Origin of the sequence: Haloarcula terrestris (assembly GCF_031624315.1) — an archaeon.
In the GTDB taxonomy this organism is placed as follows: Archaea; Halobacteriota; Halobacteria; order Halobacteriales; family Haloarculaceae; genus Haloarcula; species Haloarcula terrestris.
In genome coordinates this window covers 442255-499381 of record NZ_JAMQOM010000003.1, presented here as the reverse complement: position 1 = coordinate 499381, position 57127 = coordinate 442255, and the positions used below count along the sequence as shown (strand labels likewise).

Genomic DNA, 57127 nt, shown 5'->3' with positions numbered 1-57127 from the left:
ACGCCAAGATCTGGCGGGACACCAACGACGCGCCCGACGGCGAGCATCACTACGAGGATTTCGACGTGGGCGAGCACCTCATCGGCAAGCGCGGCCGGCTCGCGCGGGTCATCTACATGACCAACATCGGGACGATTCCGGACTCCTTTACCTGTGACGTGGTCACCCGGAGCGACGATAGCTGGGTCGGCCAACTGGACGAATCGTATCTGGACACGCTGGAGAAAGGCGACGTGTTCGTGCTCGGCGGGGCCAACTTCGAGTACCGCTACCGCCGCGGGTCGAAGGTGTACGTCGACCGCACCGCCGCCCGGCCGACGGTCCCGTCGTGGTTCTCCGAGCGCCTCCCCCTCTCGTATGACCTCGGCCACGAGATTCTCGATTTCCAGGGCCAACTGCTCGACCGACTGGCCGACGGGGGGATGTCCGAAGTTCGGAACTGGCTCCGTGAGTTCCCCATCGACGAGAACAGCGTGCGAGCCATCGCCCGGATGTTCCGCGAGCAGGTGGCTTACGCCGGGCCCGAGAGCGTCGCCACCGCCGACCGCCTCGTCATCGAGGAGACGCTGGACCACGACGAGTACGAGCGCCACTACCACGTCCACTCGAACTACGGCCGGCGGTTCAACGACGGCTTCTCCCGGCTGCTGGCCTACCACATCGCGCAGGCGGCCAGCGCGAACGTCCAGGTCGCCGTCGCCGACAACGGGTTCACGCTCTCGATGCCGCTGAACCGCAAGGTCGACATCGCGCGGATCGTCAACGACCTGGACCCGGAGACGGCCCGAGAGGATTTGCGAGCTAGCCTCGACGGGACGGACCTCCTCCAGCGGTACTTCCGCATCAACGCCACGCGGTCGCTGATGATACTCAAACGCTACAAGGGCTACGAGAAGTCCGCAAGCGAACAGCAGGTCTCCTCGGAGATGCTGCTCGGGTTCGCCGAGGATCTGGGCGATTTCGCCGTCGTCGAGGAGACCTACCGCGAGATTCTGGAGGACAAACTCAACGTCGACGGCATCGAAACCGTCCTGCGAGCGATCCAAGACGGTGGCGTGGACGTGGTCCGGACCCGCGTCGATTCGCCGTCGCCGCGCGCGTTCGGCCTGGCGACGCTGATGGCCAGCGACGTGGTGCTCGCCGAGGACGAATCGGCCGTCTTGCAGGAGTTCCACCAGCGGGTACTGGACGAAATCGCGGACGGGGATAGCGAGGACAGCGCTGTTGCCACCGACGACTGAAGCGGACCGTTGCCGTCCGAACTGCCCGCACCTGTCTACACTGCCTCCGAGCGAACAGTGAAGGACACGGGGCGCAAAAGCGTGTTCTGTAATGCCACATCACACGCACGGAAGCGACGGCAGCGGGCACGAACACGAGGAACCGGAGGCCGGGCATGTCCACGAATCGGTCGACGACGGCGTCGATGCGCGGGACGACTGGGCGCGGCGACGACGCAAGGGAATCCCGACTGACAAGCAACTGCTCGTCGTCGCCTGCATGGACGAGCGCATCCCCGTAGAAGACGCGCTCGGACTCTCGCTCGGTGACGCACAGATATTCCGGAACGCCGGGGGAAAAGTAACCGACGACGTAATCCGTTCGGCCGCGCTGACAACACAGTACTTCGATACGACCGAAATAATCGTCGTCAACCACACAGACTGCGGGATGATGAGCGCGTCCGACGAGGATGTCGTCGCGGGGTTCGAGGCCGCGGTCGACGGCGATCTCGACGATGTCGACTTGGACCCGGCACTGCCGGAGTTGAACATCGGCGACGCGTCAATCGCGGAGTGGGTCCGGATGACCGACGATATCGACGCGGCCTGTGCAGCACAGGTCGAGTACCTCGAAAACCACGAGCTGATTCCCGACGAGGTCACCGTGACCGGGTACGTCTACGAAGTGGAGAGCGGGCACCTCCGCCGGCCCGGCGAGCGAGTCGCCGAGCAGGTTAACGAGCGCGTGTAGCTCGCCTGTGGTCGACGCCGAGTGACTACGATTCGTCTCGTTCCCCGGTGACCGACGACTCTGTCTCGTTTTCGCCCATCGTGTCGTTCATTTCGCCGTCCATCGTTTCGCCGTCTGTCGACTCCGTCATCGACTCGGTCATTGCGTCGCCATCCATCGACTCAGTCATTGTGTCGCCGTCCATCGACTCGGTCATTGCGTCGCCATCCATCGACTCAGTCATCCCCTCACCCTCCATTGATTCAGTCATTCCGTCGGCGTTCATCGACTCAGTTGTCTCGCCGTTCATCGAGTCCGTTTCCCCGTCTCCGGATTGCTCGTCGCTGCCGGCACAGCCGGCCAGCGGCAGCGTAACACTTGCAGCGGCGAGCGTCGTCAGGAACGTCCGTCGGCTTCGTGACATACGGTTTGTCCGGCGTCGGGGGCATACAAGGAGATTTTTCGAAGTTTCAGGCAATTCCGTCCATACTCTGTGCCGCGGGTGAACCGAAACTGTGCCAATTTTGCCCCGGAGCCAAACCGTTAATCCGCGGCCGGCCCCTCGATTGTGATATGGAGTCGCTCCACCCACGGGTGAGACTGCTGTGGGTCCTGTCGACGGTCATCCAGGCGTCGGTCCTCGGCGTTATCGCGTATCTCGTCGACCGATTCGCGGTCTCACTCCCACAGACGGTCATCGTCGGTGGCTGGGTCGTGCTCGTGTTGCTGGGCGTCGTCCACGCCGTCGCCGCCCACCGCATCTGGCGGTTCGACCTGCAGGACGATTCGCTGTTTCTCCTCCGCGGCGTCGTCACCCGGACCGACACGTCGGTGCCGTACGTCCGCGTCCAGCACGTCGACACCACGCGCGGCCCGATTGAGCGCGCCGTCGGGCTGGCGAGTGTCGTCGTCTACACCGCCGGGACCCGCGGCGCGGACATCACGATTCCCGGACTGCGGCCCGAACGAGCCACCGAACTGCGCGAGCGGCTTCGTGACCTCGCAAACGAGAGCGAGGCCACGGACGCGGTATGAAGCGGCTCCATCCGCGGAGCGCCGTCGTACGTATCGCCCGGGCAGCCCTGCAGGGCGGCTTCTTCGGCTTCTTCGGCGGGTCATTCGGGGCCGGGGCGCTCGACCTCCCGTGGTTCGGCGTCCCTGCACTTGCGGCGCTCGGCGCGGTCGTTTTCGGTGGCTACGCGCTGGCTCGCTATCTCCGGTTCGGATACGAACTCGACGGCGATACGCTCACTGTCGAATCCGGCGTGTTCGCCAGACAGTCCCGCCAGATTCCACTGGGTCGCGTCCAGAACCTCGATGTCGAGCAGAACATCATCAACCGGCTGCTCGGACTCGCAATCGTCCGCTTCGAGACCGCTGGCGGCAGCGCGACGGAGGCGACGCTGGACGCGGTCGACGAGGCCGAAGTCAAACGCCTGCGGAACTACGTGCGGACGCACGACCGGGACGACGCTACCGAGACGGAGACTGACGCCTCCGACGCGGTGTCTGGTACTGCGAGTAACGGCCGGTCTGCCCACGCGGACCTCCCGGGCGCAACCGGTCCATCACCGGCACGGGCCGGCGACGCACAGGCGGACACTGACCGGAGTACGTCGGTCTCCGCGTCGAAAACCGACAGCGGCGGACAGCCGGACGGGTCCCTGCTGTTCGCGTTCGACCAGAGGGAACTCCTGACTTACGCGCTCGTCTCCGTCCGCCCCGCCGCGCCGGTCCTGACGCTTGCCTCGCTTCCGCTGGGGATGGACATCGTCTGGGCCGTGCTGCGGTTCAACGCCACCCTCGTGGGCGCGTCGCTGAGTGGTCCGGTGATACAATGGCTGGTTAGCTCACCGGAGACCTCCCGGATCGCCGTCTTTGTGGCGCTCTCTATCGCCCAGTTCCTCCTGCTGGCACTGGTCGTCAGCATGGCACTGACGGTCATCGAGTATCACGGCTTCAGGCTTACGCGGGCCGACGGCGACCTTCGCTACGAGCGGGGACTGCTGCGCCGCTACAGCGGAAACATCCCACTGGAGAAGGTCCAGTCGGTCACCATCCGCGAGAACGTCCTGATGCGACGGTTCGGCTACGCGACGCTGGCCGTCGAGACAGCGGGCTACAGCGGCGGGAGCCAGCAGTCCACCCAGGGCGTCGCTGTCCCGCTTGCACCCCGCGAGGAAGTGTACGCACTGGCCCGGGACATCGAACCCTTTGGCGACCTCGACTTCGAGCGGTCGCCGAAACGCGCTCGTCGGCGCTATCTCGCCCGCTTTTCGCTGGCGGCGGCCGGCCTCACCGCAGTCGCCTACGCCGTCGACTCGCTGGTGCTTGGGACCGGCTACTGGTGGTTCGCGCTCCTCCTCTTTCTCCCGGTTGCCCCGGCGGCCCACCTCCGCTGGCGACACCGCGGGTTCGATATGGACGAGTCGGTGCTTGCGGCCCGGAGCGGGTTCTGGCGGCGGACGACGCGCATCGTCCCCTACTACCGGCTCCAGACGGTGTTCGTCACACGTTCGCCGTTCCAGCGCCGCCGCGACCTGGCGACGGTCGGGGCCGATACGGCGAGTTCATCCAGTCTCCTCGGCGGTATCGCCCGCGTATACGATATCGACGAGGGGACCGCAACAGAACTCAGAGACTCGCTGCGGGAGCGGCTGCGGGTCGACATCGCCGCCCGCCGAAGCGGTGACCGGACCGGTACGACAGCGGAGCGCGCTGGCGAGACGGACAAAGAAGTGGACAAACCGGACGAACAAGCCCATGGGACAGACGAGCCTGCTAGCGGACCGGACGAACCGCCCGGCGAGGCCTAATTATCCCCGCGCCCACTCGACCATCCGGCCGTACACCTCGTCGGTCGCCAGGGCGTCACCGTCACCGACGAGAACGAGAGCCTTCTTCGCTCGCGTGAGCGCGACGTTGATCCGCCGGTAATCCTCGAAGATGGGGCTGTCGAGCGTCCCCGTGGCGACAAACGAGATGACGATGACCTCCTTGCTCGACCCCTGGAATCGGTCGACCGTGTCGACGGTCACATCGGGCAGGCGCTTTGAAATCTCCGCGACCTGGGCGCGGTACGGCGCGATGACGCCGATGTCGTCCGCCGGAACTCCTGCGGACCGGTACGACGCGACAATCTCGGCAATCCGGTCGGCCTCAGTCGGGTTGGTGTTGCCGACCTGGCTCCCGCCAGGATCGACGAAGGCCACGCGGTCCCGGAGCCCCTCGGGTAAGCGACTCGTCGAGACACCGTCGAGATCGTCGAGTCGCTGGGCGGCCACCTCGCCCGTCGCGGGCCGCAACTGCCCGTCGTAGAACTCCCGCGAGGCGAAGGCCTGGATGTGCTGGGCCATCCGGTACTGACGGTCCAACATTACGCCCGCGTCCGGATGCGCGTCGATGAGGCGCTCGAACAGCGAGGTCGATAGCGTCTCGTCTTCCGACTGGACCACGGGCGGGAGCTGCTGGTGGTCACCGACGAGCACGAACCGGTCGGCCAGCGTCGTCGCCGCGAGCGTCCCCGGCTCGGTCAGTTGGCCGGCCTCATCGACGACAGCCGTATCGAAGTCCTGGGTCTGGAGCGTGCTCCCGCCGCAGGTGGCCGTCGTCGCCGCGACGACCTGTGCGTTCTGGAGCCGACCCGCACACTCGCCGGGGTCGCCGCTGGTCTCCAGTCGGTACTTCTGCATGTCCTCGCGGACGCCGCTCTCAGTGCCGACGCGAACGATGTCGGTGTAGCCCTGGTCCTCCAGCGCCTCCAGCAGATTGTCGACGGCGCGGTTGGTGAAGGCCGAGAGCAGCACCCGGTCGCCGCCGTCTCGCGGGTCGCTCCGCTCCCCGCTCGCCCGTTCGGAAGGGGTCTTCGACCCCTCCACGAGCGCCCGAACCATCCGCGCCAGTGTGTAGGTCTTCCCCGTTCCCGGCGGCCCGTGGACGAGCGCGAAGTCCTCTGCGCCGACCGCCAGTTGGACGGCCTCGTTCTGGGCCTCGTTGTTGTCGATGAACGTCTCCTCCACAGCGTTGAACTCCGGCTCGCGCCGCCCGAACAGCACGTCCTTCTGCTCGGGCGACTGGAGGAGCACGGCGTCGTGGAGTGCGTTCTGGAGTCGGTCGGTGGTCAGTTCGGAGGGATACACGTCCAGCCGGCGGAGGTCCAGCGGCTCGTCGGCCGTGACGACGATCTCCTCGGCCACGGCGTTGCCGTTCCCGCTATCCGAGGCGCGTGGCGCCTCGTTGCCCAGTCGCTCGACGCGAGCCAGTTCGGCATTGCCGGTCACCGGGTCGCCGTCGCTGGCGAGTACGAGATTGCCTTCCCGGATCTTCGAGACGGCACCGGTCCCCGTCGCCCGGAGTTCCCAGCGACCGCCGTCGAGTTCCGTGCGCCCGATCGGTTCGAGGTCGATGAGCGCGCGGTCGTTGTCGGCGCGTTCCTCCGGCGTCTGCTCCCAGAGCTTCGCGTACTCGCGGTGGACGGCCCGGCGTTCGGCCTCGATGGCCGTGTAGAACGACTCGAAGTAGTCCAGTTCCTCGTCGGGCACCGCTCGACCGACCGTTCCGGCCTTGGATTCCTGGTCGAGGCGGCCGGAGACGGCCATGCAGGTGTCCTGCTCGAAGCAGTACTCGCACTTGGCGTTTGCCTCGTAGCCCGTCGGCACGCCCGAGTCGTACTCCATCGCTGCAATCGCGTTGCGGGTCCGAACGACGTAGTTCAGCAGGCCGCTCCCGATGGAGAACTCCTTGGCCGGCGAGAGGTCGCCGCTCTCCTCGTTGCGGTCGACGGCGGCGTTTTTCGTGTAGAGGAGCGTCCCTGTGTCTGGGGCCGCCTCGACAGCGCTACCCGCGCCAGCCGCGCGTTCGCCAAGCATCAGCGCATACGCCGTCGCCTGAATCTTGTCCTGAAACCGCGGCTCTCGCTTGGTGTTTTTGCCGGTCTTGAGTTCGACAGGCATCCCGCGCCGGACGGCATCGGCCCGTCCTTTCATGCCGAACCGTTCGGAGATGAGCGTCATTTCCGAGCGCCACTCGCTCTCCGCGGGACTGAAGTCCCGCTCCGAGTTGTCAGCGGCTGTCGCCGCTCCATCCGTTTCCGTTAGCGTCCCCTGCCGGAGCCACCCCTGGATAGCCGACGCGTGGTCGCGCACGTCGCCGGCCACCTCGTCGGCTTCCCGTCCGAGCAGTCCGATGTCTAGTCCTGCGGCGTCAACCTGCTCTTCGATGGCGGTGTCGAGGTCCCGGCCCCGAAGCAGGTCACCGAACACCTCGTGGACGACGGTCCCTTTCACCAGCGGGTAGGCGTGGTCCGCGCCGTCGAGTTTCCGGAGGTAGTACATCCGCGGGCACTGCACCCACGCGCGGATGTCGGTCACGTCGACGAGGAAATCCGGTTGGACGACGAGGGTGGCGTCGCCACCGACGGAGTACTGCTGTTCGCCCTGGTACTCCCGCTCGTCGGGGTTGTAGACGGCGATTTCCATTCCCGTCTCGATTACTTCGGCGTTCTCGGTCCACTTCCCCCAGAGCGTCACTGTCGTGGGCTCGCCGGACCTGCGGTCGGGCCGGATGGTCACCTCACAGAGGTCGCTCTCGCCGTACTGCGTGTTCACCGTCTTCGGCTCCTCGATATCGACGACGACGCCGCGAACGTGGTCCACGGTCACGGGCTGGCCCTCCCCTGTTGCACGGCCCAAGCGAGGGGGCGGACCCTCAAAAGTCGTTCGCGCCGTGACTCATTCGCCGGCTGCATCCACATCCGAGTCAGCATCGGCAGCGTAGCCTTTCAGCGTCTCCAGATCGATATCTTCGAGCACGTCCTCGCTTGTCGCTTCGAGATTGACCGGCGGTGCGCGCCCATCTTCGTGGGCCTCTATCCAGCGCGGAACACAGACACACCAGTGGTCGCCGGGGTCGAGTCCGGGGAAGTTCAGTTCCGGTCGCGGCGTCACGAGATCGTTGCCCTGGGCCTTGCTGTACTCCAGGAACTCCGCGGTCATCACGGCACAGATCTCGTGCCGGCCCGGGTCGCGCTGGAGCGGGTAGCAGTAGCCGTCGCGCATGAACCCCGTCTCCGGGTCCATCGAACACGGGGCCAGCTCCCCGCCGAGGACGTTGCGTTCGCTTTCCATACTCTCTCTGGCTGTTCCGCGGAGTAAAGGCGTTCGACTGTCGGCGTTCGAGAACGGAGTGTGCCGAGACGCCGTTACTCCTCGCGTTGCCGGTGATCGGCCGACGGGTCCGGCTGCTGTTGCGGCTCTGGTGAGCCCGTGCTCCCGTTCTGAACGCCATCCACGCTGGTGTCTGCATCTCTCGATGCTGGCTCCGTCTCGGGTCCGGAAGATACGTCCGAGGGAGTCTCACTGTTGATAGAATCGGCCTCTGAAACGCTCGCTCCAGGTGCGCTCTCGTCGCCGTCGGGCGCATCGGGCGACACCGCGGGCACGTCGACGGTCTCCAGCGCAGCCTCTACCACGTCGCCATTCTCGACTCCCTCGACCGTCGCCTCGGTCGTCAGCACGAGTCGGTGGCTCATCGTCGCCGTCGCCAGGCGCTTCACGTCGTCCGGCGTGGCATACGAGCGGCCGCCGATGACCGCGCTGGCCCGGACGGCCTCGAACACCCGCTGGACGCCCCGCGGCGAGACACCGATTTCGGTGCGGTCGTCCTCGCGTGTGGCTCGGGCCAGGTCGACGATGTAGCGCCGGACCTTGGTGTCGACGCGGACATCCTCCGCACACTCTTGCAGGGCCAGCACCGTCGCCGGGTCCACAGCCGGTTCGACCGACGGCGCAATCGTTCGCCGATTGGCCCGGCGGTCGAGCAGCCCCATCTCGCCCTCGACATCGGGGTAGCCCATCGCCGTCTTTACGCTGAAGCGGTCCCGCTGGGCCTCGGGGAGCTGGAAGGTCCCCTCCTGTTCGACGGGGTTCTGGGTGGCGATGACGACGAACGGCGTCGGGAGCGGATGGGTCGTTCCGTCGACGCTGACTTGGCGCTCCTCCATCGCCTCCAGCAGCGCGGCCTGGGTCTTGGGCGGGGCGCGGTTGATCTCGTCGGCCAGCACGACGTTCGAGAACACCGGTCCCTCGGCGAACTCGAAGGCCTGCTCGTGTTCGTTGTACACGTTCGAGCCGGTCACGTCCGCCGGCAGCAGGTCGGGCGTGAACTGAATGCGGTTGAAATCGAGCCCGAGCGACTCTGCGAGGACGCGCGCGAGTACCGTTTTGCCCGTCCCGGGTACGTCCTCGACGAGGACGTGGCCCCTGGCGATGACACCGGCGAGCGTTTCGAACAACACCCGCCGCTCGACGACGACCGCCTCCTCCACCCGTTCAACGATATCGAGGCAATGGCTCGATGCTGCCTCGACACCCAATCCCGTCGATGACTCGGCCATGCTCCATGCGTTGGCCTCGGACGCTATGAATCTGTGCCATCAGCTGTTGGATTTACGCTCAGGGCGGGAAACGAAGCGGTCCTGCACCGCTTAGCCGCGTAGCGGCGCAAGCAACAGCAGGACGCCGAGGACCGCGACCGCCATCGCTCCCGACGACCCGATGGCCGTTCCCGCGCTCTGTCTGGCTAGTTCGACCGCGCCGAAGCCGAGGATACCGAGGCCGCCGACACCGACGGCGAACACGCCGTGGTACAGCTCAAGCCGTCGGGTCTCCGGTCGATGGCCCAGCTCCGCTGTCAGCCCAAGTCCGTAGGTGCCAACGTCCCAGGCGACGAGGCCGCCGACGACGCCACCGAACACCAGCAGCGTGGGGAGGTCCGCTTGCGCTGCACCGATACTCGCACAGATGAGTCCCGCGGCGGTCAGCGCGGCAGGGGCCGCCCGCTCGGGTAGCAGGCCGACCTTGAGCGCACCGAGGGCGAGGACGAGCAGGAGATAGACGGCCAGCGGGAGCAAGACCGCGCCGGCGAAGACGGCGGCGGGGTTCGCCGAGACGATACTCAGCCGGACCAGGACCGGGCCCAGCAACAGGAGGTAGCCGAGCGCGGCGACGCCGGCCCCGACCGCTCGGACGGACGCTTGGTCGAACTCGGTGGTGAACGTTCGGAGGACGAACGCCCCCGTCGCGGCCAGCAGTGCGCCCACTGTGACGGCTGCGATCGGCCCGAGGACGAGCCAGGACGACAGCAGCCCCACGACGGCGCTGAACGGCGACGTGGCGAGGACTCGGTCAAGCGGCGTAAAGACCACCACGAACGGGGTGAGGACGGTAAGGACGCCAGCGCCCAGCCCGACAGCGCCGAGCACGCGCTTATAACGAGCGAGCGTCGCTGCCCGCTCCGCCCGGCGGCTCCGTGCTGTCAACTGCAAGACTGGGAGCTGCCACAGGGCCAGGAAGAGGCAGATCGCCGCGACGAACACGAGCGCGCCGAGGCCCAGGGCGGCAGCGACCGGGGACGTTGCGCCGACGACTGCTGTCAGGAGCCGCCAGCAGACCCACGCGATGCCGGCGGCCAGCACCAGAACGACGATGCCGACCACCGCGAACAGATACGAGAGGGCGCTGCTCACGGTTGTCGACACCACCGTCTCCGTGTCGAGAACGTTCGTCCAGCTGGTGGCAACGCCGCCCATCGCCAGGACGACGCCGCCGATCAGCGCGGTTTCAACCGGCGAAATCACGAGGGAGACGAGGACGCCGGACGCCGCCGGGAGGAAGCAGAGGTGGCCGATAACCGTCGGGCCGAGCGACGCACGGTCGAGCAGCGTCATGCCGGCGACGGCGACGCCCGTCAGCAGCGCGACCCCACTGAACAGTTGCGGGTCGCCCCGGAGGACGCCGGTCGCCAGGCCAAAGGCGGCGACGACGAGCGCGGCGATGGTCAGGCTCGTCGCCCGTGGTCGCCCCTCGTCCCCAACGGCCGAGGGCGTATCGAGTCGTGGACCGCCGACCATTCAGGCCCCACCTCCCGGCTGGACGCCGCCGCCCGGTCGCCGCGCCTCGACGGCGAAGGCGTAGTCGAGGATGAGCGGGAGCGGCGTCCCGCGCCGCCAGTCGATTGTCCTGGCCCCGGTCGCCTGACACCGTGCAAGGCGGGTTCGACGGCGGACGTGCTCGTGTTGCCCGCTGACCGTACTCGCGGCCGTCACATCCGGGGAGAGAACGGTCCGTGCGGTGTCCAGGGCTGCCCACCCTTCCATCGCCGTCATCGGGCCGTCGTCGAGCATCGGGGAGACGAGCACGAACTGCGAGCGTGGCCCGGCCAGTTCGATCACTTTTCGGAACTGCTGCTGTGGGTCCACCTCGTCGGCTTTGGTCTCGTCCGTGTCACTCCCGCCTCCATCCTCCCCGTTCGGCCCGCTCTCAGCGGTGTCAGCAACATCGGCGGCCTCCTCCAGCAGGTCGATTGCCCGCGACCGCTGGTCGCTGCCGTTGCCGGGCGGTATCCAGGCCAGTCCGTCCGGCCCGTCGCCGTCGATGCCGACCACCGCGAGTCCGACCTCGTGGCCGGCCTGCAAGAGTGAGGTCAGCGCATGCGTCGTCGCGTACGCGCCGAGTTCGACGGCGGTGGGCCGGCCTGGCCCGGCGGTCACCCGCGACGGGGGGCGGGCGTCGAGGACGAACACGACCGCCGTCGACACCCACTGCTCGTAGTTGACCGTCGACAGGTCCCCGCGCTTGGCGTAGCTGCGCCAGTCGATACGCCCCGCCGGGTCACCGCGCCGGTACTCCCGCGTCGAGTGGAAGGTGAATCCGTCGCCGGGGTCGCTGGTCGTGCGCTGCCCGACGCGGTCGTTGCCCTGGTCGGACAGCGGCGGGGCCTCGGCGTCCAGCCGGCAGACGAGCCGGTCATCGCCATCCGGGGTCCGCACTATCGTTGCGACCTCACCGGCACCGGTGCCGCGGGCGCGGAGCCGCGGCGGCTCGAAGTCGTGGTCGCCGCGGCGGGCGATAAGCGTGTATTCAAGTGTGAGTGACTCACCGGCGGCCAGCGTCGCGCCGCCGCGGGGCGATCCCGCGATCACCGAAAGGTCCCGCGGAACGCCGTCGACGACCCGGAGATCTGACACCGGCCGCTCGGACTCGTTGGTCACCGTCACCTGCACCGAGACGGGGTGGCCCGGCGGTGCCGGTGTCGGGTCGACCGCCCGCGAGACCGTGATCTCCGCCGGCACGGTCGCGGTCGAGACAGCCCCGTAGGCCAGATACGAGAGCGGAAGCCCCGCGGCGAGCAGGAGCGCACCGTTGCCCGTCCAGACGCCGGCCCCGGCGAGCGCCAGCGCGGCCACGATCGCCCCGCGCCACCGTGCCCGTCTTCGCCCCATTCAGTCACGCACCTCCGTTACGTCGCCCCTGACGGCTGCCCAGTCGTCCGTTGCTGTGGTGTCGCCCCCGTCTTCCTGAGCGTTCTCACTCGGCCCCAGTTGCGAGTCGCTCGCCGCTGTTTCGGTGGCGGCATCGGCCGTAGCCGCCCCCTCAGTCGTCGATTCACCAGCCCTCTCATCAGGCCCCGTGCCAGATCCGATTTCTTCACGAGTGGGGAGCGAGCCGTCGACGGCCCGCTGGAGGGTGCCGTCGGCCGCCCGCTGCAGGTCCGCGACGCCGGGGGCGACCACCGGCACTGGTCGCGGGGCCTGCTGGCCGACGACCGAGGGGAGGGCGTCGTTCGCGGCGGCGCTGACCGCCGCCATCGCTCGGGCGCTCCGTTGCCGGACGGCCTTTTCGGGGAACAGCCAGGCTCGGAGCCGGGCGCGCAACGGCCGGTCCGGCGGCGTAACGTCTTCGTCGAGGACCGCCGCAGCGACCGGGTCGTCCGTCCAGGTTCCCGCGGCGAGTTGCCGTTCGATCGTTTCGTGGTCGTGGCCTCCCTGTACCAGCGCGTCGGTGAGTGTGGCACGGAGCGGCTCCCGGACCGAACCGAGGCTCTCCGCGACGGTCCCGCCCTTTCGGGCCTGCGCGGCCGCCGCCTCGACGTGCTCGGCCAGTTCGGCTCCGGAGACCGTTTCTTCGGCCGGCGTGGTCTCCAGATGCTCTCTGGTGAACTCGTCGTCCTCGGCCCACGGCGACGCGGACATTTCGGGACTGCCCGGCGTCCGCCAGAGCTTCCACAGCGCCACCAGCAGGCCGACGAGGAGTGCGAACCCGCCTGCCACGCCCGGCCCGCCGACCGCCGGTTCGGGCGTCCCGATCAGCGCGACGACAGCCCCGCCGGCCACCAGCAGCAGGCCGACCACCGCGGCGACGCCCAGCGTGACGTGACTGCGGTTCATCCTTCCTCCTCCGTGTCGCTCGCATTCACGAGCGCGTCGTACGCTTCGCGGGCGCGGTCACGGCGGCTTTCAGTTGTCTGGCCGCCGTACTCAACCTCCTCGAACGCCCGTGTCAGCGCTTCCACGGGCTGGCGCGGCAGGCCACGCTCGATGGCGGCCCGGGACACCTCCCTGGGCGTCCGCGTGCGCCAGCGCCCAGGGACGACCCAGCGCGCGAACGACCGCCAGAGGTCCCGGAGTGACGGCCCCGAGCCGGCGGTGGCCGACGCCGATCCGGACGCGGTCTCCGCCTCGCTGGAGGGCGAAGCGACCGATGCGGACTCGCCGCTGGCGAATCGGTAGTAGCTGTACACCGCGACCGTACCGACGACGACTGCCACGCCCAATATGACGCCGCCGGCGATGCCCCAGCGGACGTATGCAAGGGCTGTGGCGGCTCCCGACACACCGGTGGCCGTGAGGCGCTTCGGCGTGATCGCACCGCTACCCCGGGCGATAGCCCGCGGTGCGGCCGTGCAAATCCACGTTCGGAAATGACGGCCCAGCACAGACAGCGACGGCCGGCGTGATCCGCCCCACGTCAGCAGGCGGGCAACTGGACCGCCGATCCGGCTCAGGGCCGTTTCGATACCAGTCACGAGACGAAGGACGACGCGCTGTGTCCAGGTGGTGACGCCGGCCACCGTCGTCCCGGCGGATGCGACCACTGCGGAAACCCCGTCGCCGGCTGAGAAAGCCGCTTTTCGGTAGTGGTACAGAGCCGCGACGCCGACCACCCCGAGCCCGATGAGGAGGCCGCCGCGGTCCCAGAGGACGGCGACGAAAAACAGCGAATCGAACACGGCCCACACGATGCCGACCGCTCGGCCGACGCCACGGCCGTACAACAGCACGGCTATCGGAACCGTGACAACGGTCAGCACGAACAGTCCCAACCCGAGAGCGATTGTCCCGGCGTACGCGGCCCACACCGATGTGGTGGCCGTTTGTCGGTCCGTCGCCGCTGTGACCGTCTGCTCGGGGTTCGCCGGGAGCGTGTACGCGACGGTCCCGTTCCCACCGGTCGTCCCGTGACGCTGCCCGTCGACCGTGATCGCCGCGTTCTCGACCGGTTCGCCGTCTCGTGCGGTGTGGATACGGGCCGGATCGCCGGGCACCGGCAGCAGTTCCGGCGATCTGACACGGACCGTGAGGTCCAGCACGTCAAGCCGGTCTCTCCCACTGAAATCCCCGCGGGAGACCGCCACGGACGCGCTGTCGCGGTCCGGAACCGTCAGTTGGTATCGTCCGTCATCGTCCGTCTGACCGATGGCGTCTCCGCCGACACTGACGGTTGCGTTCCGCATTGGCACGCCGTCGACTGTCGCGACCAGCGAAACGGTCGAACCCGGATACGGCTCCCCGGAAATCGTGACGGAGACGTGCCCAGCGACGCTGTACTGGCCGGTGTCCGTGTCGGTATCCGATGGCGTCTGCTGGGGGGCTTGCTCGTCCGTTGTTGTCGAGTCGACCGTGCCCAGCACGCGCTGGCGAACGGTATCAGACCCGCGTGGGGCGGCTGCCGGCGCAGTGTCTGGGGCGTCAGGGACCGACAACCGGTCGCCGCCCACACCGAGACTGGCGGCTGGTCCGCCTTCGCCGGCCGTCGTGAACTCGCAGGACGCTGCCCTGGGTGTCTCGACGGTGACGTTCAGCGACCGCTGGTACGGCACCTGTCCGGACACGAGTCCGCTCTCGTTTGTCCGGCCGACGTACTGGTCGTTGAACCAGACCCGGGCCGAAACGACGGGGTCGAAGTCCCGTGACACCTGTACTGCCAGCGTGTCGCCCGGCGTCGGGTCCGCTCCGAGACGCACAACGCAGCCATCTGCCGCCGCCGACGCGTCGCCGGACCCGCCGCTGTCAAGTCCCGTGTTCGAGGCGGGCGGCGGGGCCAGAAACGACGCGACGAGGAGCCCGACGAGGCCCAGGCTGACCAGTACCAGCTGGCGCCAGTCGACGCCGCCCCGCCGCCCGTCGGATGCTGTTCCCACTGTACTCTCCTATGAAACGAGTGCCCACCGCGACACTCGCTATCCTTTTCAGGGGAATATGTGTGAAACGTAATGAATCCTCGGCATGTATCGGTCGTGGACGGCCACGGGAGCGACGCCAACGCGGTTCCAGGCCAGCGCCACCGGTCTCCATCGAAGTGGGGCTGGAACGGTACAGTGGGCGGGTTGATTCAATAGCTGTGGCAACCGGGACCGATGGGTTCATTCTGACCCAGGCCAAACGGGAGACTGACAATGCGCGTTCGCGACTGGCAGGACATTCTCGAAGACGTGATGGAGAGCAACGCCAACTCGGGGGACTGGCGTGCCGTCGGGGGCGACCGCGCGAACGGAATCGGCGAGGACATCTACTTCGGTCACCCCGACGCCGGCGTCTACCAGCTCAAGACCTACGCGAAGAACCCCTTCGAGGTACAGGGCGTCGGGTCGAAAGTGGCCCGCCGAATCGACGAGGACATCGACCCGCTGTTCCCGACAGACGGGTCGGGTATCTTCGGCGTCCAGCAGGGACCGGAAGACGAGGACGACGCCAAGGAGCAGGCCAAGAACCTCGAAACGGTGCTAGAAACCCATGCGGACGCACCCACGTCGCCACAAGCGCTACTGGAGGACATGATGGACGCGATGGACTCGCCCGCCTACGGCCCGATGGAGTTCGACCACCACGACCGACCCGACCAGATGAACGACCTCACCGAGACGTTCGAGGAAGCGGAGGAACTACTCGACGCGGAGTTCGAAGACGTGATCGAGGAAGACGTAGAGCGGGGCTTCTACTGATGGCCCAACAGACACACGCCGACGCCGGAGGTCGCTGATGGTCGGCCCCTCGGTGACAGACGCCGACCGGCAGCGGTTTCTCAGATACATGCAGGTCGGGTTCGCGCTCCTCGTCGGCGTCTCGATGGGACTCGTGACGCTGTATGGCGGTGCCGACGTGCTGCTGGTACTCGGCATCTTCGCCGGTGGAACCGCTATCGGCGGCCTCCTCGCGTGGTATATTATCCCGGAAAGCGTCGCAGAAACGCCCTACGAGTCGTTCGACAGAGGTCCGAAACCCGGCGCACGAACGAAACAGCGCCGGCAGGGGAACGACGGCTCCGGACAGCGCGGGGCTGACGACGACGGCAGACTCTCGCGGAACCGCGACTAGAGGAAGTCGTCCTGCATCGCGGGGTCCTGCTGTTCGGAGGCCGTTTGGTCGAATATCTCTTCGTCGAGCGTTTCGGTCTCTTCGGTCGTCGTGTTGTAGGCCGAAATCCCTCGCTTCAGGAGGTCTTCCACGGCCTGGTCACGGTTGAGGAACTCGCCCTGTTCGACGAGTCGCTGGATGTCCGAGTCGACCTGGTCCGGGAGTGACACCTTGATCTTGCTCACACTTGCCGCCTATACTGTTCGGACATAAAAACCCACCCCCGATTTTGCGTCGGTGGAAATCATCCGCGCGCGAATGCGCGGAACCGCCACACACTTGTCGACGGCCCCCACGACCCACAGTGTGAACGCGAACGACCGAGCGATCACCGCGCTGGTCATGCTCGCTCATGGCCTAGTCCACACGTACGAGATGGCGGTCCCGATCTTCGTCGTCATCTGGCTCACCGAGTTCGACCTCATCAACCTCGGTATCGCCCAGTTCGACGTGACGACGGCGACAGTCGGCATTATCGTGACGCTGGGCTATGGCTTGTTCGGGGCGGGCGCACTCCCGGGCGGTATCGTCGTCGACCGCATCGGCTCCCGGCGACTCATCACGGGCTGTTTGCTGGGCATGGGCGGCTCCTACATCCTGCTTGGACTGGCTCCGAACATGGTCGTCGTCGCACTGGCGCTGGTCCTCTGGGGCCTCTCGGCCAGCGTCTACCACCCGGCCGGCCTCTCGCTCATCAGCAAGGGCGTCGAACAGCGCGGGACCGGTCTGGCGTACCACGGCGTCGCCGGGAACCTCGGTATCGGCCTCGGTCCGCTCGTCGCCGCGATTCTCCTGCTGGTCGCCGAATGGCGGACGGTCGCACTCGTCCTCGGGGTCCCTGCGCTGCTCGCCGCCGTCTACGCGTCCCGAGCGAACTTCAACGAGACGGCGGCAGTGGCGGCGACCGACGGCGGTTCGAAGGCCAGCAGCGGCATCGACTCCCTCGGGGAATTCCTCACGGAGAGCAAACACCTGCTGACCGGGAGCTTCCTCCTTGTGTTCGTCGTCGTCATGTGTTCGGGGCTGTACTACCGCGGCGTCCTCACGTTCCTTCCGGAACTACTTCGGGACCTGCCGGGCTTCGAACCGATTCCGATAGAGACGCTACTGCCTCCCAGCGTCCTGTCGGCGCTCGGCATCGAGGCCGGGTCCGGACAGACGCTCAAGCCACAGGACTACTTCTACGCCGGCCTGTTGCTCATCGGCGTGCTCGGCCAGTACGCCGGCGGCAAACTGAGCGACCGTATTCCCGTCGAGTACGGCATCGTCGGCTCGTTCCTGGTGCTTGCGCTGCTTGCGGTCCTGTTCATCCCGGTGTCGGGTATGGGCCTCGGTCCGCTGGCGGTGCTGGGCGCGCTGCTGGGGGTTGCCCTGTTCGTCGCCCAGCCGCTGTATCAGGCTTCGGTTGCGGAGTACACGCCCGCTGGCACCCGGGGACTGTCGTACGGCTACACATATCTGGGGGTGTTCGGCGTCGGCGCACTCGGCGGCGGGCTAGCCGGGTCGATTCTGGCGTTTGCGAACGCAACCGCGCTGTTCGCCACGCTTGCCGGCATCGCGCTCGTCGCCGTCGCCGTCGGAATTGCGCTCACACGCCGGCTGTAATCGAGTGACGCCGTTTTCGGCGGTTCGGAAACAGCCGGGACGTTTTCAATAGTTGTAATGGGGCGGTAACCTATATCATCACCTCTAATCTCATTTCAGGGGTATGCAATCCGGCCTGGCCGCGTTAGACCCACATAAGGCTGTATTACCCATTATCGCACTTATCGGACTCGTCCCGGTGCTGTTGCGATACCGACGGAGTTCCCGCCTGTTCGTCGTCGGCTACGTGCTGTTGGTCGTGGCGACAGTCGTGACCAACGTCGAGAACCTGTTTCTCGGCACGGTGCTCAACTACGCCGAGCACTACCTCGGGCTGATGGGGTCGGGCCTCGCGTTCCTGTTTGCGGCGTACGTGCGCCGGAAACAGGTCCTCGGGGACGACGACGACGGCGCTGAAGCCGCCGCGGACGGCCAGGAGGTCGCTGCCGACGGCGGGAGCGCAGAGGTGTGAGCGCGCCAATCATCTTCGCGGACTTCGTCGCGGTCGCCGCATACGCCGCGACGGTGGCGCTGGGTATCAAGACCTACCGCGAGACCGACCTCGACTCGGGGTTCTGGGCGAGCTTCTCGTTCGCCGCGGCGCTCGGGTTCCTCTGGACCGGCGTCGTCTTCCTCGAATGGGTCGGCGTCGCCGGCGCGATAATGGACGCGCTGGGTACCTCGCTGCTGGCCGTCCTTGTCGGTGTTGTCGCTATTTCGTCGACGGGGACCATCGCCACCGTCGAGGACCTCAAGACAGCCACGCAGGAGGCGGCGAGCCGGCGCGCCGAGGCGGAGCGACAGCGCGCAAGTGCCGAGGAGCAGCGGAAGGAGGCCGAGGAAGCCAAACAGCAGGCAGAGGAGGCCCGACAGGACGCTGAGCAGGCAAAGCGGTCGTCCGAGGAGCTGAACGACCACCTTCGGGAGAAAGCCAAATCCTTCGGCGCGGCGATGCACGCGGCCGCGGACGGGGACTTCACGCAGCGGATGGATCCCGAGAGCCGGACGGCGGCGATGACCGAAATCGCGACGGCGTTCAACGATATGATGGAGACGCTCTCGGAGACGCTGACGACAGTCACGCAGTTCGCCGGGCAGGTCGACAACTCGACGGACGAACTCAGCACCAGCGCCGAGGAGGTTCGGAACGCGAGCCGGGAGGTCAGCGACAACGTCGAGGAGATCGCCTCGAACACCGACCAGCAACACGACAACGTCCGGCAGGTCACCGACGAGATGACCGACCTGTCCGCGACCATCGAGGAGATAGCGTCCTCGACCGACGAGGTGGCAGAGATGTCCACACAGGCGTCCGAACTCGGGTCCGTCGGCAGCGAGCACGTGAGCGACGCCAAATCGGAGATGGAAGCCATCGAGCACCAGGCCGAATCGACCATCGACAACGTGGAGTCGCTTGACGCCGAGATGGAGCAGGTCGGCGAAATCGTCAGCGTCATCGAGGCAATCGCCGAGCAAACGAACATGCTGGCGCTCAACGCCTCCATCGAGGCCGCCCGCGCCGGCGAGGCCGGTGAGGGCTTCGCTGTCGTCGCCGACGAAATCAAGGGCCTCGCACAGGAGACCGGCGAGGCGACGCAGCGCATCGCCGACCGCATCGAGACGATTCAGGCGTCGACGGACGAGGCCGTCGACGGCATCCACGAGATGGACGAGCGCGTCGACAACGGCCTGGAGACGGTCGACGAGACCATCGGCGTTCTCGAAGACATCCTCGAACACGTGGAGGATGTCAACAGCGGTATCCAGTCCGTCGACGACGCGACCGACGAACAGGCCGCCTCCGCGGAGGAAGTGGTGGCGATGGTCGAAGAGTTCGACACGATGACCGAGCGGACGAGTTCCGGCGCTCAGACCGCGGCCGCGGCGGCGGAAGAGCAGACGGCAGCCATCGAGGGCGTGACCGAGGACGTGGTCCACCTCTCTGACCAGGCCGATGACCTCTCGGAACTGCTCAACGCCTTCGAGTTCGCCGCGTCCGGTGGCACCGACCCCTCGGCGGCGACCGGCGACCGAGCGCCGGTTGCCGACGGAAGCGGTCGGACAGAGCAGATCTGAGGCGGACTGCGACGGTTCTTTTCGCGGTGACTGCTGGTTCTGTCGAACCGGATCTCAGGTGCGCTCCGACCGTGAACCACGCTCTGGTCCATCGGATGGTATTTGTGTCTGTACGGTGTAGCGGCTCTCCAGATGGACGCCGCAGTTATCGTCCCGGCCTACAACGAGGCGGAGTCACTGGCCCGCTGTCTGGCTCCCTTCGAGTCACAGCCGGTGGAACTGGTCGTCGTAGTCGGCGGCGACGACGGCACGGAGGAGGTGGCTCGGAACACCCCCTACGTCGACACCGTCGTTCGGTGTGACGAGGGTGGGGCCGGGATCGCGAGGAACCGCGGAGCCGCGGCCGCGACAGCCCCGATCTTGCTGTTTACCGACGCCGATACGGTCGTCCCCGACGACTGGGTCTGCCTGCATCTCAGACATTACACCGACGACGAGGTGGTGGGCGTCGGCGGCCCCGCGCGCCCGCTCGAAGACAGCCTCAAACACCGCGTGCTGTTCAAACTGCTGTCGGACTACTGGTATCGGGTGTCCTGGCCGCTTGGCTTCGTCCAGCAACCGGGCTTCAATTGCAGCTTCCGGGCCGAGGCTTTCGAAGCCGCGGGCGGCTTCGACGAGGAGATCCCGTTTATGGAGGACACGGAGCTCTCACTGCGGATGAAAGACTATGGCCGGATCGTCTACGACGCTGACTCCTGTGTGTCAACGTCCGCCCGAAGGGAGGCCGACGAAGGGTATCTCTCGCTGTTTGCGAAGTACGTCCGCGGGTACGCGAACCACTACATCCTCCGCCGGGAGTTCGATGCTGAGTATTTCTGAGAAGGGCAGCCTTTTCACCACACCCACCGGAGCAGTGACACGATGAGTGGCTGGCGGACCCTCCCCGAGAGCGCCGTCGAACAGGTTCGGTCCGACGTTCGAGACGATCCGTATCTCCGGTATATACTGCTGCTGTCGGTCGTCATGGTCGGCTTCTGGTTCTGGCACCGCATCCCGAACTTCGCCACCCGCGACGAGTACAGTCGCCTGCTAGACGCGATGACCGTCTACGGCTCGGTCCTCGAAGAACCAAGCTTCGAGGGCCTCAAAGCCGGCGTCGAGTGGGGCCGAGCGCCCTTCGGCGCGACGCTGTACCTGTATATACTCGCCATCTTTCCCGTCGTGCTCGTCGCCGCGATAACCGGTGATCTGGGCGCGTTCACGACCATCGCCTTCCCCGGCTGGGCATTCGGCCACTACGAAGTCTGGGCCGCCACGCCCGAGTGGATCTGGACCTGGAGTCTCGTCTTCGTCCGCCTGACCAACGTCGTCGCCGCACTCTGTGCCGTCTACCTTACCTATCGCCTCGGCGTCGCAATCGAGGGCCGCAACGCCGGCCGGCTCTCGGCCGTCGTGCTGTCGCTGACCTTCGGCTTCCTCACGATCTCAAAGGAGGCCGGCGAGGACATGCCGGCGCTCGCGTTCGTCCTCCTCGCGCTGTACCTGCTGATCCGCTACGTACAGACGGACGACGGGTCGCTGTTTCTGGTGGCGAGCGCTGCCGGCGGCGTCGCCATCGCGTTCAAACTCACGGCCGCGCCGGTTATCCTTCTCATCGGCGTCGCCTTCCTGTTGCGCGCCCACGCCGCCGACGCGCCGCTGACGGAGACGCTGTATCGTCCGAAGCTCCTGCTGAGTGGTGCACTGCTGGGGTTCGCCATGATTATCCTCGGGTTCCCGACCGCACTCGTGGCGGGAGCCGAACCGTTCATCGAGCGAGTGTTCGGCGGCTCGACCTCGCGGATGAGCCATACGACGGGGCCCGACGCCCCGATGTGGTGGTGGTTCCTCCGGGGCTACTTCAGCGCGCTCGGCTTGCCGCTGTTTGCCGCAGCCGCCGCCAGCGTCGTCGCCACTGTCGCCACGTTGCGTGACCGCGGCTCCGCCTTCCACGGCACTGTCCTCGTCCTGACGGGCCTAACGGCCTACATCGTGATGTTCTCACAGTGGCACGACTTCCGTGTCCACCACCTCCTGCCGACGTTCCCCCTTATTGCCTTGCTCGTCAGCGGTCGACTGGTGCAACTCCGCGAGCGCTCGACCAGTTTCGCTCGGCCGGTGATGGCCGTCCTGCTGGTGACGACGGCCGTCTACGCCGGCGTTGGGACCGCGCAGTTCGCGTCGATGCCCCGCGACGAAGCGACGGCCTGGCTCGAATACAACAGCGAGGAGGGCGACGTGGTCGAGACCTACCGCGTCCACATTCAGGACACCGCCATCCCGCACTCGATGCCCGCCCGGTACTCCTTTGATGAGGACGACGCCCAAGGGGCGATGCACTGTCCGCGGTACATCCAGATCGGGTATCGGGATCTGCTGTATCTCAAAGAGGACACCTACTACCGAAACGGCGATGCGCAGGCCACCTACCTCCGGAATCTCTTGAACGAGGAGGAGAACTACGAAATCGTCGCCGAGTTCGGGGAGCGCCCGCCGAACTTCGTCCCCCAGCGGCCGACGCCGGGCTCGTTCACCGATCTGCTTCGACTCGGCGTCGTCCCGCACACAGACCAGTTCGCCGACGAGCAGGAACTCGCGGCGAACCAGTACACGCTCATTCTGGAGCGCACCGGCGAGTGCGACCCGGAACGCGATCCGCCGTTCTAAGGCCTTCTTCCCAACTGACACTCAGCCCCGGCTACTCCGCCGTCAACGGCGAGAGGTCGAGCCGCACCGAAGGGTACCAGCCCGCCAGCGACGGCAGGTAGATACCGAGGAACCGGTCGACGAAGATGATGGGGACGATGACCTCGGCTGGGATGCCCAGCGCGACGAACACCGCCGTCGCCGTGGCCTCGGTGATGCCGATGCCGCCCGGCGTCAGGGGCAGGAGCGTCACGCTGTAGGCCACCAACAGATACAGTGGCAGCGCCACGAGCGGCTCGAACGCCGTGCCGAAACTCCCAAGCAGGAGGCCGACGCGCACGCCGGGCGCGAGGACTAGGTCGACTGTCCAGCCGACCGCGTAGCGGAGCCACACCCCTGGCTTGCCGACGAGCGTCCGGAAGGTCGTGGTCGAACTGTCGGTGAATTCGAGCAGTCCATCGAGACGCGCCGCGAGCGTCTCGCCGACGCGTGGGATCCGTGCCGCAACCCCCGATAGCCAGCCGATGAGCCGGTCCAGAGAGGAGAGGTTGAGGCCGCCAAACAGTATCGCGAGACCGGCCGCGAAGTACAGGCTCGTCGCAAGCGCCAACAGCGCGAGGAGTTCGACCCGGAGGAGTGGGATCGCCAGGACAAGTCCGGCGGTAGCCGCGACGCCGTAGTAAAGCGCGAAGATGCCGGTGTGCAGCGCCGACGCCGCCGCGGCGTCGCTGTAGGCCATCCCGGTCTGGCTCCGGAGGACGAACGGCGCGGCCAGCCGCCCGGAGAGCCGGGAGGGGAGCAACTGATTGACGAAGTTCACGATGAGCGTCGTCCCGGCGGCCGTCCGGAACCGGACGGGAGCCAGCGGGGACATCACCGAGTACCACGAATAGGCCCGGCCGCAGATGCCGAGGACGCTGATAGCGACAATCGCAAGCGTCGTCTCGATGCTGACACCGGCGAGCAGGTCGACCGCGCTGGCGATGTCGAACTGCGTGAGCAGCCACGCCAGCGCCACGACGGCGATCCCGTACTGGGCGACCGTGATCCCCAGATCACGAGCCCGACTGGTCACACTGTCTCGCCCCTCTGTAGATGTGTCGCGGCCGTTTCACCATCCTCCAGCACAGCCCGTGCGGTCGTGAATTCGAAGTCCTGCTTGAGAATCCGCTCGACGGCCCGGCGCATCCAGTCGCCGGTCCTGACGTACACCCGCGTCGGTACCCCTTCGACGGCTGGCAGGTCCACCAGTTCCCACGGATGGACGTACAGCATCGGCGTGATTCCCCGGCGGGCGAGCAGTTTCATGCCCAGAATCGTGTACCGCGGGCCGAAAAACCGGAGCCAGGTCCCGGTCAGGGGCAACTGCAGGCCGGGCATGACGCTGGCCGGGAACTCCGTGATGGTGGCCGGCGCGTCCGCCCGAATCTCCGTCGCCGGAACGGGTTCGTGAACGTCGTACTCGCCGCCGTACCAGCCCGGAATCGACCGGCTGGAAACGACGCTCGAATCGTAGGTGTAGCCGGTGTCGGCCAGCAAGTCGAAGTGGTCGTCGGTGATGTCGAAGGCGGGCGCGCGGAACCCGGAGACAACGTCGCCGGTGACCCGCTCCAGCACCGCCTTCGACTGGCTTAGTTCCGCTCGTCGTCCGTCGCTGTCGAGGTCCGAAAGTAACTGATGGGTGTGCGTGTGGGAAGCGATTTCCAGCCCCGAGTCGGCAAGTGCCCTAACTGCGTCGGGGTGGGTTTCGGCGACTTCCGACACCACGAACGCGGTCGAAGTCGCGTCGTACTCCGCGAGTATCTCCCTGAAAAACCGGCCGCCGTCAAGGCCGACGCCGTCGCGGTCGGTCGTCCCCGACGCGCTTCGGTAGGCCGGCGTCTGGGTGAACAGTTCGAAATCTATCGACAGCACCGCGCGATTACTCATCCTGCGTGTCCTCGGTCTGTAACTGGTGTTCCTCCAGTTCGCTCCGGAGGAGACTCAGCTCCTCGTTCAGCCGCGACAGGCGGTCGTACATGTGGCCGATGCGGTTGAGCAGGTACGTCACCGCCACGAACAGCGTCAGGTTCGAGATGACGAGGATGGCCCGGGCTTTCAGTTCCAAGCCCAGCACCCGCGCCACGATTTCGAACACGTTGGGCACGATAGCGACGACGATGAGTCCCGCGCCAAGCAGTAGCGACATCACGAACAGCTCTAGCGATTCCCGTTCGCTCCTGACGATGACGTAGCCGTTCGTGAGGAAGGCCAGTCCGACGACCAGCGACAGGAGATTGACCAGTGAGTAGTCGAATCCAAAGACCATGATTAGCGAAAGAGGAGGACGCGAAACACCGTGTCAGTCATGCGAATCGGGTAGAGGACGAGCGTGTCGAGGCTGAACTGCGACTCGCCCTCGTCCCGAATCGGCATCTCTATCGATATCTCTTCGATCCGCTGGCCGCGCTGGGCCGCATCGAGCGTCTGCTCGACCGCCCAGTGGTTGTCCGAGCGATGGAGGATGTCTTTCAACGCCGACACGCGGTAGACGCGGAAACCGCTGGTCACGTCGGTAATGTCGATACCGCCGAGTTTGCGAACGACGGTCGTGAAGAAGGTGATACCCAGCCGCCTGATGAGCGGGTAGTCGTCGATGCTCTCGTTGAGGTAGCGGCTGCCGATGACCATGTCCGCGTCCTCGGCGTGGTCCAGCAGGGTCGGGATCTTCTCCGGGTCGTGCTGGCCGTCGGCGTCGACCTGCACGACGAAGTCGTAGTCGTGGCGGATGGCGTACTGGTAGCCCGTTCTGACGGCCCCGCCAACGCCGGTGTTGAACACGTGCGTAACGACGTGTGCGCCGTGTTCTCGGGCTATGGACGCGGTGTCGTCCGTCGAGCCGTCGTCGACGACCACGACCTCGTCGACGTACTGGCTCGTTCCGTCGATCACCGACCCGATGGTGCTCGACTCGTTGTACGCGGGGATGACGGCGACTGTTCGCACTGTTGGAGACGCCGCGAGCGGTGAACTTAGAATTGTCGTTCCGTGAACTCGTTTCGCCGTGGTCCCCTCGCTTGGCTTCGACCGGACAAGACAGGACAAACCGACTGCCGTGAGGGGGCTGGTAAATAACATGGTTCATCATGAACATGGTAAGAATGAAAACACACCGCGCGGTACGTACTGCCATGAGTGTCGAGCAGGAGCAGACGGAACGGACCATCAGGTGTCTGGTGGCGAAGGTGGGACTCGACGGCCACGACCGAGGCGCACACGTCATCGCGCGGGCGCTCCGGGACGCCGGCTTCGAGGTGATCTACTCGGGCCTGCACCGCGCACCGGACGAGGTCGTGCAGGCCGCCGTACAGGAGGACGTGGATGTCGTCGGCATTTCCATTCTCTCGGGGGCACACAACACGCTGGTCCCGAAAATCCTCGACGGCCTGAAGGAGTACGACGCCTTCGACGACCGGCTGATCCTGGTCGGCGGCATCGTCCCGGACGACGACAAGGACGAACTCCGGAACCTGGGCGTCGACGAGATATTCGGCCCCGGCGCGTCGATGGAGGAGATGATCGACTACATCCACGAGCACGCGCCCGAGCGATGAGCGACCTCGTCGAGGACCTGCTCGCGGGCAAGCACAGCGCCCTCGCCAGAGTCATCACACAAATCGAGAACCGTTCGCCGGGGTACCGGGAGATAATCTCCGACCTCCATCAGCACACCGGGACCGCCGACGTTATCGGTGTTACCGGCAGTCCAGGCGCGGGCAAGTCCACGCTGGTCGACAAGGTGGCGGCGACCTACCGCGAGCAGGGCCTGACCGTCGGCGTCATCGCTATCGACCCGTCCTCGCCGTTTTCGGGCGGCGCGGTGCTGGGCGACCGGATTCGGATGGCTTCGAACGCCGGCGACATGGACATGTTCTTCCGGTCGATGTCCGCCCGGGGCTCGCTGGGCGGGCTGTCGACCGCGACGACGGACGCCGTCACGGCCCTGGACGCCTTCGGCAAGGACAAGATCATCGTCGAAACGGTCGGCGCGGGACAGAACGAGGTCGACATCGTCCGCACCGCCGACACCGTCGCCGTGCTGGTCCCGCCGGGCAGCGGCGACGACGTACAGATGCTCAAGGCCGGTATCCTCGAAATCGGTGACGTGTTCGTGGTCAACAAGGCCGACCTCGACGGGGCCGACCGGACTGTCCAGCAACTCCGGGAGATGCTACAGGGTCGGAGCGGACGGCCGGAGACCGGCCACCACGGCGCGACCGAACTCGCTGACGACCACGGTAGCGAGGCCGCCGGCGATTCCGACACCGAGGACGACGATGACGCGGCGGAGACGTGGAACCCGCCCATCGTCGAGACGGTCGCCAACCGGGGCGAGGGCGTCGAGGACTTTCTGGACGCGCTGGCCGACCACGGGGACTATCTGGATCGAACCGGTCGCCGAGAAGGACAAGCCAGAGAGCGCTTCGCCGCCGAGATTCGGACCCTTCTCCGGGAGGACGCCAACGAACTGCTGGCCGGAGAACTCGACCGACGAGGCGGCATCGACAGCTACGTCGACGCCGTGATCGAACGCCACACGGACCCGTACACGGTCGTCGATGAAATCCTCACACCGCTTCGAGACTGTCTCGACGAGTGACGAAAGTAGCGCTCATCGCGTTAGCTCCCGTCACGGGGCGGCTGTTCCGGCACCCGAACCGCAAGTAGCTGGGGCGATTATCCCGACACGGGTCAGAGCGTTTCCCCGTGTCATCAGTCTGCGGGAGTGGCGGTCTGTTCAAACTGTCTCTACTGACTAGTAAACGGACTATACTAATTAGTTCATGCCTTGGTTGAATGATCATGCTCGGTTTTCAGTACCGCGAATGCGGTAGGTGGCGAGCCATGACGATTGACAGCCCACCGCTCTGTCCGAGAGCCCGGAATGGAGGTAATGGCTGAATGCCCGGACCACTCAAACCGGTGACGACTGTGTTGCTGGATTTCGCCCTCCAGTACACCCAAGTGCTGGTCCCGCTCTTTTTTATTGGATTCTTTTTTGCGACTGCCGTCGCGATTACGTTTCATCGGAAAAGGTACGTCCGGAAAGGCTACGTCGCCGGACTCGTTTCGGCGTTGCTCGTCACCAGCATGATACTCAGCTTCGCCCCGCTGCCGCTTGTCCACTGGCACAAGTTCTCGAGCCCGCAGGAGCAGACACAGACGCTGTATCAGTACCGGGTCGTCGATACCCAGAACAATGAACTGGCGTTCGACGCAAAAGCGACGCTCTCGGGTGACGCCGGTATGTCGATGCATCTACTGCATCATTCGCACATGTCTAGGTCGCCCCAGGAGCGGCGGGTAGTCATGCAGCACCTATTGAACGAGTCCCGCGATTACCGGTCCCATCTCGAAGACCCCTCTATGCTTCGGTTCCTGCGATTCCCACCACATAGCGGTGTCTGGACCCAGTGGCGGCCCGAAACCATCGACGACTATGACCGTTTTGTCGGGATTCGTCTATACAAAATGACAGTGACCACCTCATCTGACGGGCAACGAATCACGAGCCTCTCTGAGACGATGCTCGACGAGCATTTTGAGAGAGAGTCGAACGGGACGCGAGCGTCCACAGGCAATGCCGACAGTGCAGTCGCTCGCACAGACAGGGCCCAGCCGCCGGTCAAGCAACCGTCAATCCGTGCGGAGGTACCGGCATGAAGTTCGTCAATTACGTGCGGAACCCAATCAGGGACTCACCGATAAATACCGCGTTCGCGCGCGTGTTTCTCGCCTTCTACTTCTTCTGGAAAACAGTCTGGTACGACTGGCGGCAACTCTATGACATCCCTCTCGTGCTGTACGAGGGCTACGCGGTTCTTATCCCTCCGTCTCCGACTATCATGGTCGCCGAAAAGTACCTGTTGCTGATCACACTCACGGCGTTCGCCGTCGGCTATCGGCTGCGGCTCTCGTCGCTAGTGAGTGCGGTTATCGTCGGTCACATGGGTGTTGTTCGGTACGTTTATAACACGAGCGGCGGCACGACCGCGCTGTTCATCGGGATGTACATGCTTGTCTTCTTCGGGCTGTATCGGCATCGGGACCGACTGTCGGTTGACGCTATCCGGTCGGCCGGGTCGGGCTCGCCGGCGAGCTTGGTCGATAGGCTGACTGGTTCCGTCTCAGACTCTTTCCGAGCGGACGCGCTCCGTTGGAGCTTACTGGTGGTCGGTATCATTTACTTTGGGTCAGGATTCGCGAAGGTGGTCAACGGTCCGGTCGCATGGGTCGCCCCGGAGAACCTGAGCCGAACGCTGCTACTCTTTGATTCGTTTATGCCGGGTTCGAACCCGCTCGCCGAACCATTACTGGGCTACCCCGTTCTCGTCACGCTCGCCGCTATCGGGACCCTCGTCTTGGAGCTGGGCCTGCTGATTACGCTGCTGGCAGGCGTCGGCGTTACCACCGTAGTCCTGGGGCTGTATGGCTTCCACGTCGGCATCTGGCTTTCGCTCGATATCGTCTTTTTCGACTCTATTATGTTTCTCGGGCTGTTTTTTTCTTGGGACCGAGTGTATGCCGCCCTCGCGAGCGACCGAGAACTGACCCTCGTGTTCGACGAACACTGTCTCTTCTGTGCTCGTAGCCTCCTCCCATTCAAACTTCTCGACGTGAACGAGCGCATCACGTTTCACACGCAGTCTACGGTTCCGGAGCGATACCGCGAGCTTGACGACGTGGACTTCGAGAACGCAATGTATGTCTTCGACGAAGATGACCGGCCCTACGCCGGTTACCACGCATTCCGAGAGCTACTGCGCCAATCCAAGCTGTTCGCGCCGCTCGTCTTTCTCACAGGGCTTAGCCCCGTTAGCCGCGTTGGAACCAGGGTGTATCGATATATCGCCGACAACCGAAGCCAACACTTCGCTTGTGCATTCAATCAGCAGAACGAGCTGGAATCGTGACTCCCTTAGACACCCGACCTCGCGTGACGGCGCGAAGTGTCCCCCTACGTATAACATGGCCCGGTTCCCTACAAACGCTTGTATGAAACTCCGCAAGGCGCTCGGTGCAGTCGTTGGCGCGGTCGGCGCGACAGCCGCCGCAAACCGCGTGCTGCAGTCACGGGCCGGCGCGTTCGAGCCGATGCTGGACGGGGAACAGGGGACCTACCGCTGGCGCGGCTTCGACATCGCCTACACCGAGGCCGGTGACCCATCGGACCCGGACCTCGTGTTGTTCCACGGTATCAACGCCGCAGCCAGCAGCCATGAGTTCCACACGGTGTTCGAGACGCTGGCCGAGGACTACCACGTCATCGCGCCGGACCTGCCGGGCTTTGGGCACACAGACCGGCCACCGCTTTTGTACTCGGCGTCGCTGTACACGGCCTTCGTCCGGGATTTCATCGAAGACAACACCACCGACGCGACCGTCGTCGCGTCGTCGCTGACCGGGGCCTACGCCGCCAGCGCGGCACAGGAAGTCGACGTTACAGAGCTCATCCTCATCTGCCCGACGGACAGTTCGATGGGGAGTCGCAACGTCGGGCTCCGCTCGCTGCTGCGGGCTCCCGTCATCGGCGAGGCCATCTACAACCTCACCGTCTCGAAGCCCTCTATCCGCCACTTCCACGCCGATCACGGCTACTACGACATGGACAACCTCACCGACGAGGTCGTCGATTACGAGTGGCAAAGCGGTCACCAGCCCGGCGCGCGCTTCGCGCCGGCGTCGTTCGTCACCGGCTTCCTCGACCCCGAGGACGACCTCGGCGAGGTGCTCGCGGGCCTTGACGTGCCCGTGACGCTGGTGTGGGGTGAGGACGCCGACATCACGCCGCTGTCGGAGGGCCGCGACCTGGCCGAACAGGCCGACGCGATGCTCGTCGTGTTCGGTGATTCGCTGCTCTTGCCCCACGTCGAACACCCTGGCGAGTTCGTTGACGTGGTTCGGGACAGAGTGACTTCGGTAACGGTCGAGAACTGAGATTCAGCGCGGGCGGAACACGACGGCTCTGTCGCCAGTCGTCACCCGCTCGCCGACATCGATTCCGACCAGGTCGTCGATGGCGACCTCGTCCGGGTCCACGTCGTGGACGAGGCCCGTGACCGACACCGGCCCGAAGTCAGCGATAGCGGTGACGTAGGGGGCGTCGTCCTCGAACTGCGGCGTCGGGACGGAAATCGTCGTGTGGCTCGCGATCTCGCCGGATTCGGGCAGGTCGACCTCTTCGAGGTCTTGGTCGTGACAGCGGGGACACACCCGCCGGGGCGGGAGCCACCCGTGGCCGTTCGAGCATTCGAGGTAGTAGCCGTCGCCCGATTCGATGCTATCGAGCCACTCGTCGTACTCGCCGTCTTGTGCTGATTCGCTCATTCTTGCACCTCCATGACGTGGACAGTCGTAGACGCGACGGTGCCGCCGGCGTTGTGGGCGACGCCGACGGTCCCGTCCGGGACGGCGTCGGCCCGCGGATGTGACCCGTCGAGCACCCAGGCGACCGTCGCCAACTGGGCGACACCGGTTGCGCCGACCGGGTGGCCCTTGGCTTTCAGCCCGCCAGAGAGGTTTATCGGCAGGTCGCCGTCGCGTGTCGTTTCGCCGTTGCGGGCCGCGGCGATGCCCTCACCGCGTTCGTAGAAGCCCAGTGACTCGATTGCGAGCACTTCAGCGATGGTGAAACAGTCGTGGACTTCGGCGAAATCCACGTCGTCGGGGTCGACGCCGGCGTCGTCGTAGGCCTCCTCAGCGGCCTTGTCCGCGGCAGGTGTCTGGGCCAGGTGGGGGCGGTCCTGCAGTGCGAGGTTGTCGCCGCCCTGGCCGGTGCCGGTGATGGCGACCGGGGCATCCAGATCGTGCTCCGCAGCGTAGGACTCCGTCGTCAGGACGGTGGCGGCCGCCCCGTCGGTTATCGGACAGGAGTCATAGAGCCCGAGTGGGTCCGCAATCGTGGGGGCCTCCAGCGCGTCCTCGACGGTGATTTCCTTCTGAATCTGGGCGTGGTCGTTGACCAGCGCGTGCTCGTGGTTCTTGACGGCGATATGAGCGAGATCTTCGCGTGAGCCGCCGTACTGGTCGAAGTACGACCGGGCCATCAGCGCGTACGCCCCGGGGAAGGTCATCCCGGCGCGGACCTCATAGAGGTCGTCCGCGGCGATGGCGAGTGCGTCCGTCGCTGCGGCCGTCCCGATGTTGGTCATCCGCTCCGCGCCACCGACGACGACGACCTCTGCTTCGCCGTTCCGGAGGGTTTTGACGCCCTCGCGGATGGCTGCGCCGGCCGACGCACAGGCCGCCTCGACGCGAGTGGCTGGGACATCCAGCCCGATGGCCTCGGCCATCAGCGGCCCCTGATGGCCCTGGTGTTCCGCGAGTTCTCCCATGAAGTTGCCGTAGTAGAGGGCCTCGGCGTCCTCCGGGTCGATTCCGGCGTCATCCAGTGCTTCCAGCCCGGCCTCGGCGAACAGATCTCGGCCGGTCCGTTCGGGATGTTCCCCGAAGTGTGTCACGCCGGCCCCGGCGATACGTGGGTCTGACATTATGAGCCAGTGTGCGCTGACGGCTTAAATGCCTACTGCTCAGGTGCTTAATTAGTGCATAATCGCGGTCATGAACGGCTGAAAACGGAGTATAGGTTCTTCGAAGACCCCTGTTCCTACGACGGGTCTATGACCGTCGAGGGTACGAAACGTGTCTCAGCTCACGATTTCGGCGATACGCTGGGGTTCTCCCGAGAGTGTCGGTTCGGGTTCGACCATCTGCAGTACCTCGTGGTCGGTCACGTTCGGATACGATTTCTCGATGGCGTCCTCGATGAGGGCTTTTTCGAGGCGGAACTCGGTCCCCTCGTAGACGACATCCACGCCCTGTTCGTCGAACGACAGCACAGTCATAGCGCTGCGTATGCACGGCACGGATAAAAGGGTAGTCTCTCGTGCGGACACGTCGCTTACGGGGATTCAGAAGCAGTATCCGCTCGAAAAACGCCAGCAGTCGGAGCAGTCCGCCAGGGTCGCTTACGAATCGCCGTCGCTGCCGACTCGGATGACCTGCAGCAGGGAATACACCGGGACACCGCGGATGTCACCGACGCCGCGCTTGTCGGCCAGCACGACGCAGGCCACGGGGTTGCCGCCCTGCTCGTGGATCGCGTCGATGGTCTCGCCCATCGTCTTGCCGCTCGTGATGGTGTCGTCGACCACGTAGCAGTCCCGATCCCGGATCTGTGCGAAGTTTCGGGAAAAGGAGCCGTCGGTGGTCTCGGTCTCGTCGTCGTCCCACTGGTGTTTTGTCGGGGCGTAGGTCCCGAGGTCGGTCTCTAATTCCCGTGCGACAGTCGTCGCAAGCGGTGCGCCCGCCTTCTCGATCCCGATGGTGAGGTCCACGTCGTCGCCTTTCTTCGAGAGCAGATCCGCCATCGCCGCCCCGGTGTGGTACAGACGGTTGCTGTCCCGCCCGACTGCGGACCAGTCGACGTGGATATCGTGGGGACCGCCGTCGTCGCTCGTCTCCGGTTTGGTACCTGTACCACTCCGTTCGACCAGCCAGCTCGCCGTCTCCCGAGAGACGTTGAGTTCGTCAGCGATCTCACCCTTAGAGAGGCCACGCTGTGCCAGGTCGGACGCGCTGTCGACGAGGTCGTCGATATTCTTCATATTCCTATCTCCGTGTGCGAGGATTTAATAGGCAGTGTTCTGCACCCACCAAAATCTATTTACAACAGCCGTTGTTCTTCGCTAGCGGCTGGGTTTTCCCCTGATCTTCGGGGACGGCTTGCGGCGATTTCAGTCAGTCGTCAGCCATCTCCCACCCGGCCGAAGCCAACCGTCTGCTCGCAGCATGGTTGCATGGGGGACCGCACGCACCAGCGGTCAGGCGGGTCCGTCCCGCCGTTCCCCACCCATCGTCCGCTCGCGCAAGAGTGGCAGAGAACCGTCGGCACACTCGACCCGAACTAGGCAGTACAAAGCGCGGAACTCTGACTATAGTAGCCGTTGAAAATCAATGCACACCTGATCGCACGACAGCAGTGCGATCAGTGTGTAAATCGTTTCAATTGTTACTATAGCGCCGTTGTAGTTCCATAGTCGCAGCAGGTCTCAGAATGAAACGGTAGCCTCGTCCTCGACCTCGGTTCCGATTGCCGTGCCGCCTCGGTCATCATAATATTTGCGTCCGATGAATGTATCGTCCAGGTTGCCGATTATTGCAGTGTAAAGCGCGTCCGAAGACGGATAACTTTCTTCTTCAACTGGAGCCAAAATCTCTTGAATAGTAATCGAATCGCCGGAGGGAGACGTTATCTCAGTGGAACCGATCTGTTCGAGCACAGCTGTATGCGTCACCGGGAACTCGAATGACTCATCGACAACCTGTTTTGTATCTGAATATTCCATGACTGTTGGTGGGCAACCGACGCGTCGGTCTCTGCGTTACCCAGTACGCGGCGAACATGAATCAACCCCGGTAGTTTTTATTTGGCATTGGTTTTTGATTATATGAATTACAGCTATAGTAGCCATTGAAAATCAATGCAGACCTGATCGCACGACAGCAGTGCGATCAGTGTGTAAATCGTTTCAATTGTTACTATAGTAAGCGGTATTCCGGCTCGCCCACCGACATACCAGCAGTCCGGCTGTACACGATACGGGCACTGCGGGCACGTTGTTTCAATTGGCCCCCTCGAAGGTGTAGAGGCGCTGCTCGCAGGTCGGACAGACAAGCGTTTCGTCGGGGTCCTGACGGGGTCCCAGATGGCCGCCACAGCACGACACCGTCGACGACTCGACCAGTTCGGAGTTACACACGGGGCAGCTATCCAGAAACATCCGGAAGGCCTCCGTGCCGGCGACTGTGAGCCGCTCGTCGGTGAGCGGTTCGCTGAGTACCTCATACGCTGCGAGTTCGGCGACGGCGACCGGACGGGCGAGGAGTTCGCCGGGATCCGAGCCGAGGACGACCCACTCCGCGTCGTCAACGTAGGGTTCCGCGTGGTCGATCTGCGGGAGTGACGACTGCAGTGTCGCCGAGAGGTCCTCGAGCGAGTGTTCGGCCAGTTCGTCCATCCGCTCGTGCCACGCCGTATCGACTCCTTCTGAGAGAAACAGTTGCTCGTCCTCGACTTCGATGACACCGGCCGCCGATAGCTCTCCGAAGACAGTCTCGCCGTCCAGTTCCACGTCGTCGGCCAGCGACTCGCTCTCCTCGTGAGTCACGTCTTCGGAGGGTGACTCTCTGTGTGCCGACGCTCTATGGAACCACTCGTCCGGAATCGGTGACCCCGCCACGAGCCTCGGGGCGAACGCCGGTGTGTACGGAACCAGATAACCACGGAGATAGATCACCGCGACGCCGACGACAGCGACCAGCAAGCTTGCCAGCGAGCGCTCGCGTGCGCGCAGGAACAAAGCGAGAAGGCCGACGAGCCCCAGATTCAGGACCGTACACGGCCAACATCGGTTCTCTCCGGTGTATGATTCGTCACTGAGGGCATCGAGCAGGTCTATCGGTTCGACCTCGCACGGAGTGGATAACTGGCTCATGGCGGCACAACGTTCGGCAGTCCCAAAATTCTTTAACAACAGCTGTGGTACAAAGTGACATGAGCGATTCGCCGGTGACATACACCACGCTCGGGTCGACAGGGCTCGAGGTGTCCGAACTCTGTCTCGGAACGATGAACTTCGGGAGCGAAGAGCCCTGGATGCTAAACGACGAGGCAGAGAGCCGCCGGATACTCGAACGGGCACTCGATCTGGGCATCAACTTCTTCGATACGGCCAACGCGTACTCGAACGGCGAGAGCGAGCGGATACTGGGTGACGCTGTCGACTCCGCCCGCCGTGGCGAAGTGGTCCTGGCCTCGAAGGTGTACTTCGATATGCACGATGGACCAAACGGCAGCGGCCTCTCGAAGAAACACATCATCGACCAGTGCCATGCGACGCTGGACCGGCTCGGTGTCGACTACCTCGACCTCTACCAGATTCACCGGTGGGACGACGACACGCCCATCGAGGAGACACTGGACGCGCTGACGTATCTCGTCGATGAGGGGCTAGTCCGCTACATCGGCGCGAGCACGATGGCGAACTGGCAGTTCCAGAAGGCGCTGTACACCGCGGACATCGAGGGATACGAGTGGTTCGTTTCGATGCAGCCGGAATACAACGCCGTCGACCGCCACGAGGAGGCGAACCTCCTTCCTGTGTGTGAGATGGAGGGTGTCGGCGTCGTCCCGTGGTCGCCACTGGCCGGCGGTTTCCTCGCCGGGAAATACGAGCGCGACGGCGACCGCTCCGAAGGCCGGGCGAGTACGGACGAATACACGGCAAACCGGTTCAGCGACGAGAACTGGGCGGTACTCGACGAGGTGCGAGCGATTGCCGACGCCAAGGACGCGACGCCGGCACAGGTCAGTCTGGCGTGGCTCTGCCACCAGGCGGTGGTCGATGCGCCGATCATCGGTCCGCGGACGATGGCCCAACTGGAGGAGAACGTCGGCGCACTCGGTGTCGACCTGACCGACGAGGAATGTGCCCGCATCGAGGCCCCGAAACAGCCCCAGTGGCCGGTCGAGGGCAAGGACTGAGCGCAGAGCTTGATAGATAACCATGCACGTTAACTGTATACTCAGTTTCCCTGCACACACATGGACGACAGCGAACTAACCGATGTCCTCGAGGATGCCGGTCTCTCCCCGTATCAGGCGGAGGCCTACGTGGCGTTGCTGGGGCTGGGGACCGCATCGGCGACCGACATCGCCGACTCCTGTGACGTTCCGGACCCGCGGATTTACGACGTGCTCCGGGACTTAGAGACGAAGGGATACATCGAAACGTTCCAGCAGGATAGCCTGACCGCCCGCGCCCGCAACCCCGATGTGGTGCTCGAGGACCTGCGGTCCCGGTCGAGCAAGTACCTCGACGCGGCCGAGACCATCGAGGACCGCTGGAACCAGCCAGAGATCTCCGACCACGAGGTCAGCATCGTCAAGCGGTTCGAGACCGTCGTAACTCGGTCTCGGGAGCTCATCAAAGAGGCCGAAAACCAGATTCAGGTCGGTGTGAACCCGGAGCAGTTCTACGCCGTTCGCGAGCAACTCATGGCTGCCCACGACCGCGGCGTGAACATCAAACTGAGTATCTGTACGAGCCCAGACGATGAGTTGCCCCCGTTAGACGACATCGAAGGGACCTGCACGGAGGCCCGGAACCGCGATATTCCGGCTCCGTTTTTCGTCCTGGTCGACCGGACCTGGACGTGCTTTGCGCCCCACCACAACTCGGTCAACGAGTACGGCGTACTCGTCAAGGACCGGACCCACACCTACGTGTTCCACTGGTTTTTCCTGACCTGTCTGTGGGAGATTTGGGACACGCTGTACACGGAGCGGACGCCGGAGACGCCGACGACGTACGTCGACCTCCGCCACGCCGTCCGGGACATCGAACCGCTGTTAAACGAAGGGGCGACGATCACGGCGATTGTCGCCGGCTACGTCACCGAGACGAACGAATCCGTGAGCGTGGAAGGGACTATCACCGGCGTCGACTACACCGGGAGTAGCATGGGACGGCAGGACCCGGTCCCGCTTGCCCAGTTGGCGGGTCGCGTCAGCGCGACGCTCGTCACCGACGACGAGACGTACGAGATCGGCGGGTGGGGCGCTGTTATCGAAGAGATAGAGGCAACCGAGATAACGATCGTCGACATTCGCTACGACTGACCGCGCAGCACGTCCCGCTGGCTCCGTCGGCTGGATGGGGCTAATCGTGCAAGGCAGCGCGAAACAGCGACACACCGAGGAATCCACATGAACCAAGCCGACACAGACAACGAACTCGACAAAACGTGGTGGAAAGAAGCGGTCGTCTACGAGGTGTACCCGCGGAGCTTCAACGACACCGACGGCGACGGTGTCGGCGATATTCCCGGAATAACCGAGAAGGCGGACTACTTCGATGACCTGGGTGTCGACGTGCTCTGGGTCGGCCCCGTCTACGACTCCCCGAACGCAGACAACGGGTACGACATCAGGAACTATCGGGAGATACACGACGACTTCGGCGACATGCGCGACTGGGAACGGCTCCTGTCGGCTCTCCACGACCGCGATATCCGGCTCATCATGGACCTCGTGGTCAACCACACCTCCAACGAGCACGAGTGGTTCCAGCGCTCGCGTCGGCGCGAAGGTCCCTACGAGGACTACTACCACTGGGTCGATGGGGACCCCGACGAGCCCCCGAACAACTGGGAGTCGATATTCGGCGGCCCCGCCTGGACGTACGACGAGGAACGCGGCCAGTGGTATCTCCACCTCTTTCACGAAAAACAGCCGGACCTCAACTGGCGAGTCCCGGCAGTCCGCAAGGACATCTACGAGATGGTCAACTTGTGGCTCGACAAGGGGATCGACGGGTTCCGGCTCGACGCGATCAATCTCCTCTCGAAGCCGGCGGGGTATCCTGACGGCGACCCCGAGTCCGGCCTGCTCGGGAACGAACACTACTTCAACGGACCGCGAATCCACGAGTACCTCCGCGAACTCCACGACGAAACCTTCGCCGGGCGCGACGTGATGACCGTCGCTGAGATGAGCCACATCACTCCAGCCGACGCCGAGGCCTACTGCGGGCCGGACGGGGACGGGCTCGACATGACGTTCCAGTTCGTCCGCGACGGGATGGACTCCGAAGACGACGGCCGCTGGGCGAGCCCGGACTGGGCACTTTCGGACCTGAAACGCGTCCTGGCGTCCTGGCAACAGACAGCCGGCGCGTGGGTCGCGCCGTGTCTCGGGAACCACGACCAGCCCCGGTCGGTGTCGTGGTGGGGCGACGAGTCGTATCGCGTCGAATCCGCGACGCTGCTGGCAACCTTCCTGCTGACGCTTCGCGGGACGCCACACGTTTATCAGGGCGAGGAGATCGGGATGACCAACGCCGAGTTCGAGCGCCTTGACGAGATCGACGACCCGGACACTCTCCAGCGGGTCGAACTCGCTATCGAAGCGGGCGAGGCCGACGGGTTCGATGACCTGCGCGAGGCGGTAAACGAGGACAGCCGGGACCACGCGCGCACGCCGATGCAGTGGAGCGCCGACGACCACGCCGGGTTCACCGACGGCGAGCCGTGGCTCCGCGTCAACGACGACTACCCCGAAGTGAACGTCGAATCGGCACTCGCCGACGAGTCCTCGATCTGGTACTACTACCGTGACCTCATTCGGTTCCGCCACGAGGAGACCCCACTCGTCTACGGCGACTTCGATCTCCTGTTGCCCGACCACGGCCAGTTCTGTGCGTACACGCGCACGCTGGAAGCGGAAACCTTGTTGATCGTTCTCAACTGGTCCGACGCCCCAGCCACGTTCGAGTGTGACGCGGTCGAAACGGCCGATTCCGATGCGCTCGTTGCTAATTACGACGACCCCCCAGAAAATCCAGCGGCGACCGAGTTTCGGCCCTACGAGGCCGCCGTCTATCGGCTCTGAGTGGACTCCGAATCTGTCTCCGTTTGCGCCCGGTGTGTGTTTCTGCGCTCGATGCAGTCCACCTCGCCCCACCGGCCGTTCGCACCGGCCAGGTTCTTCACTAATAATTATGCGCAGCCTGACGACGATCTATTAACAACACCAGTGGTTAATTATGGATAAACTTTAAGGTATATCCGTTATATCTCTGAGTAGGTATGTCGGACCAAGACAAGCGTGACAGCAGAAGACGGTCTAGTGTCTCCAGGCGGCGGTTTGTGCAGGCTGCCGGAGCGACTGGCGTGACAGCCGGTATCGCCGGCTGTGCCGACTTCGTCGGCGGCGGTGGCGACGGCGGCGATGGCGACAGCGGTGGCGACGGCGGTTCGACCGGTGACGGCAGCGGCCGGGAGACACAGACGATCCAGCTCAGTATGGGCGCGGACATCCTCTCGGAGGCCGAGCAGGGCGTGCGTGACGCCTTCCGCAACGCCGGACTCCCGGACTGGGTCGAACTGACGTTCGCCCGACAAAGTCAGGACACCGGCGAAGTCCGGTCGAACTTCAACCGTCGGCTCAGCGCCGGCGAGACGAAGCCCGACGCAATGTTGATGGACAACGGCTGGGTGAACATCTTCATCCAGCGGGGCCAGATCCAGAACCTCACGGAGATGCTCCCCGAGGAGATCCTGTCGACGGTCAACAACGACTACTTCCAGGGCTTTACCGACACCGCCCGGGACCCGGGGAGCGGCAACCTCTTTGGCGTGCCGCTGTTCCCGGACTTCCCGACGCTTCTCTACCGGAAGGACCTCGCGGAAAACGCCGGCTACAGCCCCGAGTCGAACAACTGGGCGACCGAGCCGATGACGTGGGAGGAGTGGTCGAACATCGCCGCCGACATCCAGGACAACGCCGGACTCGACTACGGGTTCACGACGCAGTGGGACATCTACGTCGGCACGGCCTGCTGTACGTTCAACGAGGTCATGTCCTCGTGGGGCGGCGCGTACTTCGGCGGCCGCGACAACCTGTTCGGTCCGGTCGGCGACCGACCGATCACGGTCGACGAACCCGAGACGATCAAGTCGCTCAACATGATGCGGAAGTTCGTCCACAACGAGGACTTCGGCGGGGAGTTCGACGGCTACGGCGGGGGCTTCACACCGACCAACATCCTCAGCTGGATCGAGAACCCCTCGCTCGCCCCCTTCGAGGAGGGTAACTCCGCGTTCCACCGCAACTGGCCCTACGCCATCGCCAGTGCCGGCAGCGAGGACGTGTTCGGACAGGATCTGGGCACGATGCCGATTCCCTACGGCGTCCCGGAATCCGAGGCCGCACAGCCCGGCACCGGCGGCACCACGTCGGCACTGGGCGGCTGGCACGTCGTCGCCAACCCGAACTCCGAGAACACCGAGGGGCTCATCGAACTGTTCCGTGCGGTCACACAGGACTCGTTCAACCTCGACCTGCTGAAGCTATGGGGCTGGCTCCCGCCGAAACCGGAGCTGTTCAACTCGGACACCGCACGCGATCAGGAGCCGACTGGCCGATACATGGACACCCTACGAGTGGCCGGTGAGAACACGATGCCGCGTCCGACGACGGCCGTCTGGGGCGACCAGACGAGCAACATCGCCCAGCAGGCAAACCGCGCGGTCAATCAGGACACGACTTCCGAGGAGGCGATGACGGCGCTGGCCTCTGCCCTCGAAGAAACCGAGTCCTAACGAGTAACGGGTAGGTTTTTTACAGACAGACTGTATCATTTGATACATATGACAACAATACACATACAAAGGAGAACGACACAATGAGCACGGACACAGCCGAGCGGACCCGTGAGTCCCGTCGGTCAGGGATGCTGATCGCCGCCGTTCGGTGGATGGAGAACCTCAGCGAGACCTGGTACGCGTATCTCCTGTTGACGCCCATTTTCATCATTTTGGGTGTCGTGGCACTGTACCCGCTGTTGCGGACGTTCGAGCTCTCGCTGTACGCCGTCTCGACCGACCTCACGTCGCTGAATTTTGTCGCGTTGGAGAACTACGTCGAGCTGTTTACCGGCGGCAAGGACCGGTACCTGCCGGGGTCGAACACGTTCCTGCCGACGGGCCTCTCGCTGCCGGCCATCGTCAGTAGCGCGCTGGCGGTCACCATCGTCTTCGCCGTCGTCAGCGTCTTCTTCGAGACCCTGATCGGGCTGGGACAGGCGCTCGTCCTCGACCAGGACTTCTACGGGCGACGGTGGATCCGCGCCGCCATCATCATCCCGTGGGCCGTCCCGGTGGTGATTCAGGGGATCGTCTTCTACCTGATGTTCAACTCGAACATCGGGTTCGCGACGCCGCCGCTCGCCGATCTCGGGCTGCTGGCGTCGACGAACACGCTGAACGACCCGATCAGCGCCCTGTTTATCATCCTGGTCGCCGACATCTGGAAAACGTCGGCGTTCATGGCCCTGCTCATTCTGGCAGGGCTCCAGAGCATCGACCGGAGCCTCTACAACGTCGCGAAAGTTGCGGGGGCCTCGAAATGGCAGCAGTTCAAACACATCACGTTCCCGCTGATCCTGCCGACGGTCGCCGTCGCCGTCCTGTTTCGGATGGTCGGCGCGATGAAGGTGTACGGCATCATCGACACGGTCTCCAGTTGTGCCGTCCTGCCGTCGCTCTCGTGTATGGTCGTCTCGACGTTCAACACGCGCGTCGGGACCTCGGCAGCCATCGCGTTCGTGACGGCGGCGATCATCGGGCTCATCGTTATGATCGTGATCGTGTGGCAGGGGGAGGACGCGATCTAACATGGCATCACCGACAGAGCAACTCGACGACAGCGAGGGCGGACCGCTATCGCGGTGGACGAAGCGCGCGATCAAGGACCCACAGCGGGTGTACCGCGCGCTGTTCTACGTCGCAATGGCGTTTTTCGTCGTGACGACGCTGTTCCCGTTCTACTGGCTGCTCGTGCTCGCGGTCACGCCACGACGGAACCTGCTGGCCGGAACCTTCCTGCCGGAGATCGACCTGTTCGGTGCGGCCATGACGTTCCCGTTGCCAGTTCCGCGAAAGGGGTTCGACCCCAGTTCGTTCATCGCTATCTTCGAACAGATCCCGTTCCACCTGTTCGTGCTCAACAGCTTCGTGCTGGCTATCACGACGACGATCATCGTGCTCTTCGTCGCGAGCCTCTCGGGCTACGTCTTCGGTCGGCTGGACTTCCCGGGGCGGGCGCTGCTGATGCTTGGCATCCTCGCGGTGAGCTACTTCCCGCCGGCGGCGTTCCTCATCCCGCTGTTCGAGGCCTTCGCCGGTAACGAACCGATCGTGATCCCGTTCACGCAGATTCCGCTGTTTACGGCACCGCGCCTGTTGAACACCCCAGGGTCGATGGTGATCCCCTTCAGCGGGCTGTTCCTCCCGCTTGCGGTGTTCATCCTGACGACGTTCTACGCCCAGATTCCAGACGGACTGGAGGACGCCGCCAGGGTCGAGGGCACAACGCGGCTGGGGGCGCTGTTTCGGGTCATCATGCCGCTGTCGGCCCCCGGCGTCGCAACCGCGGCCGTGCTGACCTTCATCTCGGTGTACAACGAGTACTTCTTCAGTTCGCTCATGGCCCTGTCGCCGTCGGCCGAGAACTGGTCGCCACTCGTCGGCGGAATCCTCAGCTACCAGACCCAGTACACCACGCAGTTCAACCTCATGGCGGCCGCGAGCGTCGTCGGGGTCCTCCCCGTCGTCATCCTCGTGGTCGTCGCACAGGAACGGATCGTCAGCGGACTTACATCAGGCGCGCTCAAAGAGTAACAACAATGGCACGAGTACAACTCCAACACGTGACGAAACGCTACGACGACCAGGGTGACGTAGTCACCGCGGTCGACGACATGAACCTCGATATCGCCCACGGCGAATTCATCTGCTTCGTCGGTCCCTCGGGCTGTGGGAAGTCGACGACGATGGAAACCATCGCCGGCCTCACCATTCCGACAGAGGGCGAGATCTACATCGGCGACCGCGAAGTGACGAACCTCCCGCCGAAGGACCGGGGCATCGCGATGGTGTTCCAGAACATCGCGCTGTTCCCGCACATGGACGTATACGACAACATCTCCTTTGGCCTCAGACTGCGGGACTACCCGCAAGACGAGATCGACCGCCGGGTTGAGCGGGCCGCGGACATCGTCCAGCTGGAGGGGATGCTCAACCGGATGCCCGAGGAGATGTCGGGCGGACAGCGCCAGCGCGTCGCCATCGCCCGCGCTATCGTGCGCGAGCCCGACGTGTTCCTGATGGACGAGCCGCTGGCGAACTTGGACGCGAAGCTCAAGGTCCACATGCGGACGGAACTCCAGCGCCTGCACAAGGAACTGGACACGACCATCATCTACGTGACCCACGACCAGGAGGAGGCGATGACGCTGTCGGACCGCATTGCCGTCCTCGACTCGGGCCAGCTCCAGCAGATCGACCCGCCGCTGACCTGCTACAACCAGCCCGATAACCTCTTCGTGGCCGGGTTCATCGGCTCGCCGTCGATGAACTTCGTCGAGGGGACCGTTACCGAAACCACTCTGGAGACACCGAACTTCACGCTCGAGTTCAATCCCTCGTCCGTTGACGGCGTCAGCGCCGGCGACGAAGTGACGCTCGGTATCCGCCCGGAAGACATCTATCCCGGTGAGCTTCGCGACGAGGTCCCTGACCCCTCGGGGATGATAACCGCGACGACCGATATCCTCGAACCGATGGGCGACGAGATATTCGCCTACCTGTTGCTCGGAGACGGCGAAACGTCGATGTCCCAGGAACTGGCGACGAACGACCAGCTACTGATGAGCATCGACCCCGACTCGGACCTCGAAGAGGACGAGGAGATCGCGGTCGTCATCGACCGGCGGAACGTCCACCTGTTTGACTCGGCCACGGGCGAGGCAATCGTCCACGACCTCATCCCCTACGAGACGGACAGCACGGCCACTGGCAGCGAAGCGGAATCTGACGACTGACCATGAGCAGCCACCTCGCGATGCTGTACTGGAGCGGGATGTTGGTGCTGTTTTTCTTCTGGGCCTACGGGATCGCGTCGTTTATCCTGGACCTGAAAAACAAGATCGTCCCGGGCATCATCCAGTACCGGCGCGGCCGACGCCGCGAGAAGGCCAAACAGGAACAGGACGAGGAACGCGACGAACGCGAAAAGCAGTTGTATTAACTCGACTCCGGGTATAGCTTTTGACACACATGACAGTAGAGATAGGTATCATCGGCCTGGGGAACATCGCAGAGATCCACTGTACCAACCTCCAACAGCTCGACCAGCCGGTTTCGATAGCGGCGGGTGTAGATGTCGACGCGGAGGCTCGCCAGCGGTTCGCCGAGGCGTACGACGCGGCAGTGTACGAAGACGCAGCGGCGATGTTCGAGACTGTCGACGCCGTGTTTGTCACCACGCCGAACAGGTTCCACGAGCAGTACGTCGTGGCAGCGCTTGAGGCGGGTCTTGACGTACTCGTCGAGAAACCGCTGGCGCACACGCTCGAAAGCGCCGAGCGGATCGCCGCGGCCGCCGAGGCAGCCGACGGGTTCTGTATGGTCGGCTTCCACAATCGGTTCGCCGATCCGGTCCAGACGCTGGTGGGCTATCGCGACGCGGGCGATGTGGGCGATGTTTCTCATATCGAAGCGAACTACATCAGGCGTCGCGGCGTCCCCGGTCGGGGATCGTGGTTCACGCGCTCCGACGTGGCGGGCGGCGGCTCGCTCATCGACATCGGGGCCCATGCCATCGACCTGGCGCTGCACGTCGCCGACCACCCGGCGGTCGTCGAGGTGTCAGGCGACACTCGAGCCCAATTCGGCGTCGACGAGGAGTACGCCTACGTCCAGATGTGGGGCGAGGACCACGGTGCGTCTGAGTTCAGCGTCGACGATTCCGCGAGCGCCTTCATCCGCTGTGCGGACGGCACGACGATTTCCCTGGAAGTCGCCTGGGCGACGAACCGGCCGGACAGCCAGGAGTACTACGTCCGCGGGACCGAGGCCGGCGCGAAACTCGACCTCGCAGACCAGTCGCTGACGCTGTTCGAGACGGCGAACACCGGTCAGATGCACCACCGGACGACCGACATCGAGACACAGCAAACGGACCCGAAACGCAAGGAACAAGAGCGGTTCGTCTCCGCTGTCCGTGACGGGACGCCACCGTCGGAGAACACGGTCGAACAGGCGCTTCGCGTCCAGCGCGTGATGGACGCCATCTACCGCTCCAGCGAGACCGGTACGGCCGTCAGCGTTGGCAAGACGGAGACCTGAAGAAAGACTTAATCCCCAGTGTTCTCACTCTCCGCCTGCGCATGAAAGTGATTGGTGTTACGCGGGGCGATGACGGCCCACAGCTCCTGGAGCGGGAGCGACCGTCGCCAAACCCGGGCGAGGCACTCGTCCGGACGCTCCGCGTTGGTGTTGACGGCACAGACCACGAAGTCCTGTCCGGGTCCCACGGCGGGTTCCCCGACGGGGCGGACCACATGGTTCTCGGACACGAGGCGGTCGGCGTCGTCGAAGAGCCCAATGGCACGGGGCTCGAGGCGGGGCAGGTCGTCGCGCCGACCGTCCGACGGAAGCCGGACGGCGAAACGAACGAGTACTTCCGGCGGGGTGAGCCAGACATGGCTCCGGACGGTGAGTACACGGAGCGGGGCATCGTCGGCGACCACGGCTTCATGGCGGAGTATTTCACCTCGCCGGCAGACTTTCTTGTTCCCGTCCCCGAGTCGGTCGCGGAGTACGGCTTCCTCGTCGAGCCGCTTTCGATCACCGAAAAGGCCAACGAGCACGCGTACGCGACGCGGGAACCCTTCGACTGGCGACCGGAATCCGCTTGCGTGCTGGGCAACGGCTCGCTCGGACTGCTAACGCTGTGGATGCTCGACCAGGAATACGACCGGACCTACTGCGTCGGCCGCCGGGACCGGCCCGACCCCACGGTCGACATCATTGACGAGATCGGCAGCACGTACGTCGACTCCCGCGAGACACCGGTAGACGAGCTTCCGGCGGTCCACGAGGCGATGGACTACATCTACGAGGCGACCGGGTTCGCCCCGCATGCCTTCCAAACGGTCAAGGCGCTCGACCAGAACGGGGTCGGCGTGTTGCTGGGCATCCCGGAACCGTGGGAGTTCGAGGTCGACGGCGGCTCGCTGCACAACGAGATCGTCCTGCACAACAAATGTCTCATCGGCACGGTCAACTCACACGTCTCCCATTTCGAGGACGCAGTCGAGACGCTCCAGGAACTCCCCGAATGGCTGCTCGATGACCTTGTCACGACGGTCACCGACCCGGAACACGTCGAGGCGGCCTTCGAGGATGGTGACGACCAGATAAAGGCGGTCGTCGAGTTCGATTCGCTGTAAGGGCTGTAGGGCCGCTGCGCCCGAGCATTTTACCGGCAATATATTCTGGGTACACTCGCTTTAGGCGGAACTTTATCGGGAATATATAAGCAAATGTATATGAATTTGCAAGGTATTTACTCACATGGTATTAAATTATTTATTCTCTGGAACCGCCGATAACGACAGATACAGGCGCTATTACGGATATGGTCCCAATGTCAAATGCTGATTTTCGCTATACAGAAGTATTAAGTAGGAATCTTCGATAAGGAATTATGAGGTATTGGTGCAACCATGACTGAAGACAATTCAAATAGACGGTTGACGCGACGTAACGCTCTTCGGATCGCTGGCGCTGCAGGTGCGGCTTCACTCGCTGGCTGCGGTGGGAGTGACGGCGGTGACGGCAGCAGCGGTGACGGCAGCGACGGTAGTAGCGGCGACGGCAGTGACGGCAGCAGCGACACCAGTACTGACAGCGGGACGCAGTACAACACACTGGAGGTCGCCCACTGGTGGGGCGAGGGTGACGGGCTGGAAGCGATTCAGTCCGTAATGGACGCTTTCAAGGAGAAACATCCTGACATTCCGTTCGACGAGAACCTCATCGCCGGCGGTGCGGGTGAGAACCTGCAGGCGAACATTCGGACGCGGGTGCAAAACGGCAACCACCCGAGCACGTGGCAGGCCTGGCCCGGAAACAACCTGCTCCCGTTCACTGACGCGAACCTCCTCGAGGATATCAGTGACTCCGTGTGGTCCGAGAACAGCATGGAGGACGCCTACCTCCAGGGTGTCAAGGACGCGGCCCAGCCCGCCGGGAACTACGTGACGGTCCCGCTCAACATCCACCGTATCAACAACCTCTTCTACAACGTCGAGGTCGTCGAGGAGGCTGGTGTCGACCCGACTGCCCTCGAAACGCCCGGCGACGTGGTCGACGCGCTGCAGACAGTCGACGAAGCCGGCTACACCGGGATGGCACACCAGACCGGATCGCCGTGGTCCAGTTTCCAGATGTTCGCGACTGTGCTTCTCGGCCAGACCGACGCCGAGACGTACAGCGCTGTCTTCGTCGACGGTGAAGTCGACGCCAACAGCGACGCGCTGGAAACTGCGGTCGAGACCACGCAGTCCTACCTCGACTACATCCCGAGCGACGCCGGCTCGATTTCCTGGACCGAGGCCAACAACCAGGTCATCAACGGCGAGGCGGCGTTCCTCCACCAGGGCGACTGGGCGGCCGGGACGTACATCACCAACGATCTCACGTACGGCGAGGAGTGGGATCACGTGGCCTTCCCGGGAACTGAGGGCGACTACGCGCTGAACATGGACTCGTTCCCGTATCCGGTCAACAACCCGTCGCCGGAAGCAACCACGCTGTGGTGTCAGTTCGCCGGCACGACGGAAGCACAGGAGATCTTCAACCCGAAGAAGGGGTCGATCCCGCCACGGACCGACGTGAACACCGAGCCGTTCAACGACTTCTCCCAGGACCAGATTTCGGACTTCCAGGACAGCGAAGCCCAGCCGCCGTCTGTCGCACACGGCCTGGCCGCGCCGCCGTCCGTCATGTCGTCGCTTGAATCCGCCATCTCGTCGCTGAACTCCGGGAGCAACCCGTCGAACGTCGTCTCGCAGATGGCTAACGCCTACCAGTAACACGCGCGATTCGTTTTACCGATTTACGACGGCCTGAACGCCTGAATGCACGGCGGTCAGTGACCTTCGCTGGCAAGGCTTTCGCTCATGAGATATAGTCACATGACTAGCATGTCGAAGCTCCTGATACTGTCTCATGAATAGAGTGCCGAAGTTCTTAGTACCCGACTCGCAAACCCCCCCATATGTCCAGTGACGACTTGGAAGCATCGCTCGAACAGGTGATTGCACGGTTCAATCTCGGCGAGTACGAGATTGCTGCCTACCTGGCCGTGCTCCAACACGGCGAGTTGACAGCGTCGGAGATATCAGAGAACACGGATATTCCGCAGCCGCGAGTGTATGATACGGTTCGGAGCCTCAGCGATGTCGGGCTTGTGGAACTCAAGGAGTCCCGCCCGATGAAAGTTCTGGCAATCGACCCCCGGGAAGCCTTCGAGGGGATTCAGGACTCGCTTGACGACCTCGTGGAAGATCTTTCCTCACGCTATACGGCCCCCGCACGGGAACCCGAAGCCGTCTCGCTCGTCAAATCCAGGCCGACGATACTCAGGTACCTCGAAGACATCATCGAGACGGCCGAGTACGAACTGACGCTGTCACTGACGCCCGCGCTGTTAGAGCGGTTCGAGGACAGGCTCGCAAAGCGGAAGGGGTCAGGGATCGCTATCGAGATCCTCATTTCACCGGGCGTGGAGGCACCCGACCCCTCCCGGTTCGATTACCAGTCCATCGCGACGACGGTGAAGGCCCGTCGTGGGATCACGACGCCGGTCGTCGCCGTCGCGGACGGGAACTACTCGATGTATGCGACCCGCGAGAGTGTCCGCGGCGACACGGATCGGTACGGCGTCATCTTCAACCGCTCGGAACTGGGGTTCCTGGTGTCCGGGTTCCTCAATACGGTGCTGTGGACGACCGCGGAAACCATCGCGAGTGACGGGGAGGGGTTGCCGTTCCCGCGCCGCTACGGGACCATCAGGCGGTGTATCTCCGACCTGACGACGCTGGACGGGGAGTTCTACGCGACCATCGAGGGCCGGGACGTAGAGACTGGCGACCACCGGGTCGTCGAAGGGAAAGTGGATCAGGCCTCGTTCAGTTCGAACCGCGAGGTCGCGACGATGGTCGTCGAGACAGCCGAGGGGCCGGTCGAGGTCGGTGGCCAAGTGGCTGCCTTCGAGGACATCGAGGCCTACGAGATCCGTGTCGGAACGGACGAACCGCCGGCGAACTAATCGAACACGTCGGGACGAGGCGACAGCGGAGACAATGAGTACCGTGGGCGGGCAACCCACGGTAATTGCATGACCCTTCGGGCCGGCGATTTATGTCAGAGGCACGATATCGCCGGGACCCGAGTGCTGCAGTTCCACATGACCAACGTACTCTATCGCGTTCAGCGGGGACGTGGTCATATCGTGGACAGCAATGATGAGTCCGTCGTGCGTGATAAAAAAGATGGGCACATTGCGTGCAATAATATCCGTTCTGCGGAGGAATGATTCAGCTACCGCAGAGTATTCCAATACAAATGGAAACTGATATGTGTGTGAAATCGGAGCTATATCGTATGGGGACACCATGGGTGTAGAGCGTATCCAATACGTTCGAACGTCGTCCGTTCGGACAGATCTCATCACCGCGCTGTGTCCCGAGGATAAGCCCACCGACGAGCTGTTATCGGTACTCGACGCGAGTGAGTCAGCGATCTACGACGCCCTCTCGAACCTCAAGGGGCGCGGCCTGGTTACCTCGATGGACGACGGCTGGCGGCTCACTGGTACCGGCCGTCTCGTCGCGGATACGATTCACCGTCAGGAACTCCTCGAAGATCTCTTGGCCGCCGATGCCGAGTACTGGGAGCTCCACGACACGTCGGTCCTGCCACAGCCGTTCCGGCTCCGACTTCCGGAAATTGACGCCTACACGGTCGTCAGAAGCACACAGACCGATATCAACCGTCCCGTCCGGGAAGTCGTCACCCGCGTCGAGAGCGTCCAGCATTGTGACGTAGTCTCGCCCGTGTATCACCCCGAGTACGAGGCGGCGATGCCTGACACCCCCGACTCACGGCTGCTGTTGAGCCACACCGTGATCGATGAAATGCAAAACGCGGAGTCCGTGTCGGTGGACGTTGACCGATATACAGAAACGGAAATCCGCGTCACGGCAGTCCCGTACGCGCTTGCCGTCGCCGAAGACTGGATGATTCTGACACTCCCGGAGATCGATGGCGACTGGCCGTCGGCGAAGATCGTCTCCGAAACGGATGCCGCGATTTCGTGGGCCACTGATCTGTTCGCGTGCCTCTGGACGGACGCGACCCCGATGGAGACGTATCTCGACGACCACTGATTTTGGCAAACCTAAACATTCAAGAACCGTGGGTACTGACGCATGTGCAATGGCTATTCAGGGCTCACGCGCCGATGAAACGACCGCCTTCACGTTCGACGATCTCGCGGTCGTCATGGGGACGTACAACGAAGAAGAAGCGATCGGCACCGTTCTCGACGACATCGAGACGGTGACCGACGGGCGCGCCGAAGTCGTCTGTGTCGACGGGTCCAGCGACCGAACGCCCGAAATCGCCCGCGAACACGGGGCGACGGTCATCGAACAGGAACCGCAGGGATACGGCGTCGCAGTCCGCGAAGCTGTGCTGACACCCGACCGACCGGTCGTCGTCACGACGGACTGTGATGACACGTATCCGATGGAGCGCCTGCCCGACTTCCTCGACGAGATCAACGACGGGGCCGATGTCGTCAGCGGCGACCGGCTGTACTACGGAGCCGAGCAGATGCCGGCGATGAACAAACTGGGCAACGAACTGTTCGCCCTGCTGGCGAGCGCGCTCATGGGCAAGCGCGTCCACGACACGACAACGGGGATGCGCGCATACCGCCGTGAGGTCCTCCAGAAGATCAGGTGGACCGAGAACACCGGGCTCTCGGCCGAACTGCTCATGCGCCCACTGATGCGCGGCTACGACGTTCGGGAGCGCCCTATCGAGTACGACGAGCGGAAGGGCGAGACGAAACTCGACCCGTTCTCGGGCGGGGCCGCCATCGCCAAGTCCATCGTTCGCGTCGCGCTCGAAGAACGGTTCCGGTAGGCTGCTCGCGCACTCGAATGGGAATCGCGTTACCGGTCGCTCGGCGGCTGCTGATAGCTCCTGGTCCCGCCGGGGTGGCCCTGCGGGTTCTCGATGCCGACGAGTTCGCCACCGGTCGGTGAACTGTACAGCGCGAACAGGAGGTCGTTGACGAGGTAGTAGCGGACGCGGTGTCTGGGGTCGCCGTGTGGGTCCGGATCGGATGTATGGACGCCCATCCCCTGCAGCGTCTCTTCCTGCGTCTCAGCATCGACAGCCACGAAGTTGGTGTCTTCCCACTCTCGGGTGTACGTATCCAGATCCGCGACGGCAGCCGCCATGTCGATGGCCCGTTCGGGGTCTGCATCGGTGCGCCCGGCCAGGTAGCTGTCGACGAACTCCCGCACGCCCGTCACCTCGCTCGGATAGACGATGTCAGCGACGGCGCGGTACGTCTCGCGCTCGTGGTTGCCGAAGGTCGGTTCGGTGGCGTCACCGGCGTCTGTGGCTGACTCTGGAGCGCGCTCGTCCTCGGAGCGGTCCCAGGTGAGCGCGGCCGCGCCGCCGGCGACGGTGACGCCCGCTGCACCGAGTGCTTTCAGCGCGTCGCGTCTGGTGAGTTTGTACTCAGTCATCGGTGAATATTACGTATCTTCGACTGTGGTTGTCGCGTTCATGCCGATTCCATCGCGGTGCGTGCCCGGGACGTACGCCGCCTCGCCGCCACAGCGGCGCTGGTCCCGACAGACTTCGAGTCGGGGTGTCAGTGCCCGGACGCCCTCGTCGGTCTGATCGACCGGCAGTTCGGCCCGGTATTCGAACCCTGCGCCGGTGCCGTAGTCGACGAACATAATCAGCGCGACCGTTCCGTCCGCCGGCGTCGGGACGCTGACCTGGTCCTCGACGCCGTCGCCGGTGAGCCGCGTCCGGTCCTGGTCGGTCGAGAGCTGCAAGTCCAGCGTGTCGGTTCCGGTAACAGTCGCGTAGTCGTTCTCGCCCTCGCTCGTGAGCCGGATCGAGACCAGCGCGGCCTGTTCGGGGACCGATGCGGACACGTCGGTCCGGACGGTCTCGCCTTCCGCGACTGACACCGGCTGGAGCCGCGGCTCGACGGGCAGCCCCAGATACGGGACCCACTCGCCGCGGAACACGTAGCGGTAGTAGGTCCGGTCGGGGTAGGCGTCGAGTACCTCGAACTGGCGGTGTTGCATCGCGTACACGGTGTCGCCGTCGAAGCCGGGATCGTTGCGGACCGACTGGAACGGATGGTTGAGCCAGTCGCCGTAGGGCGTCGGGAGCAAGACGAGGCTGTTGTCGAGGTCCCGCTCCTCGAAGGGCTCGTAGGCCTGTGCTAACTGCTGGGTGACCTCGTAGTTGTCCGAGACCGGCTCGGCCGCCGTCGTGACGGCCGCGCCGCCGCCCAGCGCCGCGCCACAGAGCGCTACCGCGAGCAGGGCCGGCCGGACCCGGTCAGCGCTGACCCGCTCGGCGATTAGCTGGTGGGTCTGTCGAGCGACCGCGACCACGCCGACGGCACCGAAGGCAGTCAGCGGAACGAGCATGTCGACGTGATAGAACGGCCCCAGGAAGGAGACGAGGCCGTCTGTGGGGTCCGAGAGGTCCCCGAGCATGTTCACGGTGCCCCAGAAGTAGCCGTTCCCGAGCGGGACCGTCAGGAGAACACCGGCAAGGGCCGCCTGTCGGCCGTCGATTCCGCGGCGCGCGACGGCCCCGAGTCCGACGGCCGCGGCGAGCGTCCCCAGCGGGCCGGCGACAACCCACTGGGTGACGAGCTTCCAGAGGAGTTCGGCGTTCGCGTCCAGCGACATCGCCGGCGTGAACTCACGGGAGTAACCCAGAATCTCCCGGTGTCCAAAGCCCGGTCCGTCCTGCGGGGCGAACACCTCATAAGGGAACAGCAGCGCAGAGCCGGTGACGACGTGGTTGTACGCGAGCGTCGCGGCGACGCCGGCGAGTCCGCCGACGGCAGTCAGTGACAGGCGCTTGAACCGCGTCGGATCGCGTGTTCGGAGCGACCACAGCGCGTGGGCGATGAACGGCGTCGCAAACAGCACGGCTGTGTACGGTCGCGCGAAAAACGCGGTTCCGATTGCGAGCCCAGCACAGGCCGCCGTCGTTTGGCTCCCCGTCCGGTCGGCGTGGAGATACGCCGCGGCGAAGCCGAGGTTCCAGAGCGTCGTCGGCACGTACGAGAGAAACACCGAGGCCTCAACGAGGAACAGCGGCGACCCGAGCATGAGGAGGGTCGCCACGACGCCCGTTCGAGCGTCGAACGCCTCGCGGACTGTGTGGTACGTCAGCGCCAACACGCCGGTCGAAATCAGGCCCAGGGCGATGCGATAGCCGCCGAGCAGTTTCCCGACGGCGAACATCGCCGCCGGAACCGGCGCGTATTTCGGGTACAGCCGCCCGCCGTCGGCCACGAAAAACCACGGCCGGAACGACTCCTCGACCGGCGGGTAGATGAACAGTTGTCCCTCCAGCAACATCGCGGCCTGCTGGAGATAGACGCCCTCGTCGTGGTTGGTGGTATGATGCGGAAAGACGACGTGGGCGAGCGCGAAAACGGCGAGGCCACCGACCAGCGCCACCAGCCCCGCCTGTACCCCCGGGCGGCGCAATCGGTTCATTCCGTCGGATACCAGGCCAGGTCGTGGTCCGCGACCAGGTCGACCTCGACGGGCTGGCCGGGCTCGAACGTCTCGACGTGGTTGTGCATGCAGTGGACAACGTCGCCGCTGTGGAGTTCGACCCGGTAGACGAACGACGGGCCGTTGTACTGGCGGTGGACGACGTAGCCGTCGGCCTTGGACTCGTTCGTCGGCAGCGCCTGCAGGTCGTCGGGGCGGACCAGTACGTCGACCGTGGCCCCCTTGTACGCCTCCACCGGGCCGTTCAGCAGGTCCACGTCGAACGACCCCAGTCCGGTCTCGATGCGGTCGTTGGTCACCCGGGCCGAGAGGAAACTCGCCTGTCCGAGGAAGCTGGCCACGAAGCGGCTCTCGGGGTTCTCGAACACTTCAGCCGGGTCTCCGACCTGTGCGATGGTCCCGTCGTTCATGATGGCGACGCGGTCGCTTATCGACAGCGCCTCCTCCTGGTCGTGGGTCACCGAGATGGCGGTGACGCCGGCCCGCTTGAGGATCTTGCGGACCTCCTCGCGCATCTCGACGCGCAGGCGCACGTCCAGGTTCGAGAACGGTTCGTCGAGCAGGAGGACATCCGGTTCCGGGGCCAGCGAGCGCGCGAGCGCGACGCGCTGCTGTTGCCCGCCCGAGAGCTGACTCGGCATCTTGTCGTGATGGGATGCAAGATCGACCAGGTCGAGCAGTTCATCGACCCGCTCCGTGACCGCCTGGTCGTCCATCTCACTCAGGCCGAAGGCGATGTTTTCGGCGACAGTGAGATGCGGAAACAGGGCGTAGTCCTGAAACACGATGCCGATGTTTCGCTCCTCGGGCTTTCGGAACGAGGAGCCGTCGGCGATGACTTCGTCGGCGATAGAGATCCGCCCGTCAGAGGGGCGTTCCAGCCCGGCGATCATCCGGAGTGTGGTCGTCTTCCCACAGCCCGACGGCCCGAGCAGTGTCAGCAGTTCGCCGTCTTTGACATCGAGCGAGAGGTTTTCGACGGCGACCTCGTGACCGTAGTCCTTGGATACATCGTCCAGCCGAAGGACGGTCCGGTTCGGGTTCGCTACCGCTGCGTCCACGTCGTCGAAGTCCGCTGTTTGCTGTGTGCGTGTTTGTCGAGACATTAGCTTGTGTCCTCCCGTCGAAGAATGACCAGCATGGAGAGTCCGGAAAGGGCAACGAGCACGAGGGCCGGAACCGCTGCCTGTCCGTAGTAGCCGGCACCCTGGACGAGCCAGATGTACGTGACGAAGGTTTCGAAGCCCGTCGGGCGTAACATCAGCGTTGCCGGCAATTCCTTCATGGTCGTCAGGAACACCAGCGCGGCCCCCGCGGCGATACCCGGCGCGACGAGCGGCAAGACGACTTTCCGAAACGCCGAGAGCGGACGGTAGCCCAGCGATCGCGCGGCCTCGATGTACTTCGGATCGACCTGGAGAATCGAGGACTCAGTCGTCCCGACGGCCTGCGGGAGGAACCGAATCACGTAGGCGAACACCAGCAGGATGACGCTCTGATACAGGAAGGGGACGTACCGGAGTCCCAGGTACACGAGCGCCAGCCCGAGGACGACGCCCGGGACCGCGTAGCCGATGTATGTGGCCCGTTCGGGCAGTGACGAGACACTGGAGGTCCCCCGCGCCGAGAGGTACGCTATCGGGAGCGCCGCCACGACGCAGATGGCGGCCGCGGCGGCGGCCAACCCGACCGAATTCCAGGCGAACGATGCCTGGAACGTGAAGCCGCCACCGCTGTACCCGGTGCCCGAGCGGAGGAGCCACTGGAGCAGGATGCCGACCGGAAGCACCAGACACAGCGACGCGATGGCACCGCAAAACAGCAGCGCTGGCCCCTTCCAGTACCCGAGCCTGATGAGGCCGGGCCGGCGCGAGCCGCTGCTGACGTAGGCCCCGTCGCGGCCGGCGCTGATACGCGATTCGACCGCGAGGATGCCAAGCGCCATCACGAGCAACAGCATCGAGAGCACGGAGGCATAATCCAGCCGCCGAGCCCCGAACTCGTTGTAAATCATCCGCGTGAACACGTCGTACTGCATAATCGCCGGCGTTCCGAAGTCAGAGAGCGTGTACAGCGCCACCAGCAGCGCACCGGCGGCGATACCCGGCGCGATCTGTGGCAACGTAACGCGGCGGAACGCCTCCCAGCGCGTGTGGTTCAGCGTCCTGGCGGCCTCGACGACGGTCCCGTCGAACGACAGCAGCGACGCGCGCGTCGTCAGAAATACATACGGGTACGTAAACAGTGTCAGTACGAGGATTGCGCCGTGGAGGCCGTATATCTCCGGGATCTGTTCGATTCCGAGCGGCGAAAGCAGGTCCGCGAGCTCGCCGCGGGGCCCGAACGCCGAGACGAAGGCGAAGGCCCCGATGTAGCTCGGGACGACAAGCGGCAACGCGGACGTAATCGTCCAGAAGCGTTTGAACGGCAGGTCGGTCTGAACGGTGAGTATTGCCAGCGGGACGCCGATGAGAATCGACGCAGCGGTGACGCCAGTCACTAGCGCCAGCGTGTTCAGCGTCACCGAGACGGTCGTCTCGCTCGTCAGCAGTTCGACCGCACGCACGAACTCGATTTCGCTGGCCCGGAGGAACAGCCACACCAGCGGCGACAGCAACAGCAGCGAAATGGACAACGAGACCACTGCGAGCAGCGTGTGGGGAGACGAGTCTCGTTCCGAGGTCGTCGCCTGCTCTCGAAGCCGCTCGTAGCGGTCTTTCGTGCCCATGTTAGAGGACGCCAGCGTCCCGAAGCAAGTCGACGGTTCCAGCCACGTCGGCCAGCTCGGTCAGGTTGATGTCCGGCGGGTTCAGGTCGTCGATTCGCGGCAGGTCCCCGACCGGTGCAACGCCCGGAATCATCGGATACGCGAAGGTCCGGGTGGCGAAGAACTCTTGAGCCTCCGCCGAGAGGACGTGCCGGACGAAGTTCGACGCCAGGTCCGCGTTGTCGGTTCCGTTGATGATTTCGAGCCCGGAAACGTTGACCAGCGCCCCGGCGTCACCCTCGGTGAACGCGAGGCCGATAGGCGCGTTCTCGCGGGCGGACTGGACCCGGAGCGTGTAGTAGTGGTTGGCGAAGCCGGCGGTCAGTTCCCCGTCGG

The 57127-nt window shown here is 64.5% G+C and carries 54 protein-coding genes (2 of these 54 running past the window's edge); 30 read left to right on the top strand and 24 right to left on the bottom strand.

What is annotated here, in order from left to right:
- Both NDI54_RS09635 and NDI54_RS09630 read left to right on the top strand, forming a co-directional pair.
- On the top strand, positions 1 to 1241 hold the end of the coding sequence (locus NDI54_RS09635) for an ATP-dependent helicase (RefSeq protein ID WP_310896234.1). It extends 1510 nt beyond the left edge of the window; the window shows 1241 of its 2751 coding nt (coding positions 1511-2751); the start codon falls outside the window, past its left edge; its stop codon occupies positions 1239 to 1241.
- Positions 1242 to 1332: 91 nt separating this feature from the next.
- Positions 1333 to 1974, top strand: a complete 642-nt coding sequence (locus NDI54_RS09630; protein WP_310896233.1) for a beta-class carbonic anhydrase — start codon at positions 1333 to 1335, stop codon at positions 1972 to 1974.
- A gap of 25 nt (positions 1975 to 1999) precedes the next feature.
- Here the strand turns inward: NDI54_RS09630 and NDI54_RS09625 are convergent, their stop codons facing one another.
- Complete coding sequence (locus tag NDI54_RS09625; protein ID WP_310896232.1) at positions 2000 to 2377, bottom strand: twin-arginine translocation signal domain-containing protein; 378 nt, start codon at positions 2375 to 2377, stop codon at positions 2000 to 2002.
- Positions 2378 to 2526: 149 nt separating this feature from the next.
- On the opposite strand from NDI54_RS09625, the gene NDI54_RS09620 reads away from it, so the two are divergent.
- Positions 2527 to 2988 carry a PH domain-containing protein gene (locus NDI54_RS09620; RefSeq protein ID WP_310896231.1) on the top strand — a complete coding sequence of 154 codons (462 nt, stop codon included), beginning with the start codon at positions 2527 to 2529 and terminating at the stop codon, positions 2986 to 2988.
- Positions 2985 to 4769 (top strand): PH domain-containing protein, encoded by a 1785-nt coding sequence (locus NDI54_RS09615; RefSeq protein ID WP_310896230.1) that lies wholly within the window; start codon positions 2985 to 2987, stop codon positions 4767 to 4769. The genes NDI54_RS09620 and NDI54_RS09615 overlap by 4 nt, the downstream gene beginning before the upstream one ends.
- Here the strand turns inward: NDI54_RS09615 and NDI54_RS09610 are convergent, their stop codons facing one another.
- The 7 genes from NDI54_RS09610 to NDI54_RS09580 all read right to left on the bottom strand — a co-directional run bounded on the left by NDI54_RS09610 (position 4770) and on the right by NDI54_RS09580 (position 15210).
- Positions 4770 to 7613, bottom strand: coding sequence for an AAA domain-containing protein (locus NDI54_RS09610; RefSeq protein ID WP_310896229.1), 2844 nt, complete (start codon positions 7611 to 7613; stop codon positions 4770 to 4772). It lies immediately after the preceding gene.
- 69 nt (positions 7614 to 7682) lie between these two features.
- Positions 7683 to 8078, bottom strand: a complete 396-nt coding sequence (locus NDI54_RS09605; RefSeq protein ID WP_310896228.1) for a DUF2237 family protein — start codon at positions 8076 to 8078, stop codon at positions 7683 to 7685.
- Positions 8079 to 8152: 74 nt separating this feature from the next.
- On the bottom strand, positions 8153 to 9346 hold the full coding sequence (locus NDI54_RS09600) for an AAA family ATPase (protein WP_310896227.1): 1194 nt from the start codon (positions 9344 to 9346) through the stop codon (positions 8153 to 8155).
- Positions 9347 to 9436: 90 nt separating this feature from the next.
- A complete protein-coding gene (locus tag NDI54_RS09595; RefSeq protein WP_310896226.1) occupies positions 9437 to 10861 on the bottom strand; it encodes a DUF7519 family protein in 1425 nt (474 codons plus the stop codon).
- A complete protein-coding gene (locus NDI54_RS09590) occupies positions 10862 to 12232 on the bottom strand; it encodes a DUF58 domain-containing protein (RefSeq protein WP_310896225.1) in 1371 nt (456 codons plus the stop codon).
- A complete protein-coding gene (locus NDI54_RS09585; RefSeq protein ID WP_310896224.1) occupies positions 12233 to 13177 on the bottom strand; it encodes a DUF7269 family protein in 945 nt (314 codons plus the stop codon).
- Positions 13174 to 15210, bottom strand: a complete 2037-nt coding sequence (locus NDI54_RS09580) for a DUF4129 domain-containing protein (RefSeq protein ID WP_310896223.1) — start codon at positions 15208 to 15210, stop codon at positions 13174 to 13176. Before NDI54_RS09580 ends, NDI54_RS09585 begins: the two co-directional genes overlap by 4 nt.
- 255 nt (positions 15211 to 15465) lie before the next feature.
- On the opposite strand from NDI54_RS09580, the gene NDI54_RS09575 reads away from it, so the two are divergent.
- Both NDI54_RS09575 and NDI54_RS09570 read left to right on the top strand, forming a co-directional pair.
- A complete protein-coding gene (locus NDI54_RS09575) occupies positions 15466 to 16011 on the top strand; it encodes a hypothetical protein (RefSeq protein WP_310896222.1) in 546 nt (181 codons plus the stop codon).
- Between the two features lie 37 nt (positions 16012 to 16048).
- Positions 16049 to 16384, top strand: coding sequence for a hypothetical protein (locus NDI54_RS09570; RefSeq protein WP_310896221.1), 336 nt, complete (start codon positions 16049 to 16051; stop codon positions 16382 to 16384).
- On the opposite strand, the gene NDI54_RS09565 is transcribed toward NDI54_RS09570, so the two are convergent.
- Positions 16381 to 16608 (bottom strand): ribbon-helix-helix domain-containing protein, encoded by a 228-nt coding sequence (locus NDI54_RS09565; RefSeq protein ID WP_004518043.1) that lies wholly within the window; start codon positions 16606 to 16608, stop codon positions 16381 to 16383. The two genes, NDI54_RS09570 and NDI54_RS09565, sit on opposite strands and share 4 nt — an antisense overlap.
- A 73-nt stretch (positions 16609 to 16681) precedes the next feature.
- Here NDI54_RS09565 and NDI54_RS09560 point away from each other — a divergent pair, with 73 nt between their 5' ends.
- From NDI54_RS09560 to NDI54_RS09540, 5 genes are all read left to right on the top strand, one after another.
- Positions 16682 to 18028, top strand: coding sequence for an MFS transporter (locus tag NDI54_RS09560; protein ID WP_310896220.1), 1347 nt, complete (start codon positions 16682 to 16684; stop codon positions 18026 to 18028).
- A 103-nt stretch (positions 18029 to 18131) separates the two neighbouring features.
- Positions 18132 to 18479: a hypothetical protein gene (locus NDI54_RS09555; RefSeq protein ID WP_310896219.1), complete on the top strand. Its 348-nt coding sequence runs from the start codon at positions 18132 to 18134 to the stop codon at positions 18477 to 18479.
- Complete coding sequence (locus NDI54_RS09550; protein ID WP_310896218.1) at positions 18476 to 20083, top strand: methyl-accepting chemotaxis protein; 1608 nt, start codon at positions 18476 to 18478, stop codon at positions 20081 to 20083. Before NDI54_RS09555 ends, NDI54_RS09550 begins: the two co-directional genes overlap by 4 nt.
- 132 nt (positions 20084 to 20215) lie before the next feature.
- Positions 20216 to 20902, top strand: a complete 687-nt coding sequence (locus NDI54_RS09545) for a glycosyltransferase (RefSeq protein ID WP_310896217.1) — start codon at positions 20216 to 20218, stop codon at positions 20900 to 20902.
- 42 nt (positions 20903 to 20944) lie between these two features.
- Positions 20945 to 22729 carry an ArnT family glycosyltransferase gene (locus NDI54_RS09540; RefSeq protein WP_310896216.1) on the top strand — a complete coding sequence of 595 codons (1785 nt, stop codon included), beginning with the start codon at positions 20945 to 20947 and terminating at the stop codon, positions 22727 to 22729.
- 31 nt (positions 22730 to 22760) lie between these two features.
- On the opposite strand, the gene NDI54_RS09535 is transcribed toward NDI54_RS09540, so the two are convergent.
- From NDI54_RS09535 to NDI54_RS09520, 4 genes are read right to left on the bottom strand one after another with little or no spacing between them, the layout of a single operon-like run.
- Positions 22761 to 23783 carry a lysylphosphatidylglycerol synthase transmembrane domain-containing protein gene (locus NDI54_RS09535; RefSeq protein ID WP_310896215.1) on the bottom strand — a complete coding sequence of 341 codons (1023 nt, stop codon included), beginning with the start codon at positions 23781 to 23783 and terminating at the stop codon, positions 22761 to 22763.
- Positions 23780 to 24637: a polysaccharide deacetylase family protein gene (locus NDI54_RS09530; protein ID WP_310896214.1), complete on the bottom strand. Its 858-nt coding sequence runs from the start codon at positions 24635 to 24637 to the stop codon at positions 23780 to 23782. The genes NDI54_RS09535 and NDI54_RS09530 overlap by 4 nt, the downstream gene beginning before the upstream one ends.
- On the bottom strand, positions 24630 to 25016 hold the full coding sequence (locus tag NDI54_RS09525; RefSeq protein WP_310896213.1) for a DUF2304 domain-containing protein: 387 nt from the start codon (positions 25014 to 25016) through the stop codon (positions 24630 to 24632). The genes NDI54_RS09530 and NDI54_RS09525 overlap by 8 nt, the downstream gene beginning before the upstream one ends.
- A 2-nt stretch (positions 25017 to 25018) precedes the next feature.
- Positions 25019 to 25693, bottom strand: a complete 675-nt coding sequence (locus NDI54_RS09520) for a glycosyltransferase family 2 protein (protein WP_310896212.1) — start codon at positions 25691 to 25693, stop codon at positions 25019 to 25021.
- A gap of 185 nt (positions 25694 to 25878) precedes the next feature.
- On the opposite strand from NDI54_RS09520, the gene NDI54_RS09515 reads away from it, so the two are divergent.
- From NDI54_RS09515 to NDI54_RS09495, 5 genes are all read left to right on the top strand, one after another.
- Positions 25879 to 26301 (top strand): cobalamin B12-binding domain-containing protein, encoded by a 423-nt coding sequence (locus tag NDI54_RS09515; protein WP_310896211.1) that lies wholly within the window; start codon positions 25879 to 25881, stop codon positions 26299 to 26301.
- Positions 26298 to 27347 carry a methylmalonyl Co-A mutase-associated GTPase MeaB gene (gene meaB, locus NDI54_RS09510; RefSeq protein WP_310896210.1) on the top strand — a complete coding sequence of 350 codons (1050 nt, stop codon included), beginning with the start codon at positions 26298 to 26300 and terminating at the stop codon, positions 27345 to 27347. The genes NDI54_RS09515 and meaB overlap by 4 nt, the downstream gene beginning before the upstream one ends.
- 302 nt (positions 27348 to 27649) lie before the next feature.
- The gene (locus NDI54_RS09505) at positions 27650 to 28411 is read left to right on the top strand and encodes a hypothetical protein (protein ID WP_310896209.1); all 762 of its coding nucleotides are present in this window, start codon (positions 27650 to 27652) and stop codon (positions 28409 to 28411) included.
- Entirely contained in the window at positions 28408 to 29661 is a 1254-nt protein-coding gene (locus NDI54_RS09500; RefSeq protein ID WP_310896208.1) for a DCC1-like thiol-disulfide oxidoreductase family protein, read from the top strand. Before NDI54_RS09505 ends, NDI54_RS09500 begins: the two co-directional genes overlap by 4 nt.
- Positions 29662 to 29743: 82 nt before the next feature.
- Positions 29744 to 30685, top strand: a complete 942-nt coding sequence (locus NDI54_RS09495; protein WP_310896207.1) for an alpha/beta fold hydrolase — start codon at positions 29744 to 29746, stop codon at positions 30683 to 30685.
- A gap of 3 nt (positions 30686 to 30688) precedes the next feature.
- Here the strand turns inward: NDI54_RS09495 and NDI54_RS09490 are convergent, their stop codons facing one another.
- The 6 genes from NDI54_RS09490 to NDI54_RS09465 form a co-directional block, all read right to left on the bottom strand.
- On the bottom strand, positions 30689 to 31075 hold the full coding sequence (locus tag NDI54_RS09490) for a Zn-ribbon domain-containing OB-fold protein (protein WP_310896206.1): 387 nt from the start codon (positions 31073 to 31075) through the stop codon (positions 30689 to 30691).
- A complete protein-coding gene (locus NDI54_RS09485) occupies positions 31072 to 32238 on the bottom strand; it encodes a thiolase domain-containing protein (RefSeq protein WP_310896205.1) in 1167 nt (388 codons plus the stop codon). Before NDI54_RS09485 ends, NDI54_RS09490 begins: the two co-directional genes overlap by 4 nt.
- A gap of 156 nt (positions 32239 to 32394) precedes the next feature.
- Positions 32395 to 32592: a DUF5800 family protein gene (locus tag NDI54_RS09480; protein ID WP_310896204.1), complete on the bottom strand. Its 198-nt coding sequence runs from the start codon at positions 32590 to 32592 to the stop codon at positions 32395 to 32397.
- A 123-nt stretch (positions 32593 to 32715) separates the two neighbouring features.
- Positions 32716 to 33354 (bottom strand): transcriptional regulator GfcR, encoded by a 639-nt coding sequence (gfcR, locus tag NDI54_RS09475; RefSeq protein ID WP_310896203.1) that lies wholly within the window; start codon positions 33352 to 33354, stop codon positions 32716 to 32718.
- Between the two features lie 444 nt (positions 33355 to 33798).
- Complete coding sequence (locus NDI54_RS09470; RefSeq protein ID WP_310896202.1) at positions 33799 to 34095, bottom strand: DUF5789 family protein; 297 nt, start codon at positions 34093 to 34095, stop codon at positions 33799 to 33801.
- Positions 34096 to 34371: 276 nt separating this feature from the next.
- A complete protein-coding gene (locus tag NDI54_RS09465) occupies positions 34372 to 35244 on the bottom strand; it encodes a hypothetical protein (RefSeq protein WP_310896201.1) in 873 nt (290 codons plus the stop codon).
- Positions 35245 to 35303: 59 nt separating this feature from the next.
- On the opposite strand from NDI54_RS09465, the gene NDI54_RS09460 reads away from it, so the two are divergent.
- The 14 genes from NDI54_RS09460 (at position 35304) to NDI54_RS09395 (ending at position 51373) form a co-directional block, all read left to right on the top strand.
- Positions 35304 to 36293 (top strand): aldo/keto reductase, encoded by a 990-nt coding sequence (locus NDI54_RS09460; protein WP_310896200.1) that lies wholly within the window; start codon positions 35304 to 35306, stop codon positions 36291 to 36293.
- A 60-nt stretch (positions 36294 to 36353) separates the two neighbouring features.
- Entirely contained in the window at positions 36354 to 37430 is a 1077-nt protein-coding gene (locus NDI54_RS09455; protein WP_310896199.1) for a TrmB family transcriptional regulator, read from the top strand.
- Between the two features lie 87 nt (positions 37431 to 37517).
- Positions 37518 to 39200, top strand: coding sequence for a glycoside hydrolase family 13 protein (locus NDI54_RS09450; protein ID WP_310896198.1), 1683 nt, complete (start codon positions 37518 to 37520; stop codon positions 39198 to 39200).
- Positions 39201 to 39397: 197 nt separating this feature from the next.
- Positions 39398 to 40912, top strand: a complete 1515-nt coding sequence (locus tag NDI54_RS09445; RefSeq protein ID WP_310896197.1) for an extracellular solute-binding protein — start codon at positions 39398 to 39400, stop codon at positions 40910 to 40912.
- An 83-nt stretch (positions 40913 to 40995) separates the two neighbouring features.
- Positions 40996 to 41985: a carbohydrate ABC transporter permease gene (locus NDI54_RS09440; RefSeq protein ID WP_310896196.1), complete on the top strand. Its 990-nt coding sequence runs from the start codon at positions 40996 to 40998 to the stop codon at positions 41983 to 41985.
- A 1-nt stretch (position 41986) separates the two neighbouring features.
- Positions 41987 to 42991 (top strand): carbohydrate ABC transporter permease, encoded by a 1005-nt coding sequence (locus tag NDI54_RS09435; protein WP_310896195.1) that lies wholly within the window; start codon positions 41987 to 41989, stop codon positions 42989 to 42991.
- A gap of 5 nt (positions 42992 to 42996) precedes the next feature.
- The gene (locus tag NDI54_RS09430; protein WP_310896194.1) at positions 42997 to 44193 is read left to right on the top strand and encodes an ABC transporter ATP-binding protein; all 1197 of its coding nucleotides are present in this window, start codon (positions 42997 to 42999) and stop codon (positions 44191 to 44193) included.
- A 2-nt stretch (positions 44194 to 44195) separates the two neighbouring features.
- Positions 44196 to 44399 (top strand): hypothetical protein, encoded by a 204-nt coding sequence (locus tag NDI54_RS09425; protein WP_004592697.1) that lies wholly within the window; start codon positions 44196 to 44198, stop codon positions 44397 to 44399.
- A gap of 29 nt (positions 44400 to 44428) precedes the next feature.
- Positions 44429 to 45499 (top strand): Gfo/Idh/MocA family protein, encoded by a 1071-nt coding sequence (locus tag NDI54_RS09420; protein WP_406600174.1) that lies wholly within the window; start codon positions 44429 to 44431, stop codon positions 45497 to 45499.
- Positions 45500 to 45540: 41 nt separating this feature from the next.
- Positions 45541 to 46605, top strand: coding sequence for a glucose 1-dehydrogenase (locus tag NDI54_RS09415; RefSeq protein ID WP_310896192.1), 1065 nt, complete (start codon positions 45541 to 45543; stop codon positions 46603 to 46605).
- A 276-nt stretch (positions 46606 to 46881) separates the two neighbouring features.
- Positions 46882 to 48252, top strand: a complete 1371-nt coding sequence (locus NDI54_RS09410) for an ABC transporter substrate-binding protein (protein ID WP_310896191.1) — start codon at positions 46882 to 46884, stop codon at positions 48250 to 48252.
- Between the two features lie 185 nt (positions 48253 to 48437).
- Complete coding sequence (gene trmB / locus NDI54_RS09405; RefSeq protein ID WP_310896190.1) at positions 48438 to 49490, top strand: HTH-type sugar sensing transcriptional regulator TrmB; 1053 nt, start codon at positions 48438 to 48440, stop codon at positions 49488 to 49490.
- 346 nt (positions 49491 to 49836) lie between these two features.
- Positions 49837 to 50610: a helix-turn-helix transcriptional regulator gene (locus tag NDI54_RS09400; protein WP_310896189.1), complete on the top strand. Its 774-nt coding sequence runs from the start codon at positions 49837 to 49839 to the stop codon at positions 50608 to 50610.
- Positions 50611 to 50659: 49 nt separating this feature from the next.
- A complete protein-coding gene (locus tag NDI54_RS09395; RefSeq protein ID WP_310896188.1) occupies positions 50660 to 51373 on the top strand; it encodes a dolichyl-phosphate hexose transferase in 714 nt (237 codons plus the stop codon).
- Between the two features lie 29 nt (positions 51374 to 51402).
- On the opposite strand, the gene NDI54_RS09390 is transcribed toward NDI54_RS09395, so the two are convergent.
- The 5 genes in view from NDI54_RS09390 to NDI54_RS09370 are tightly spaced (at most 9 nt apart) and all read right to left on the bottom strand, a layout consistent with a single transcriptional unit that may run on beyond the window.
- The gene (locus NDI54_RS09390) at positions 51403 to 51987 is read right to left on the bottom strand and encodes a gluconate 2-dehydrogenase subunit 3 family protein (RefSeq protein WP_310896187.1); all 585 of its coding nucleotides are present in this window, start codon (positions 51985 to 51987) and stop codon (positions 51403 to 51405) included.
- A 9-nt stretch (positions 51988 to 51996) separates the two neighbouring features.
- Positions 51997 to 54003 carry an ArnT family glycosyltransferase gene (locus NDI54_RS09385; protein WP_310896186.1) on the bottom strand — a complete coding sequence of 669 codons (2007 nt, stop codon included), beginning with the start codon at positions 54001 to 54003 and terminating at the stop codon, positions 51997 to 51999.
- Entirely contained in the window at positions 54000 to 55130 is a 1131-nt protein-coding gene (locus NDI54_RS09380) for an ABC transporter ATP-binding protein (RefSeq protein WP_310896185.1), read from the bottom strand. The genes NDI54_RS09385 and NDI54_RS09380 overlap by 4 nt, the downstream gene beginning before the upstream one ends.
- Entirely contained in the window at positions 55130 to 56752 is a 1623-nt protein-coding gene (locus tag NDI54_RS09375; protein ID WP_310896184.1) for an ABC transporter permease, read from the bottom strand. Before NDI54_RS09375 ends, NDI54_RS09380 begins: the two co-directional genes overlap by 1 nt.
- Position 56753: 1 nt before the next feature.
- Positions 56754 to 57127: the 3' portion of an extracellular solute-binding protein gene (locus NDI54_RS09370; RefSeq protein WP_310896183.1), read on the bottom strand. Its footprint extends 835 nt past the window's final position; the window shows 374 of its 1209 coding nt (coding positions 836-1209); its start codon lies off the right edge, out of view; the stop codon is at positions 56754 to 56756.

Excerpts from the sequence above, each read along its gene's own strand:
- NDI54_RS09630 (WP_310896233.1), top strand. The coding sequence starts at position 1,333 with ATGCCACATCACACGCACGGAAGCGACGGCAGCGGGCACGAACACGAG.
- NDI54_RS09625 (WP_310896232.1), bottom strand. The coding sequence starts at position 2,377 with ATGTCACGAAGCCGACGGACGTTCCTGACGACGCTCGCCGCTGCAAGT.
- NDI54_RS09620 (WP_310896231.1), top strand. The coding sequence starts at position 2,527 with ATGGAGTCGCTCCACCCACGGGTGAGACTGCTGTGGGTCCTGTCGACG.
- NDI54_RS09615 (WP_310896230.1), top strand. The coding sequence starts at position 2,985 with ATGAAGCGGCTCCATCCGCGGAGCGCCGTCGTACGTATCGCCCGGGCA.
- NDI54_RS09605 (WP_310896228.1), bottom strand. The coding sequence starts at position 8,078 with ATGGAAAGCGAACGCAACGTCCTCGGCGGGGAGCTGGCCCCGTGTTCG.
- NDI54_RS09600 (WP_310896227.1), bottom strand. The coding sequence starts at position 9,346 with ATGGCCGAGTCATCGACGGGATTGGGTGTCGAGGCAGCATCGAGCCAT.
- NDI54_RS09595 (WP_310896226.1), bottom strand. The coding sequence starts at position 10,861 with ATGGTCGGCGGTCCACGACTCGATACGCCCTCGGCCGTTGGGGACGAG.
- NDI54_RS09590 (WP_310896225.1), bottom strand. The coding sequence starts at position 12,232 with ATGGGGCGAAGACGGGCACGGTGGCGCGGGGCGATCGTGGCCGCGCTG.
- NDI54_RS09585 (WP_310896224.1), bottom strand. The coding sequence starts at position 13,177 with ATGAACCGCAGTCACGTCACGCTGGGCGTCGCCGCGGTGGTCGGCCTG.
- NDI54_RS09575 (WP_310896222.1), top strand. The coding sequence starts at position 15,466 with ATGCGCGTTCGCGACTGGCAGGACATTCTCGAAGACGTGATGGAGAGC.
- NDI54_RS09570 (WP_310896221.1), top strand. The coding sequence starts at position 16,049 with ATGGTCGGCCCCTCGGTGACAGACGCCGACCGGCAGCGGTTTCTCAGA.
- NDI54_RS09560 (WP_310896220.1), top strand. The coding sequence starts at position 16,682 with ATGCGCGGAACCGCCACACACTTGTCGACGGCCCCCACGACCCACAGT.
- NDI54_RS09555 (WP_310896219.1), top strand. The coding sequence starts at position 18,132 with ATGCAATCCGGCCTGGCCGCGTTAGACCCACATAAGGCTGTATTACCC.
- NDI54_RS09545 (WP_310896217.1), top strand. The coding sequence starts at position 20,216 with ATGGACGCCGCAGTTATCGTCCCGGCCTACAACGAGGCGGAGTCACTG.
- NDI54_RS09540 (WP_310896216.1), top strand. The coding sequence starts at position 20,945 with ATGAGTGGCTGGCGGACCCTCCCCGAGAGCGCCGTCGAACAGGTTCGG.
- NDI54_RS09530 (WP_310896214.1), bottom strand. The coding sequence starts at position 24,637 with ATGAGTAATCGCGCGGTGCTGTCGATAGATTTCGAACTGTTCACCCAG.
- NDI54_RS09525 (WP_310896213.1), bottom strand. The coding sequence starts at position 25,016 with ATGGTCTTTGGATTCGACTACTCACTGGTCAATCTCCTGTCGCTGGTC.
- NDI54_RS09515 (WP_310896211.1), top strand. The coding sequence starts at position 25,879 with ATGAGTGTCGAGCAGGAGCAGACGGAACGGACCATCAGGTGTCTGGTG.
- meaB (WP_310896210.1), top strand. The coding sequence starts at position 26,298 with ATGAGCGACCTCGTCGAGGACCTGCTCGCGGGCAAGCACAGCGCCCTC.
- NDI54_RS09505 (WP_310896209.1), top strand. The coding sequence starts at position 27,650 with ATGCCCGGACCACTCAAACCGGTGACGACTGTGTTGCTGGATTTCGCC.
- NDI54_RS09500 (WP_310896208.1), top strand. The coding sequence starts at position 28,408 with ATGAAGTTCGTCAATTACGTGCGGAACCCAATCAGGGACTCACCGATA.
- NDI54_RS09495 (WP_310896207.1), top strand. The coding sequence starts at position 29,744 with ATGAAACTCCGCAAGGCGCTCGGTGCAGTCGTTGGCGCGGTCGGCGCG.
- NDI54_RS09490 (WP_310896206.1), bottom strand. The coding sequence starts at position 31,075 with ATGAGCGAATCAGCACAAGACGGCGAGTACGACGAGTGGCTCGATAGC.
- NDI54_RS09485 (WP_310896205.1), bottom strand. The coding sequence starts at position 32,238 with ATGTCAGACCCACGTATCGCCGGGGCCGGCGTGACACACTTCGGGGAA.
- NDI54_RS09480 (WP_310896204.1), bottom strand. The coding sequence starts at position 32,592 with ATGACTGTGCTGTCGTTCGACGAACAGGGCGTGGATGTCGTCTACGAG.
- gfcR (WP_310896203.1), bottom strand. The coding sequence starts at position 33,354 with ATGAAGAATATCGACGACCTCGTCGACAGCGCGTCCGACCTGGCACAG.
- NDI54_RS09470 (WP_310896202.1), bottom strand. The coding sequence starts at position 34,095 with ATGGAATATTCAGATACAAAACAGGTTGTCGATGAGTCATTCGAGTTC.
- NDI54_RS09465 (WP_310896201.1), bottom strand. The coding sequence starts at position 35,244 with ATGAGCCAGTTATCCACTCCGTGCGAGGTCGAACCGATAGACCTGCTC.
- NDI54_RS09460 (WP_310896200.1), top strand. The coding sequence starts at position 35,304 with ATGAGCGATTCGCCGGTGACATACACCACGCTCGGGTCGACAGGGCTC.
- NDI54_RS09455 (WP_310896199.1), top strand. The coding sequence starts at position 36,354 with ATGGACGACAGCGAACTAACCGATGTCCTCGAGGATGCCGGTCTCTCC.
- NDI54_RS09450 (WP_310896198.1), top strand. The coding sequence starts at position 37,518 with ATGAACCAAGCCGACACAGACAACGAACTCGACAAAACGTGGTGGAAA.
- NDI54_RS09445 (WP_310896197.1), top strand. The coding sequence starts at position 39,398 with ATGTCGGACCAAGACAAGCGTGACAGCAGAAGACGGTCTAGTGTCTCC.
- NDI54_RS09440 (WP_310896196.1), top strand. The coding sequence starts at position 40,996 with ATGAGCACGGACACAGCCGAGCGGACCCGTGAGTCCCGTCGGTCAGGG.
- NDI54_RS09435 (WP_310896195.1), top strand. The coding sequence starts at position 41,987 with ATGGCATCACCGACAGAGCAACTCGACGACAGCGAGGGCGGACCGCTA.
- NDI54_RS09430 (WP_310896194.1), top strand. The coding sequence starts at position 42,997 with ATGGCACGAGTACAACTCCAACACGTGACGAAACGCTACGACGACCAG.
- NDI54_RS09425 (WP_004592697.1), top strand. The coding sequence starts at position 44,196 with ATGAGCAGCCACCTCGCGATGCTGTACTGGAGCGGGATGTTGGTGCTG.
- NDI54_RS09420 (WP_406600174.1), top strand. The coding sequence starts at position 44,429 with ATGACAGTAGAGATAGGTATCATCGGCCTGGGGAACATCGCAGAGATC.
- NDI54_RS09415 (WP_310896192.1), top strand. The coding sequence starts at position 45,541 with ATGAAAGTGATTGGTGTTACGCGGGGCGATGACGGCCCACAGCTCCTG.
- NDI54_RS09410 (WP_310896191.1), top strand. The coding sequence starts at position 46,882 with ATGACTGAAGACAATTCAAATAGACGGTTGACGCGACGTAACGCTCTT.
- trmB (WP_310896190.1), top strand. The coding sequence starts at position 48,438 with ATGTCCAGTGACGACTTGGAAGCATCGCTCGAACAGGTGATTGCACGG.
- NDI54_RS09400 (WP_310896189.1), top strand. The coding sequence starts at position 49,837 with ATGGGTGTAGAGCGTATCCAATACGTTCGAACGTCGTCCGTTCGGACA.
- NDI54_RS09395 (WP_310896188.1), top strand. The coding sequence starts at position 50,660 with ATGGCTATTCAGGGCTCACGCGCCGATGAAACGACCGCCTTCACGTTC.
- NDI54_RS09390 (WP_310896187.1), bottom strand. The coding sequence starts at position 51,987 with ATGACTGAGTACAAACTCACCAGACGCGACGCGCTGAAAGCACTCGGT.
- NDI54_RS09385 (WP_310896186.1), bottom strand. The coding sequence starts at position 54,003 with ATGAACCGATTGCGCCGCCCGGGGGTACAGGCGGGGCTGGTGGCGCTG.
- NDI54_RS09380 (WP_310896185.1), bottom strand. The coding sequence starts at position 55,130 with ATGTCTCGACAAACACGCACACAGCAAACAGCGGACTTCGACGACGTG.
- NDI54_RS09375 (WP_310896184.1), bottom strand. The coding sequence starts at position 56,752 with ATGGGCACGAAAGACCGCTACGAGCGGCTTCGAGAGCAGGCGACGACC.